The organism is Isoptericola maris (genome assembly GCF_048065335.1).
Classification (GTDB): Bacteria; Actinomycetota; Actinomycetes; order Actinomycetales; family Cellulomonadaceae; genus Isoptericola; species Isoptericola rhizosphaerae.
This window is the reverse complement of the sequence record NZ_JBLUNY010000006.1, coordinates 82,815-140,485: the sequence shown is the minus strand read 5'-3', so window position 1 is coordinate 140,485 and position 57,671 is coordinate 82,815. Positions and strand designations below refer to the sequence as shown.

The following is a 57,671-nucleotide window of genomic DNA, read 5'->3' as shown; positions in this document are numbered from 1 at the left end:
ACCTCGACGTGGAGGGCGTGGCCTGGCTGGCCGAGCACCTGCGCGACCGGTACGGCCGTGCCGGCGCGACGGGCGCGCTCGTCGTGGTCACGCACGACCGCTGGTTCCTCGACGCCGTCTGCTCGCGCATGTGGGAGGTCCGAGGCGACGGGACCGGCGCCGTCGACGGCTACGAGGGCGGGTACGCCGCCTACATCCTGGCCCGCGCCGAGCGGTCGCGGCAGGCGGCCGCCGCGGCCGAGAAGCGCAACAATCTGCTGCGCAAGGAGCTCGCGTGGCTCAAGCGCGGGGCGCCCGCGAGGACGTCCAAGCCGAAGTTCCGCCTCGACGCCGCGGCCGCGCTCATCGACGACGAGCCGCCGCCGCGCGACACGCTCGAGCTCACCCAGATGGCCACCAAGCGGCTGGGCAAGGACGTGCTCGACCTCGAGGACGTCACCGTCTCCGTCCCTCGGCCGGACGGCGGGCAGCGCACCCTGCTGGACGGCGTCACGTGGCGGCTCGGGCCCGGCGACCGCTACGGACTCGTGGGGGTCAACGGTGCCGGCAAGACGACGGTGCTCGCGCTCCTGGCGGGGCGACGGGAGCCCGACGACGGACGCGTGCGCCGCGGCAAGACGGTCGAGGTCGCGGAGCTCACCCAGGAGGTGACGGAGCTCGACGAGGTCGGCGACCGGACGGCCGTGCAGGTGGTCGACGCCGAGAAGCGCACCGTGGTCGTGGACGGCAAGGAGATGACGGCGGGCCAGCTCACCGAACGGCTCGGGTTCACTCGCGAACGCGCGCACACGCCGGTACGGGACCTGTCCGGGGGTGAGCGCCGTCGGCTGCAGCTCCTGCGGCTGCTGGTCTCCGAGCCCAACGTGCTGCTGCTGGACGAGCCCACCAACGACCTCGACACGGACACCCTCGCCGCGGTGGAGGACCTGCTCGACGGCTGGCCCGGCACGCTCATCGTGGTCTCCCACGACCGGTACCTGCTGGAGCGGGTGTGCGACCGGCAGTGGGCGCTGCTCGGTGACGGGACCCTGCGGGACCTGCCCGGGGGAGTGGAGCAGTACCTGGAGCTGCGTCGTGCTGCGGCCGCGGGTCCGGCGGGCTCCGGCCTGCCGCGCGGCGGTGAGGTGCCGTCGTCGGGCACGGGTGCTGCCGGGCCCACGGCGTCGCCCGCGGACCAGCGGGCGGCGAAGAAGGCGGTGCAGCGGCTGGAGCGCCGGCTGACCAAGCTGGTCGAGGAGGAGAAGCAGCTCCACGACAAGATGGCCGCCGACCCGACGGACTACGAGGGTGTCGCGCGGCTCGACGCGCGGCTGCGCGAGCTGCTCGCCGAGAAGGACGAGGTCGAGATCGAGTGGCTGGAGGCCGCCGAGCTCGCCTTGTGACGCCTGTGGACCCCGCCCCCCGCCCCCGCCCCCGGCGGTGTGGGTGCACGACACGCCGTCTGGCGGCTCAGCCAGACGGCGTGTCGTGCACCCGCAACGCGTCGCCACGCGGCCGGCCCGAGGCGAGCCACAGGGTCACCGCCATGAGTGTCAGCAGCCCGGTCGCCACGAGCAGCGGTACGGTCCAGCCGTCCGTCGCCTCGTGGACCGCGCCGAGGACCGTCGGGGCCGTCGCCGCGCACGCGTACCCGGCGGTCTGCACGACGGCGGAGGCCCGGCGGGCGGTCGCCACGGACGGCGAGCGCTGGGCGATCAGCGTGAAGATCACCGTGAAGTTGCCGCCCTGGGCTGCGCCCGCGAGGCACACCCACAGCCACCAGGCGTGCGGTGCGAGCAGCAGCCCGACGGGCAGCGACAGCCACATGACCGACAGCCCGGTGGCGACCTTCCGCGCCGAGAGCCGCCCCGCCATCCCGAGCGGCACGAGGAACGCGCCGGCCACGGCCGCGAGCTGGAACGGCGCCGCCGCCCCGCCTGCGGCCGCGGCGTCGATCCCGAGCCGGTCGGCCAGGATCGCGGGCAGCCACGCCGTCATCGCGTAGTACCCGGAGGCCTGCCCGGCGAACGCGAGCGCCAGCAGCACCACGAGCCGCCGTTGCGCACCGAGCGCCCCGGCGGTGGGTGGCGCAGCGGCCGACGGCGGCACCCCGGTGTGGCGCACGGCGAGCGCCCGGCCCGTGGGCAGCCACACGACCAGGGCTGCCACGGCGAGGAGTCCCCACCCGGCCAGCGCCCACTGCCAGCCGAACACGACCGCCAGGGGCACGGTGAGCATGGTGGTGAAGGTGGAGCCGACGTTCATCGTGGCGGTGTAGGCGCCGGTGACGGCGGCTGCGCGCCGTTGGAAGTCGCGGGCGATGACCACCGGCACGGCGACGTTGCCGAGCGTGATGCCGAGACCGAGCACGGCGGTCCCGGCGAGCGCGGTGGGGACCGACCCGGTGGACCGCAGCAGCGTCCCGCCCAGCACGCCGACCAGGGCGAGCAGGATGGTGCGCTCGGGACCGAGCCGACCGACCAGTACCGCCGCCGTCGGCGTGAACAGGGCGAAGCAGAGCACCGGCACCGACGTCAGGAGGCCGGCTCCACCGGAGGACAGGCCGAGCCCTGCGGCGACCTGGTCGACCACGGGCGGGAGCGACGTGATGGGGGCGCGCAGGTTGAGCGCCACGAGCAGCAGCGCGCCGAGCGCGCCCCAGCCGGCGCTGGTGGTGAGCACGCCGCCAGGGCGGGTGCCGCCGTCGGACGGGCTAAGCATCGAACTGCGCACCGAGGGTGCGCAGCAGGTCGGCGAGGCGGGGGCGTTCCGTGGCGGGCAGGGCGTCGAGGACGCGGGTCTCGACGTCGAGCAGGTCGCTCATCGCGGCGTCCACGCGGAGGCGACCGGACGAGGTGAGCTGGACGAGCACGCCACGGCGGTCGTCCGGGGAGCGGTGTCGCTCGACCAGGCCCCGGCGCTCGAGCCGGTCGATGCGGTTGGTCATGGTGCCGCTGGTCACGAGGGTCTGGGCCACCAGCGTGCCGGGGGAGAGCCGGTAGGGGTCGCCGGCCCGACGCAGCGCGGAGAGCACGTCGAACTCCCAGGTCTCGAGCTCGTGGCGGGCGAACGCGCCGCGCCGGGCACGGTCGAGATGGCGGGCCAGCCGGCTGATCCGGGAGAAGACGCTGAGCGGCTCGACGTCGAGGTCGGGTCGTTCACGGCGCCAGGCCGCGACGATGCGGTCGACCTCGTCCCCGGTGCGCGTGCTGTCCATGCGACGAGCGTATCGCGGGTCTCTCGACGTCAAGACTCTTGACGCGCCCCCTGATCGCTGTGGGTGCACGACACGCGGCTACGGGACTCCGTCTGACGGCGCGTCGTGCACCCACAACGATCAGGGGGGGCGGGGTCAGTGGCGACGCAGGGCCGCACGGACGCGCGCGACGACGGGTCGCAGGTCGCGCAGGTCGTCGCCGACGACGACGATGACGATCCAGCCGAGCTCCTCCAGACGCCGTCGGGCGCGGACGTCCTCACGCCACTGAGCCCGGTCGGTGCGGTGCTGGTCGCCGTCGTACTCGATGGCGATCCGCTCGGCGGGATAGACGAGGTCGACGCGCTTGACGTACCGGCCCTCCGGGTCGGTGACGACCTCGTTCACCCGCGGGCACGGCAGACCACCGGCGACCAGTCCCAGGCGCGTCACGGTCTCCGGGCTGGAATCGGTGCCCGGCCGCATGCGCGAGATCTGCTCACGCACCTGGGTGATGCCCTTGACCTTGCGCGTGCGCTCGGCCAGGTCCGTCAGCCCCGCGACAGTGGTGAGCGAGTGCTGGCGGCGCATCATCGCGTCCCCGAGGACGACGGCGTCGTCGGGTCGCCGCAGCCCGACGCCGACGTGCACGAACGTCTGGGCCGCCGTCGTGACGAGCAGCCCGTCGTGCTCGACGACCTCCAGGAACGACTGCCGCGAGCGGTGCGCGACCACGCCGTCGTACCGCGGCCGGTCCTGCTGCCTGCCGGTGACTACGTGGATGGCGTCGTCGTGCTCCAGCGTCCAGGGGCGTTCGACGCCGAGCAGGTCGAGCGCCGTCGTGTGCGAGAACGCCACGTCGGGACCGAGGCGCTCGGCGAGCGCGCGGCAGGTGTCGGCCAGGCTCTCCGGCAGCGCGGCGGAGCGGACGCCGCGGAAGGGGGTCGCCAACCGGGACGAGCGGAGCCGGTGACGGGGGACGCCGTGCCGGACGGCGTCGGACACCCGGAACGGTCGGTCGAGAGGGATGCGCGGGTCGAGCGGTGGGGGAGGCATGGGCACACGGTGCCCGGGCGCCCGGCGCGGCGGGAGGGCCCACCCCGCATCTGTGGACAACCCCTCGCCCCGCGTGCTTGTGGGTGCACGACACGCCGGTTGAGGCATGAGTCAGGCGGCGCGTCGTGCACCCACAGCGGCGAAGAGGAGGGGGTCAGCTGTTGATGAGACCCGGCTTGCGCTCCATGCCCGCCAGGCCGTTCCAGGCCAGGTTGACCAGGTGGGCGGCCACGTCGGCCTTCTTCGGACGCCGGGCGTCCAGCCAGTACTGACCGGTGAGCGCCACCATCCCGACGAGCATCTGCGCGTAGAGCGGCGCGATCTTCGGGTCCAGCCCGTTGCCCTTGAACTGGTCGGCGAGGATGTGCTCGACCTGCGCGGCGACGTCGCCGATCAGCGACGAGAAGGTGCCGGTCGCCTGCGCCACGGGGGAGTCCCGCACCAGGATGCGAAACCCGTCCTCGGACGCCTCGATGTAGCCGAGCAGGGCCAGCGCGGTGCGTTCCACCATGAGCTTGGGGTGCCCGCCCTCGGCCAACGCGCCCGTCAGCGCCGACGTCAGGCTCTGCACCTCCCGGTCGACGATGACGGCGTAGATGCCCTCCTTGCCGCCGAAGTGCTCGTACACCACCGGCTTGGACACCTCCGCCGTGGCGGCGATCTCCTCGACGCTGGTCCCCTCGAACCCCTTGGCGGCGAACAGGCCGCGACTCACCGCGAGCAGCTGCTCCCGGCGCTGGCTCGCGGTCATCCGGGCACGCGGGGCACGCTTGGACGCGCGAGAGTCGGCAGGCATGGGTCCATCATGCCTGGTCCGCGCGGGCCACCATGTGGTCCGCGCCACGTGGCGCTCACGTCCGGTTCGCCCGGATGTGCGCGAGCCACTCCCGGCGACCTGGCAGACTGGGCCCCGGACGCGTGACGGCGGTGCGCAGCAGGTGGGCAGTACCGCGTGCTGCGGGGAGGACCCCGGGCCGCCGTGGCGCACCGATCCGCCTTGGTGTAATCGGCAGCACACGGGTTTTTGGTGCCCTTGGTCCAGGTTCGAATCCTGGGGGCGGAGCTCTCGCGACACCCGACAGAGACGGAGTACCGGTGGTTTCCACGGACCCTCACGGCGACCAGCACGCAGCCCACGGCCCGACGCGAGCGTCGAACGGCATGCCGCGACCGGCCGCCGTCGTCGTCCTCGCCGCCGGGCAAGGGACACGCATGCGGTCCGCGACCCCCAAGGTGCTGCACGCCCTCGGCGGCCGCTCCATGCTCGGGCACGCGATGACCGCGGCTCGCGAGCTCGACCCCGTGCACGTGGCCGTCGTGGTGCGCCACGAGCGCGAGCGGGTCGCCGCCGCGGCGCTCGAGCTCGACGAGTCCGCCCTCGTGGTCGACCAGGACGAGATCCCCGGGACCGGCCGGGCCGTGCAGTGCGCGCTGGACGCGCTCGACGCGCGCGCCCACGCCGCCGTGGCCGCAGACCTCGCGACCGCCGCCGAGGTGCACGACGGCGCGGAGCACCCGCTCGGGGACGGCCTCGAGGGCTCGGTGGTCGTCCTGGCCGGGGACATCCCGCTGCTCGACGGCGCCGCGCTCGGTGAGCTGCTCACCGCCCACCACGCCGACGGCAACGCCGTGACGATCCTGACGACCGAGCTCGAGGACGCCACCGGATACGGCCGCATCGTGCGCGAGCAGGGCACCGGCGACGTCGTCGCGATCGTCGAGCACGCCGATGCGACGCCCGAGCAGCGCGAGATCCGCGAGATCAACTCGTCGGTCTACGTCTTCGACGCCGCGGTGCTGCGCCGTGGCCTCGGCGGGCTGGGCTCCGACAACGCGCAGGGCGAGGTCTACCTCACCGACGTCATCGCCTCGGCCCGGGCCGAGGGCGGGGCCGTGCGCGCCCTGCTCAGCGACGACCCGATGCTCGTCGAGGGTGTCAACGACCGCCTCGCCCTGGCGACGCTCGGTGCCGAGCTCAACCGGCGCATCCTGACCGACTGGATGCGCGCCGGCGTGACCGTCGTCGACCCGGGCACCACGTGGGTGGACGCGGACGTCGAGCTCGCCCAGGACGTCACCCTCCTGCCCGGCACGCAGCTGCACGGGGCGACGCGCGTCGAGGCCGGCGCCACCATCGGGCCGGACACCACGCTGACCGACGTCGAGGTCGGCCCGGACGCCACCGTCGTGCGGACCCACGGCTCGCTCGCCGTGATCGGCGCCGGGGCCGGCGTGGGGCCGTTCGCGTACCTGCGCCCCGGCACGGTCCTCGGTGAGCGGGGCAAGATCGGGACCTTTGTCGAGACGAAGAACTCCCAGATCGGTGCGGGCTCGAAGGTGCCGCACCTGTCGTACGTCGGCGACGCCACGATCGGGGAGCAGAGCAACATCGGTGCGGCCTCGGTGACCGTCAACTACGACGGCGTCCACAAGCACCGCACCGTCATCGGCTCGCACGCCCGGACGGGGGCCGACAACATGTTCGTCGCGCCGGTGACGGTGGGCGACGGCGCCTACACCGGTGCGGGCAGCATCATCACGCGCGACGTGCCCGCGGGAGCCCTCGGCGTGAGCCGCTCGCAGCAGACGAACGTCGACGGCTGGGTCGAGCGCCGCCGTCCCGGGACGGCGGCCGCCGACGCCGCCGCGCGGGCCAACGGGGCCGGCGAGAGGCCCGGCGCCCTCGGCAGCCAGGCGCAGCGCGAGCTGGCCGAGCACAACGCCCTCACCGGGGCCGTCCCGGTGGTGCCTGACGACGACGCCGGGTCACCGGAGTCCTCCGAGTCCGCCTGATCGCTCGCCCACCGTGACCCCGTACGAAGGAAGAACCTCCCTGATGAACACCTCGATCCCCGGTACCGGAGCGCGCAACCTGGTCCTCGCGGCCGGCAGGGCGCACCCTGAGCTCGCCGACGCCGTCGCCGAGGAGCTGGGCATCGGCCTGCTGCCGCTCTCGGCGTACGACTTCGCGAACAGCGAGACGTACGTGCGGTTCGGTGAGTCGGTCCGTGGTGCGGACATCTTCCTGCTGCAGAGCCACACCGCCCCCGTCAACCAGTGGCTGATGGAGCACCTGCTCATGGTGGACGCCGCCAAGCGGGCGTCGGCCCGCACGGTGACCGCGGTGACGCCGTTCTACGGCTACGCCCGCCAGGACAAGAAGTCCCGGGGCCGCGAGCCGATCTCGGCGCGTCTGGTCGCCGACCTGCTGCGGACCGCGGGCGCGGACCGCATCATGAGCGTCGACCTGCACACGGCGCAGATCCAGGGCTTCTTCAACGGGCCGGTCGACCACCTGTGGGCGATGCCGGTGCTCACCGAGTACGTGCGCACCCGGGTCGACACCTCGAACGTGACGGTGGTCTCCCCGGACGCCGGCCGCATCCGCGTCGCGGAGCAGTGGGCCGAGAAGCTGGGCGGTAGCCCGCTCGCGTTCGTGCACAAGACCCGTGACGTCACCCGGCCGAACCAGGCGGTCGCCAACCGGGTCGTCGGTGACGTCGAGGGGCGTGAGTGCGTGCTGGTCGACGACCTCATCGACACTGGCGGCACCATCGCCGAGGCGGTCAAGGTCGTCATGGACGCCGGCGCGAAGTCCGTGCTGGTCGCGGCGACGCACGGCGTGCTCTCGGACCCCGCCGGCCAGCGGCTCAGCGAGTGCGGCGTCTCGGAGGTCGTGGTCACCGACACCTTGCCGATCTCCGCCGACAAGCGGTTCGACCGCCTGACGGTGCTCTCGATCGCGCCGCTCCTCGCCCGGGCCATCCGTGAGGTGTTCGACGACGGCTCGGTCACCTCGTTGTTCGACGGCAACAGCTGAGACGAGGCCGACAGGGCTGCGGCCGGACCCGACTTCCCTCCGCGCCGTCGCGCCAGGTACAGTAACCAGGTTGCCTCGGCGAGGGACGTCTGACGGGCGCCGGCTTTTCGCAAGAATCGCCCGCAGAGCTGGATCCGTCGGATTTCCGTGATCGACTGGGCGGCTGCCGGTAGGGCGCGCACCGCGCCGACCGTGCGGCGCCCACGATCGCGTCCGTCACGTGTCCCACGCCGACGCAGCCGCCCGTCCGCGCCGGTTCCCCTTCGCGGACAGCCGACGGCTCCCTCTGGTCGTCGGCACGCACAGACCTTAAGCAGGAGTGATCCACATGGCCGAGATCAAGCTCGCCGCCGAGGCCCGCACCGAGTTCGGCAAGGGGGCCGCCCGTCGTGCCCGCCGTGCCGGCAAGATTCCCGCCGTCCTCTACGGGCACGGCGCCGACCCGCTGCACATCAACCTGCCGGGTCACGAGACCATGCTCGCCGTCCGCCAGACGAACGCGCTCATCGGTCTCGACGTGGACGGCGAGCAGCACCTCGCGGTCGTCAAGGACGTCCAGCGTCACCCGGTCCGCGTGGAGATCGAGCACATCGACCTCCTCCTCGTGACCAAGGGCGAGAAGATCGCCGTGGACGTCACCGTCTACGTCGTGGGCGAGTCCGCGCCGGGCTCCATCCACTTCGTCGAGGAGCAGACGCTGTCCGTCGAGGCCGACGCCACGAACATCCCGGACTCCATCGAGGTCTCCATCGAGGGCCGCGAGCCGGGCGACCACATCCTCGCCGGCGACATCGAGCTGCCGGAAGGCGTCGAGCTCCTCACGGACGCCTCGTACGCCGTCGTCGCGATCTCCGAGCCGCGCGGCGAGGAGTCCGCGGACGAAGAGTCGGCCGAGTCCGCCTCGCCCGCGAGCGACGCCTCCGCCGAGTGACCCTCGCGTGACGAGGTAGCAAGCACCCGAACGCCCGACGGCGGCCACGCGCCGCCGTCGGGCGTTCTGCGTCGTGCAACTAGGCTCCGACGTTGTGGGCGCAAAATCTGTGTGCCATATCAGGATAAAAAGGATCTTCCGGGCCAGATTTCGCGCCCACAACATGAAGGGGCAGGTGGGATGACCGACAGTCCGTGGCTCGTGATCGGGCTCGGCAACCCCGGACCGAAGTACGCCGGCAACCGGCACAACGTGGGGCAGATGGTGCTCGACCTGCTGGCCGAGCGCACCGGCAGCCGGTTCGCGAAGCACCCGCGGGCACAGGCCGTGGTCGCCGAGACCCGGCTGGGGACGCTGCCCGGCGGGGCGCCCGGGCCGCGCGTGATCCTGGCCAAGCCCAGCACCTACATGAACACCTCCGGCGGGCCCGTCTCGGCGCTGGCGCAGTACTACGGGATCGACGCAGACCACGTGCTCGCGGTCCACGACGAGGTGGACATCCCGTTCGACACGCTCAAGCTCAAGGCGAGCGGTGGCGAGGGCGGGCACAACGGCCTGCGCGACATCTCCAAGGCGCTCGGCACGCGGGAGTACGTCCGCGTGCGCGTCGGGGTCGGGCGCCCGCCGGGTCGCATGGACACCGCGGACCACGTACTGCGCGACTTCTCGGCCACGGAGCGCAAGGACCTGCCGATCCTCGTCGACGACGCCGCGGACGCGGTCGAGACGGTGGTCACCGAGGGGTTGCTGGCCGCGCAGGGGAAGTACCACCAGCGCGGCTGAGCGGCGCACGGTGCCGGGGCGCCGATCTTCACCCGGGTGACAACGGTGCCGAGGTCTCCTCCGGGCGCTGACGGCGACGTAGCCTGACGGGACGTTCGACCCTGCGCCGAGGAGCACCGGATGACCGACGTCGTGCTCGCCCACGACTACGCCACACAGCGTGGCGGCGCCGAACGGGTCGCCCTCGCGATGACTCGGGCCTTCCCTTGTGCTCCGGTGCTCACCACGCTCTACGACCCGGACGGCACCTTCCCGGAGTTCGCCGACGTCGATCTGCGCACCTCCCGGCTGAATCGCTGGGGTGTGCTGCGACGGCACCACCGGCTCGCGCTGCCCTGGCTCGCCGGCGCGATCGACGCCCAGGTGGTCGAGGCGGACGTCCTCCTGGCCAGCTCGACCGGGTGGGCGCACGGGTACCGGGGCGCGGGGCGCACCGTCGTCTACTGCCACGCCCCGGCACGCTGGCTCTACCAGCGTGCCCGCTACCTGTCGGGGCAGGACGGACGAAGCATGCCGGAACGGGCACGCGCCGGTCTGGCCCGCGCGGCCTTGGACGTGCTCACACCTCGGCTGCGGCGCTGGGACGCCGACGCCGCGGCCCGCGCCGACCTCTACCTGGCCAACTCGAGCGTGACCCGCGACGCCGTCCGCGCGGTGTACGGCATCGAGGCTGAGGTCGTGCCCCCGCCCCCCGCGATGATGCCGGCGGGGGAGGAACGTCCGGTGGACGGCCTGGAACCGGGTTTCCTGCTGTGCGTCGCCCGCCTGCTGCCGTACAAGAACGTCGACGTGCTGGTCCGCGCCGCGCGGCTCGTCGGCGGTCCCCGCCTCGTCGTCGTGGGCGAGGGGCCGGACCGGGCCCGGCTCGAGCGGATGGCGGGCGATGCCGCGGTGACGTTCACCGGGCGGGTCGACGACGCCGAGCTGCGATGGCTGTACCGGCACTGTGCCCTGCTGCTGGCCGCGTCGTACGAGGACTTCGGGCTCTCGCCGCTGGAGGCGGCAGCGTTCGGGCGCCCCGCAGTGGTGCTGGGGGCCGGCGGTTATCTCGACACCGTCGTCGACGGAGTGACCGGGCGGCACGTCGCGGCCAACGCGCCGGAGCAGTTCGCGGCCGCGACGGACGAGGCGCTGCGGGCGTCATGGTCACCGGACGCGCTGCGGCGGCACGTGAGATCCTTCTCGCAGGAGAGGTTCGCGGACCGGTTGCGCGCGGCCGTGGGGACGACGACGCAGCGCGCTCGTCCGTCGGGGGCGTCGACGAGTGGGAGGTGACCGCGGGTGACCGTCCGAGAATTCCTGCAGGTGGTCTGGGCCGGCAAGTACTACGTCCTGGTGGCCGTCCTCCTCGTGGTGGGCGGGGCGTACGTCTACCTGGACCGGCTGCAGCCCGTCTACGAGTCCACGGCCGTCGTCCAGATCAACGGCGTCGACTCGGTCACGGGCGAGAACACCGCGATACCGCCCCTGAGCGACGTCGATCCGCAGATCGTCACGTCCGATCCGGTCGCCCAGGCCGCGGCCGACGAGCTCGGGTTCGACGGGCCCCCGGAGGCCTTGGCCCCGGCGGTCGGGGCCGTCTACAACCAGGACCTGCGCACCGTGTCGGTGACCGCTGAGGCCGGGTCGCCGCAGGCGGCGCAGGACCTCGCCGATGCCTTCGCGACGGCCTACATCGGCTATCTCCCGACGTTGATCGACGACCAGGTCGCCGCTCTCGACGAACGACGCGACGCCCTGCGCTCCCAGCTCGAGGACGTGCAGAAGGAGCTCCGGCAGGACGAGGACGACCCGCTGGCCACGGCCGAGCAGGAGTCCATCGTCGCCCAGTACCAGGCCATCTCGGCACAACGCAGCACGCTGGAGTCGATCAGCGAACCGGGCACGATGCTCACCGAGGCGGGCACCGCCGTGGCGCTCGGGCTGCCCCGCTCGAGCATCCTCGGGCTGGCGGTGCTGCTGGGTCTGGTCGCGGGTGTCGGGCTGGCCTTTGCCCGCCGCGGCCTGGACTTCCACGTGCGGTCCGCGGAGGAGGCCGTCGAGGTCAGCGAGGTCAACGTCCTCGCGGAGCTGTACGGGGTCAAGGCGGCGGCCAAGCACGCCGGGGCGATCCGGCAGCTGCCGATCACGGCTCGGGCCGCCTCGCCGTTCACGGAGTCGATCCGCGAGCTGCGCACGGCCTCGCGCGTGTCGCTGGGCGCCGACCACCACAGTGTGGTCGTGGTCACCGCGGCCGACCCCGCGGCACCGCGGTCCTTCATCGCGGCGAACCTCGCGGCGTCGTGGGCGTTGAGCGGGCAGCGCACCATCGCGTTCTCGGCCGACATGCGCCAGCCCCAGCTCGACGAGTGGCTGCCCGCTCCCGCGGGCTGGACGGGGCCGGCGCACGAGCTGCGCCCGACGACGGTCCCGAACCTGGAGCTGCAGCCGGTCCCGGACACGGGCATGGACCCGGCCGACTACCTCGCCACCACCGAGGTGCAGGAGCTGGTCGCAGCGTTGCGTCAGCGCGCTGACGTCGTCGTGGTCGATGCTCCTCCGGTCCTGGCGGCAGCCGATGCGACGATCCTGGGCAGCTACTCCGACGGCGTGGTCATCCTGGCCTCGGCGGGGCGGACGGACCGGGTCGTCCTCGCGGAGGCCGTCCAGCGGCTACGGATCAACGACGTCCCGATCTCTGGGCTCGCTCTCTCCGGGGTCCGCGGCGACCGCCGCACCCAGTACGCCTCGGTGTACGGCGACGAGGAGCAGCGGGCCGTGGTCTCGGCCGACGACGGTCCGGCAGCGCCCGCCGACCCGCCCGGTCGGGTCGGCGCCGACGGCCGGAGCGCCTCGTCGTCGGCCTCGGCGGTCTCGGTCGCCTCGGCGGCGTCCGCGGCCGAGCCGTCGCCGAACCGGTCCGAACCTGCCCTGCCGGTGACGATCCCGCCGGCCGGCGCGGTGCCGCCGGACCCGCGGAAGCCGGGCGCCGCGCGGCGCCATGCGCCGGGTCAGCCGAAGCCGGCCTGGCGCCCGTTCCGGGAAGTATCGCCGTCGGCCGAGGAGTAGGACGCCCTGCTGTCCCGCGCCGTAGCGAGTGCGGCAGCCATCGCCTCGGCCTGGGCCGACCAGGTCGGCAGGTCCCCGGGCACGGGTCGGGCCGGTAGCGGACGCCGCACCGCCGCGGCCACCGCGGCCGGGAACCCGGCGGCGTCCACCGACGTCACGCGGGGGTCGTCGCTGTCGCGGAAGCCGGCGACGGGTGTCGAGACGACGGGTCGCCCGACGGCCCGGTACTCGTACAGCTTGATCGGGTCGAGGCTGTCGGTGAAGGCGTCGACGACGTGCGGTACCACCAGCGCGTCGGCGTGCTGCAGGTAGGCGGGCACAGCGCGGTGCGGGCGGGCGCCGAGGAGCACGACTCCCGACCGGCGCAGCACCGCCTCGTCGTCTTCCGCCAGGGCGGAGGGCCCGACCAGCACCAGGGTGGCGCCGGAACCCAGGTGCTCCGCCGTGCGACGGCACAGGGCGACGTCGAGGCGGTCGCCGTGCAGCGTCCCCAGGTACACCGCGCACGGTCCGGCCGGGAGGTCCGCGGGCCGCGCGACCGGCCGCGCGTACCGGGCGACGTCGACCCCGTTCGAGACCAGCGTGACCGGGCGGTCCGCGCCCTTCGCCCGGGCGAGCGCCGGCGAGCAGACGGTCACGACGGCGGCCTCGGACAGCACGCGCGCCTCCGCCGCGACGAGCCTGTCGTGCTCGGCCGGGGAACGATCGGCGGCGAGCCAGTCGTCGGTGACGTCGTAGAGCGCGGGCCAGTCGGTGAGGTCCAGCAGGTCCACGCCGACGAGGTCGTTGATCCACAGCGTCGGGGACTCGAGACCCAGGCGGCGTGCCGCGCGCACGATCGCGGTGGCCCGGCGGCGGTCCCCGCCCGGGTCGACCCGCCGGGGGAGGGCCTTCGTGGGGCGCAGGGTGAGCACCCGGCCAGGGGCCACCCCGTCGATCGGAGCGGCCGGGCGGGTCCCGCGCGACCACCGGGGCTGGCGGGAGTGGCGCAGATCGTGCAGCGGGTCGGACGGCGGCTCGACGAACAGCACGCGCAACCCCGGGTCGGCGCGCAGCAGCCCCGCCACCAGGTACTGGTTGCGGCGCCAGACGTCGTCCCAGGGTTCGAGGGAGACCACGACGAGGCCGGACGTCACGGGAGCACCTCCGTCAGCGGGGCGTGCCGCAGCGCCTGCTCGTAGACGGCGGTGGTCCGCGCGACCTGGGCGGCCGGCGTGCAGTGCTGCCGTTGCCGGGCGAGCGCGGCGTCGGCGACGGTGTCCCGCAGCGCGTCGTCGGACGCGAGCGCCGCCAGGGACCGCGCCATCCCGGCGACGTCGCCGGACGGGGGCAGGCAGACGGCTGCCACCCCGTCGAGCAGCTCCAGGTGCCCGCCGGCGGGGAACGCGACGACCGGCAACCGGGAGGCCATCGCCTCGAGGACGCTCAGCCCGAGCCCCTCGACCGGGCACGGGGCCAGCAGGATCCCGGCGGTCTGCATGAGGTCGACGACGTCGGTGCGGGCGCCGAGGAACCGGACGTGGGTGCCGGGCTCCAGGCCGAGCCGTGCCGCGTGCCGCTCGAGCCCGTCGCTCGACGCGCCGTCCCCGGCCACGTCGAGGCGCCATCCCGCCGCGGCCACGCCCGAGGCGACGAACGCCTCCAGCGCGAGGTCGGTCCGCTTCTCGGGCTGCAGGCGCTGGGCCACCAGCACGGTGCGGTCGCGGGCGGCCGACGGCGGAGGGTCGGGTCGGTCGTCGATGCCCGGCAGCACCACGGTCGCCTCGCCGTCCACGTGCGCGGCGACGTGGCGGGAGACGGCGAGCTGCCGGTCCACCCGGTGCCGGGCGACGCGGGTCACCAGGGGGCCGGTGAGCCCGTGGCCGCGGCGGCGGGCGAAGTGCCGGGTGCTGACGACGACGGGGATCGCGGTCCGCGGGCGTCCGGCGAACGCCACGGTCGCCGCCACCTCCGCGGCGGTCATGTGGACGTGCAGCACGTCGGCGAGCTGCCGGTGCTGGACCAGGGCACGGACGAGCGCCCCCGTCGTCGTCGCGGGGGAGTACGTCGGCCCCGAACCGGTGGGGCGCAGCTCGGCGAGCATGGGGCCGGGCGCCCCGCCCAGCACGTGGACGGTGTGGCCGGCGTCGTGCTGGGCGCGGGCCAGCCGGGCCACGTGCCGTTCGACCCCGGCGAAGCCGTCGGAGGCCATGGCGTGCAGGATCCTCATCACCGGACCGCCGGGTCTGGACGCAGGACGCTCTCGAGGCTCGGCGTGGGCGTCTGCTGCGCGGCGTGGAGGGCTTGCACGCCGAGGCAGACTCCGGCGACGAGGAACGGGATCGAGGTCTGGATCGCCACCCAGAACAGGTCGAACTGCGCCTGCACGAGGCGCGAGACGACGAGCGCCAGCGCGAGGGACCCGTAGCGGCGGTCGACCCGCCACAGGACCACGATCATCCCGGCGAACATCACCAGGAACCCGACGAGGCCCACGGTGCCGGCTGACGTGAGGACCTCCAGCTCGGCGTTGGGCGGCTGGAAGGCGTAGTCGGCACGATCCGCCGTCCACCACCGCAAGCCGACCCCGAACGCCGGATTCTGATTCCAGACGGACAGCGCCTGCTCGTACCAGGTGAGCCGTTGGTAGGCGGAGTTGTGCTGGTTGTCGGACTCCAGCTGATCGCTCACGAGGGTCAGGACGTACACGGCGGCGATCGCGACGGCGAGCAGGATGAGCTTGGAACGCCGTCGGCCGGGTTCCGGCCGGAGCACGAGGATGACAAGGGCCACAGCCAGGCCGATCATCGCCTGCCGGGACTGGGATGCGACGACCGCGAGCGTGCAGAGCCAGAACAGCGGGAGCGCCCAGCGTTTCGGCCAGCCCAGCCAGGCCGGTCGGGCGTAGGCCACCACCGCGGCGAACGAGATCACGTCGCCGGCAAAGTTCTTGTGCATGTTGAACGGCCACGTGGGATAGACCGGGCCCAGGTCCCCGGCAGCGACCTGTCTGCCCCAGGTGACCACCGTGGCGACGGCGAGCACCCCGCAGGCGCCCATGAAGAGCGCCATCCCGAGGCGTGCGCGACCGCTGCGCCCGACCGCCCAGCCGACCACGAGGGCGCCGCTGATCAGCAGCCAGGCGTGGAACCACTCGACGGTGTTCGCCTGGTAGGGGTTGGCGACCACGGTGAACAGCGTGGCGACCTGGTACAGCGCGTTCAGCCAGAGCATCGCGCGCATCGGCCGGGAGAACGGCCGCGGCGCGAAGACCAGGGCGATCCAGAACGCGCCGAACAGCACGATGTCGGAGATCGTCAGGTCGACGCCCCCGGAGCCGAACCGCTCGACGACGACCACGGCTGGCATCGCGACCACCGGGACGCTCAGGGGGTCGTGCAGCAGGAGCCCGCAGACGAGCACGGCGAGCGCGGCGATCCCGGCATACTCGCGGTTGATGATCGACGCGGCGCCGAGCACGATCAGGACTCCCGCGAGCCCGAGCGCGACGAGGAACCACGCGGCGGCCCGCCCGGTCCGCCTCATGCGCCCTCGTCCTGCCGGGTCCGCACCCGGTCCGACGTCGTGGCGGGGCCGCGCAGGTAGAGCCGCAGCCGTCGTCGGGCCGCGGCGCCCCGTCCGTCGCGCAGGACCAGGGCGCGGGCCGCCGACCCGGCCACCTGGGCGAGCCGCGCCGTCGTCCACCCGAGCGGGCCGAAGTGCTTGCGGAAGTACCGCTCCTGCGAGGTGTGGAAGATCGACTCGCGCAGGGTGGGGTCGGTGCTGGTCGCCCCGCCCAGGTGCAGGGCCGTGGCCTCCTCGGCCACGACGTGCCGCCACCCGGCGCGGGCGGCCCGGTAGGCCCAGTCGGTCTCCTCGGCGTAGAGGAAGAACCGCTCGTCGAGGCCGCCGACCTCGGCGAGCGCGTCGCGGGACAGCAGCAGGACGGACCCGATGACGAACGTCCCGTGCCGACCGGGGCCGACGAGTCGCGCCAGGCCGAGCGCCTCCGCCCACGACCTGACCGGGGAGGGGAACGGCCAGGAGACCCGTGCGGCGGCGCCCTCGCCGTCGGTCTGGACGGGGCCGACGCTCGCCACGTCGGGCTCTGCGCGCAGGACGCCGGCCAGCGCGGCGACCGTCTCCGGGCTGACCACCGCGTCCGGGTTGAGCAGCAGGACGTCGGTGTCCGGCGCCTGCCTGTCGGCCAGGGCGACGTTGACCCCGGCAGCGAAGCCGAGGTTACGACCCGGGTCGAGGTAGCGCGCTCCGAGCCGCTCGGCGATGTCGCGGACCGCGGGCAGGGAGGAGTTGTCGACCACGGTCACCGGGTGCTTGCCGGCCAGCGGCTCGAGTGCCGCCTGCACCAGCTCCGGGGCCCCGTAGGCCACCAGGACCACCTCGGCGGGTTCCCGCGCGGGACGTTCCTCGGGCGCCGGCCGGCCCGGCCCGCGGGCGGCGGGCGCACCGGGCTGCGACAGCGCTGCGGCGTACAGCTCGCGGTACCGGTCCGCCACGGCCTGCCAGGTGCAGTCGCGCGCCCGGGCGAGCCCGGTGACGCGTAGCCGCCCGGCCAGGCCCGGCTCGTCCCGCACGCGGTGCAAGGCGGCCCGCAGCGCCGCCGGGTCGTCCGGCGGCACGAGCAGGCCGGCACCGCCGACGACGTCGGGGAGCGCGCCGGTCGCAGCCGCCACCACGGGCGTGCCGCAGGCCATCGCCTCGACCGCGACGCGGCCGAACTGCTCCACCCACGACGGGGTGGCGCGCGAGGGGACGACGAGGGCGTCCGCCTCGCGGTACAGCGCGGCCAGGTCTTCCGCGGGAAGGGGACCGACGAACCGGATCCGCTCGCCGGCCGGTGTGGCGAGTGCACGCAGCTCGGCCTCCGCCGACCCGGCGCCGGCGATCATCAGGGTCAGGGTGTCGTCGTCGAGCACGGCGCGGACCGCGACGTCGACGCCCTTGTGCGGCTCGAGGCGCCCGGCGACGACGGCGTGGAACCCGCCGTCGGGCCGCCGTCCGGCCCCGGAGGTGCCCGGGTGGAAGACGCCGGTGTCCACGCCCAGCGGCACCGTCTCGATCCGGCACCGCGCGCCCTTGCCGCGCAGCACGTGCCGCGCACCCTCGTTGCAGACCGAGACCCCGGAGGCACCGCGCAGCGCGCGGGCCTCGAACCACCGGAACGGCCACGGGTACCGCTTGGGGATGTTCTGCGCGGAGTAGAGCACGTACGGCGGCACGGTGCGGCCGGTCAGACGGCGCAGCGCGCGCAGGGCGAGTACCTCCGCCGTTGCGAGGGCGAAGGGTTCCTCGTGCAGGTCGAGCACGTCCCAGCCCTCGCCCAGCGCGCGCCAGAGCGGCCGGGGGGCGTAGAGGAACAGGGCGGGGTGGCGGCCGATCGTCCGGGCACCGACCACGTCCTCGCCGGGCCGCGCCGCGAGGCCGACGGGCGTGCCGCCCACGTCCCAGGTGCGAGCGCACAGCAGCCGGACGGTCGCCCCGGTGGCACGCAGCGCCTCCTCGCGCGCCCGCCATGACGCGACGACCGCGCTGTGGGAGATACGCAGGACCTTCATGCCGCAATCCTCCACCGGTCGAGGCCCGGAACCGAGCCGGTGGGGCGACTTTCACCCGGCATTCCACCCGCCCTGCGCCTGTCGTGCCGACGACGGCGGCAGTAGGTTCGACGACGAGAGGCGGTGGCCGTGCGTGCGGTACGCCGCGAGCGGTGCGGGCCGCGGCCCGACGGATCGAAGAGGTGTCATGCGCGTACTCGTCGACGGCGACCGGGGCTACCTCGGTGCGGTGCTCGTCCCCGTCCTGCAGGCCGCGGGCCATGACGTCGTCGGACTCGACGCCGGGTGGTACGACGGCTGCGACTTCGGCCCGCAGCCCGGCGGGTACGAGCAGCGCACCGGGGACGTCCGCGACGTCGTCGCCGCGGACCTCGCCGGGTTCGACGCCGTCGTGCACCTTGCGGCGATCTCGAACGACCCGATCGGGCACCTGCACCCGGAGGCCACCTACGACGTCAACGCGCGCGGCGCGATCCATATGGCGCAGAGGGCCAAGGCGGCCGGCGTCGAGCGGTTCCTGTTCTCCTCCTCGTGCTCGCTCTACGGGGCGGCCGGGGACGGCAAGGTGGCCGAGGACGGCGCTTTCAACCCTGTCACCCCGTACGGGGAGTCGAAGGTCATGGCCGAGCAGGGCATCTCCGCGCTCGCCGACGACGCGTTCTCCCCGACCTACCTGCGCAACGCCACGGCCTACGGATCCTCCCCCCGGCTGCGGGCGGACATCGTCGTCAACAACCTCACCGGCACCGCGTTCACCCGCGGCGAGGTCCGGCTGCAGTCCGACGGCAGCCCGTGGCGGCCGCTCGTGCACGCCGACGACATCGCGCACGCTTTCCTCGCAGCCCTGGAGGCACCACGCGAGGTGGTGCACGACGAGGCGTTCAACGTCGGCCGCGACGAGGACGTCGTGCAGATCCGCACCATCGCCGAGCAGGTCAGCGAGATCACCGGAGCACCCGTGACGTTCGCCGACGGGGCCGGACCCGACACCCGCGACTACCAGGTCGACTTCGCCAAGATCGGCGAGCTCCTGCCGGCGTTCCGGCCACGCTGGACCGTTCCGGACGGCATCCAGGAGATCTGGACCCACGCCGGGGAGCGCGGGCTGACTCTCGAGGACTTCGAGGGCCCGCGGTACGTCCGCCTGCGGGCGGTGCAGGCGCTCGCGGACGCCGGCCGGCTCGACCTGACGACGTTGCGGACCCGGGTGGCGGCGTGAGCGCCCCGTCGTGCCGGCTCTGCGGGGCGGAGCTGACCCGCACGTTCGTCGACCTCGGGATGTCGCCGCCGTGTGAGAGCTATTTGCGGTCCGACCAGCTTGACCACGGCGAGACCTTCTACCCGCTGCACGTCCGGGTCTGCGCCGAGTGCTTGCTCGTCCAGCTGCCCGCCTACCTCACGGCGGACGAGATCTTCAGCGACTACGCGTACTTCTCCTCCTACTCCGACTCCTGGGTCGCGCACGCGCGCAAGTTCGTGGACGACGCCGCGAGCCGGCTGGGTCTCGGCGACGACTCGTTCGTCGTCGAGATCGCGAGCAACGACGGGTATCTCCTGCAACACGTGGTGGAGCGAGGGATTCGATGCCTCGGCGTGGAACCTGCCGCGAACGTGGCGCGCGTGGCCGTCGAGCGAGGCGTGCCGACCGTCGTGGAGTTCCTGGGTGAGGACACCGGGCGGCGCGTGGCTGCCGAGCACGGACGTGCCGACCTCGTCGTCGCCAACAACGTGTTCGCGCACGTGCCGGACATCGTCGACTTCGCTCGAGGTCTACGCGAGATCGTCGCCGACGACGGTCGGGTGAGCATCGAGATCCCGCACCTGCTCCGCCTCATCGAGGGCAACGAGTACGACACGATCTACCACGAGCACTACTCCTACCTGTCCCTGCTGACCACGCAGCGTGTGCTCGCCGCGGCCGGGCTGACCGTCGTCGACGTCGAGGAGATGGAGTCTCATGGGGGGTCCTTGCGCACGTGGTCGGTTCCGACGGAGAACGCACCCGGACCGAGCCCAGCGGTCGCGGCGGTCCTCTCCGACGAGGCTGCGGCAGGGCTCGACACGCTCGCCGGTCATCGGGGATTCGCGACCCAGGTCGCGAGGGTGCGCAACGATGTCGTCGAGTTTCTCGTCCGAGCTTCCCGCGAGGGCAAGCGCGTGGTCGCCTATGGTGCCCCGGGCAAGGGCAACACGCTGTTGAACCACTGCGGCATCCGTTCCGACCTGATCGAGTTCGCCGTGGACCGCAGCCCCCACAAGCACGGCATGTTCCTGCCGGGAACACACATCCCGATCTACCCCGTCGAGGCGTTGTACGAGGCCAGGCCCGACTACGTCGTGGTGATGCCCTGGAACCTGCGCCGCGAGATCTCGGCTCAGCTCACGGACGTGGCCGACTGGGGGGCGAGGCTCGTGGTCGCGCTGCCCCGGCTCGAGATCTTCGAACCCGGAACGTGACGTGACGCGGCCTCCTGCCCCGGCCTGGCACTGTCGCTGGTGCGGCGGCTCTGCCGGCGACGTCGTGCTGGACCTGGGCGACCAGCCCCCCGCCGGTCTGCTGCCCCGTCCCGGCGATGCACTCCCGGACCCGACGGAGCCGCTGCGCATGATCCTCTGCGCCACGTGCGGACTCGCGCAGCTCGAGGAGGACGGTCGGCCGCCGGTGGAAGAACCCGGCGTCGAACCCTCGGCGATGGTGGCGCAGGGACGACGGGTCGTGGCGAGACTCGCCTCCGAGGGCCTGCTGAGGCCCGGCTCGACGTATCGTCAGTTTCCGAGCCCCCACGGCGGGGACTGGGGACCGATGCTCCGTGCCGCCGGCGCGAGCCCCTGGTCGGAGGACGACGGCGAGCCCGCCGACGTCGTGCTGGACGTGTTCGGGCTCATGCACGATGCTGACGTCGCGGCAGCGTGGGACCGTCGGGTACGTGGTCTTGGGACAGGATCTGTCCTGGTGGTCCAGTACCACTCCCTGGCAGGAGACCTCCGGACCGGGTCCTGGCACACGTTGCGGCCGGGACACTACGGCTACTTCAGCGCACCGGTGCTCCTCGCGATGGCGGACCGCTCGGGCCTCGTGCCGGTCGGCGCCTGGGAGACGGAGCTGCAGGGCGGGACGGGGGTGCTCGTGCTCGCCAGGCCGGGGTCGGACCGTGGATCTCGTGGTGCGGCCGGTTCGGCCGCGCAGCTGGAACGGCAGGAACGCGCTCTCGGTGTGCTGGACGCAGCGGCGCTGCGGTCGCTCGGCGACATCGCCGGCCGCGCCGCGGCCGCTCTGGGCGACTACCTCGCCCGCTGCGACGCCGTGGGCCTACGGGTCGCCGGCTACTCCGCCGCTTCCCGGACCCCGGTGATACTGACGATGTCCGGCACGGGCACCCGGGAGCTGCTCGCCGTCGCCGATGCCGCGCCCGGCAAGCAGGGCCGGTGCCTGCCGGTCGGCCGCGTACCGGTGGTGGCCCCCGAGGCCCTCCCGGAGCTCCAGCCGGACCGCGTCGTCCTGTTCGTCCCCGAGCTGTTGGACGAGGTCCGCCAGACCTGCCCGGAGGTGGAGGAGCGTGGCGGTCGATGGGTGGTGCTCGATCCGTACCCCATCGAGAAGGACCCGGCGGCGAGGGCCGCCGTCGAACGACGAGAGGGAGCGCGATGAAGGTCGTCCTGTTCTGCGGTGGGCTGGGGATGCGCATCCGAGCCTCCGAGGACCCGGTGCCCAAGCCCATGTTCACCGTCGGGGACCGGCCGGTCCTGTGGCACATGATGCGCTACTACGCCGCCTACGGGCACAAGGAGTTCATCCTCTGCCTCGGTTTCGGCGCCCGAGCCATCAAGGACTACTTCCTGAACTATCAGGAGACCCACTCCAACGACTTCGTCCTGCACGACGGAGGACGGTCGGTCGAGCTGCTCGGCACCGATATCGCGGACTGGACTATCACGTTCGTCGACACGGGACTCGAGACGCCCATCGGCGAGCGGCTCCGGCGGGTCCGCGAGCACCTCGGCGACGACGAGCTGTTCTTCGCCAACTACGGGGACGTCCTCACGGACGTTCCGCTCGACCGCATGGTCGAACAGGTCCGTGCGGACGGAGCCGTCGGCACGCTGGTGGCCGTCTGCCCGCCCGACTCGTTCCACACCGTCGCGCTCGCAGACGACCGGGTGGTCGGGGTGCGGTCTGCCACGGACCTGGACCTGCGGATCAACGGCGGCTACTTCGTCCTGACGCAGGGCATCTTCGACTACCTCGGCCGGGGCGAGGACCTCGTCGGGGACGCGTTGCCCCGGGCCGCCGCCGACGGCCGTTTCCTCGCCTGGCGGCACGACGGCTTCTGGGCGCCGATGGACACGCTCAAGGAGAGGGCCACCCTGGAGTCGCTCCACCAGCGCGGCGAGGCACCGTGGGAGATCTGGAGCCGACGCCATCCCGAGGAGGTCGGCGCATGATCGGGCTGACACCGGTAGCCGCCGGCCCGCTGTCGGTCCTTGCCCTGGGCGCGCATCCCGACGACGTCGAGATCGGCTGCGGAGGGACCCTGCTCGAGCTCGCCTCGCGTCCCGACGTCACGGTGACGGTCGTGGTGGCTTCGGGGACGCCCGGCCGCCGCGACGAGGCGCGTGTCGCAGCCGGAAAGTTCTTCCCCGGTGCGGACATCCACTTCCTGGGCCTCGACGACGGCAGCCTCCCGGCCCGCTGGGCGGAGCTCAAGGAGGGCCTGGTCGGCGTCCGCGAGGACGTGGCTCTCCCCGACCTGGTCCTCTGCCCCCGCCGAGAAGACCTGCACCAGGACCACGCGCTCCTGGCAGAGACGGTCACCCAGGTCTGGCGCGACGTGCTCGTCCTGGAGTACGAGATCCCCAAGTGGGACGGCGACCTGGGACGCGCCACCCACTACGTGCCGGTCGGCACCGCGAACGCCCACCGCAAGGTCGAGCTGCTCGACGAGGTCTACCCGTCCCAGCGCGACCGGGACTGGTGGGATCACGAGACCTTCCTCGGGCTCATGCGCCTGCGCGGCGTCGAGTGCCGGTCGCGGTACGCCGAGGCCTTCGTCGCCCGCAAGGTCGTGCTGGACCTGACGGCGTCGGCCTGACAAGGTCTGTCGGGGCGCCGTTTCGACGGTTGGGGCCGGCTCCCGGGACCGTCAGACGTGGACCTCATGGGTGCCGACGTAGCGACCCTTCGTCAGCCGGACAAGGTTTCGCTTGACGTCGAACGGCAAGAGGCGCCAGTTCGGGATTGTCCAGCCGGAGGCCACCGCGCCCAACGCTCGGAAACGCTCGGGGACGGGGACGGGAGCGCCGAGGGCCTCCACGGCCATGCGGTACGTGAGGTACCACTCGGGGAGTCCATAGCGTCGTGGGTGGTCGGGATCGATGATGCGGGACTGGTCCGCGATGTCGGCGGTGCGCAGCTTGTTGCTCTGTGCCTCGTGCCGACGGGCCTCGTAGAGCTGTTCGTCGACCTGGACCCACCGTGACCGCAGAGCCATCCGGATCCCCAGGGCCACGTCGCTGCTGAAGTAGACCGGCATGCCGCCGATGCCCCGGATGAACCCGGTGCGCATCACGGCCCCGTACCCGATCGCCTGGTAGACGTCGCGGGTGAGGAACGTCCGGGCGCGCTCGGCCGGTCCCGGCGTGAGGAAGTCGAGCTCGTCGTCGTCCATGCGGCCGCTGACCTGGCTGTCGGCGTCGATGTAGACGACTTTGGAGAAGGCAACGTCAGCTCTCGGGTGACGGCCCAGGGCCTCGACACAGGCGCGCAGGTGCCCGGGGCGCACCCGGTCGTCGGAGGCGTTCCACATGAACAGGTCGGAGCGCGCGGCACCCAGGACCCGGTTGTAGTTGCGCGGCATCCCGATGTTGCGCTCGCCAGTGACGAGCCGGAAGCGGTCGTCCGCAGCGGCGAACGCGGCGGCGATGTCTCGGGTGCCGTCGGTCGAGCCGTTGTCCGCCACGACCACCTCGATGTTCTCGAGCTCCTGGTCGCGCAGCGCGGCCAGACTCTGCTCCAGGTACCGGCTCGCGTTGTAGACCGGCATGCCGACGGTGACGGCAGGGGTGGTGCTCCTCATGACCGGATCCGATCCACCGGGCGCCCGGCGGCTGGCAGCAACCCGGCCAGCTCGCGGAACTCGGCAAGTGCGCGTTCTCGCAACGTCTCGGCGACCTCCCGGATGGCGGCGGCCTCCGTGGTCGCCCGGCTCTCGAGCTGGTCGACCAACTCGTGGACGTCTTGCGCGCGGGCGACGGGCAGGTCGGCGCAGTACCGAACCTGCCCGAACCGCGCCATGAGGTCGCGGTTCTTCGGGCCGTAGCCGAGGCTGACGGTGGGGATGCCGGAGGTCAGGGCGGCGACGGTGCCGTGATAGCGGGAGACCACGGCGAGGTCGGTCGTCGCCACGGTGTCCCGCATCGTGTCGTAGTCGTCATAGGCAGCGGTGCGCAGGTGCGATGCCTGGTGCCCGAGCTCGACCTGGCAGCGAGTGACGATCGTTTCGATGACGTCGGCGTCGATCGCGGCTCCGCCGAACAGGACGACGTCTCGGCCGCCCCCGACGAGTCCGCAGACGGTCCGGACGAGCTCGGACTCGTAGCGGTCCGCGTCGAGCGCGCTGCCGTCCGCCGCTGTCGCGCCGCGTGCGTTGAAGACCCCCACGGCGACGGACGGGCGGGCACCGCCGTCGGGCGTGCGGTCGCGCACGGGCAGCGACAGAACCACGTCGAGCACCTCGGACGGTGTCGGCGCACCGAGAGCCTCGACGGCGCGCACGGAGTGCGCGTCGCGCACCGTGATGGTCGTAGCGCCCCGAAGAGCCGCACGCACCAGCAGCCGTGCGGGACCGCGCGGTAGGTCGTCCGCACCGATGGACCAGAAGATCACGGGACGGCGGCGCAGACGTGCGCACCACGTGTACGTCGTCACGGTCCAGGCCGTCGTCGCGGCCCGGAGGCGCGTCACCTCGAGGAGGCCGCCTCCGGCGAGGACGACGGCATCGAGGTCGCCGACCACCCGCCAGGCCCAGGCCAGGTCGGCGAACCTGGCGCGTAGACGGGCCGCCCGAGACCGGCTGGTGCGCGGCCGCGTCCAAGCCACCGTCTCGATCCCGGGCCGTGCCACCGACTCGGGCGCCGGGACGACAGCGACGGCGTGGACCGGGGGCTCGCCGGCGTCGGCCCGTACCTCGGCGAGCGCCCCTTCCAGTCCGTCCACGAACGCGTCGAGCGTGACGTCGTTGCCGCGGTTGCCGATGCCGAACGCTCCGAGCAAGCCGATCCCGATCGAAGTCATCGTGCCACCTGCTCCCCGGAGCCGGGCACGACCGCGCCGCGCGGGCGCTGTCCCTCCGCCTCTCTGCCGGGCGCCTGTGACCGGGCACGACGCCACCGCTCGCGGGTCCAGTCGACCGGTGCGCCGGGCGCGAACCGGGCGAGCCACCACAGGTCCCCGAGAGCGCGCACCGGGTGGCCGTCGCGGAGGCCGTCCCGAGCGGACGCCGTGGCTCGCCAGGCCGCATACCGGCGGTTGCGCGCGAGGCTCGCGCGGTAGTCCGCGGCGAGGTCTTCCCGTCCCCGTTCGCGGGCGGCCCACGCGTGCAGCGACACGACGTGGTCGATGCTGCGGCACAGCTCGCGGTACCGGCGGGTGTTGTTGTCGGCATGCCGGCGATAGTCGACCAGTGTGGCGTCGACGAAGCGGAACGGCCCCTCGAGGGCGAGCCGGATCACGAGGTCCAGGTCCTGGGCGCGTCGGAACGCCGGGTGGAATCCACCGATCCGGATGAACGTCTCCCGGCGCGTCATGAGGTTCGGCAGGATGATGCCCATGGTCCGGCGGAGCACCTCGTGCACGTCGCGGACCTGGTGCTGATCGGCCGGGACCAGCTCGCTACCGTCCTCGTCGACGGTCCGCATCCCGCAGTAGCTCGCGACCGTCTCGTCGTCCGCCATCGCCGCGACCTGCCGCTCGATGCGCTCAGGGTGCCACCGATCGTCGTCGTCGAGGAAGACCAGCAGCTCGCCGCGGGTGTGCGACACCCCGACGTTGCGGGCCACGGACACCCCGCCCGCCAGCTGGTGCACGACGTGGATCCCGCCGCATGCCGAGGCGATCCGGAGGATCGCCTCAGGGTCCTCGGAGCCGTCGTCGACCAGGACGACCTCGATCCGGGGATACGTCTGGGCGGCTACCGAGTCGAGCGCCTCCCTCAGGAACGGGCCACCCCGATTGGTCGCGACGACCACGCTGACCAGTGCCGGAGCGCCGGGAGGTGCGGCAGGAGAAGACACGTACGGATTCACCTCATTCGCGTCGACCGCGGACTGTCGTCGTAGCGGTCCGTGACCATCGCGCCGATGGCGCGCTGACATCTCACCCTGCTATCCGACCACCGCCCTCGAGCCGGTCGACGAGCTCGTCGAGTGCGAGGGACCAGTCCCGCACCGAGGCCCTCGCACGGCGGCCGAGGTCCGTGCGGAGATACGGGTCGTCGACGAGTCGGCGCAGCTCCGCCGCGAGAGCGGCAGGATCGTCCGGCGCGACGAGCAACGACCCGTCGGACGAGATCTCGGCGATGCCGCCGACCCGAGACGCGACGGTGGCGAGCCCGGACGCCAGGCCCTCGAGGACGGTGAGCGGGCACGGGTCCGGCCATCGCGAGGGAACGACGGCGACGTCCGCTTCGCGCAGAACTGCCGCGACCTCCGCCCGGGGCAGGAACGGCCGCCAGGTGACGCGCTCGCCGAGGCCCGATGCGCGTCGCCGCAGATCGCGCTCATAGGGGGTGAGTGGCGCCGTCGGGCTGAAGCCGGCGGCGCCGACCACGGTGACCTGGAGCCGCGGGTCGTCGACAAGGCGTACCGCTTCGATGAGGACGTCCGGTCCCTTGGCCCGCAGGACTCGGCCGACGAAGACGACTTCGACGCGCTCACGCTCCGGCTTGTCGGGCGCCGGGCGGAAGAGCTCCGTGTCCACCCCGTTGCGGACCACGACCACGCGTTCGCGCAGGGAGACGGGGAGCCTGTCGCGGGTGCGGTCCGCGAGGAACTCGCTGACGCAGACGATCCGTTCGGCGTTCTCCAGCGTCCGCCCCGCCTCGCGACGGGAGTAGGTTCGCAGCAGCTCGTTGTGGGCGTAGAGCACGGGTGTGTGACGCGAGCGGTCGATGGCGCCGACGAGCTGGGGGGCGTTGTGCGCGAACACGACCGATGGAGGCCAGGAGTCCTGGTCCGTGACGGCGGCGGCGTAGCGCCGTCGGGTCCGTTGTCGCCCCAGCCCGAGCCGGCCCGTCACGGCGTCGATCTGGCGGTCGTGCCGTCCGGCGGGAGCTTCGGCGTACTCGACCGCTTCCGCGCTGTCGTAGCGGTCGGGATAGGTTCCACGGGCGACCGAGACCCGGGTGATCCGGCCTCGCGAGGCCGCTGCTGTGGCCAGGCCGTGCACCACGGTCGGGATCGCGCTGCCGGTCCGGGGGGAGTAGTGGTCCCCCGGGGTGATCACGTGGACGTGTGGCAGGGCCACGTCAGATCACGTCCGCAAAGCCGCGTTCCATCTTCTGGAACACCAGGGTCCCACCGAGGAAGACTAGCCCGGCGGCCGCGATGACGCTACAGAGCTGCCAGGCGGGGGGCATCGGCGTGCCCAGCGTCGCCCAGCGGAAGCACTCCAGGAGCCAGGTCAGTGGGTTGAGGTTGAACAGCCAGAGCAGGTCGTCGGGCACGTTCTCCAGGGAGTACGCCACCGGGGTGGCGTAGAGCAGGATCTGCATGACCCACGGGAGCGCATAGTTGACGTCGCGGTACGTGACGGTCACGGCGGAGGCGGCGAGCCCGATGCCGGAACCCAGCAGGACTGCCACCGCGACCCACACCGGCAGGGACAGCAGCGGCCAGCCCACCGGGACGCCGTACACGATCAGCAGCACCACGAGCAGCGACGAGGCGACGAGGAAGTCCAGCATGACGGCGAGCACGGAGGACAGCGGGACGAGCATGCGTGGGAAGAAGACCTTGGCCACCAGCGACTGGTTGGCCACCAGCGACGGCGCGGCGCGCGTGACGATCCCGTTGAACAGGTTCCACACGAGCATGCCGGCGAAGCTGAAGACGAAGTAGGGCACGTCCCCGCTCGACAGGTTGGCCACCTGGCCGAACACGATGGAGAAGATGCCGGCAGCGGCGAGCGGCTGCAGGACCACCCAGGCCACGCCGATGACCGTCTGGCGGTAGCGCAGGATGATGTCGCGCATGCCGAACCGGTAGAGGACCTCGCGAGACTCCCACAGCTCCCGCCAGGCGGGGAGGTTCAGACGTCCCGGGGGGGTGATGACGGTCGTCATGGGATCACCACTTCTCGTACTCGAAGTCAGCCAGGACCATGCCGTGGCTGAGCGCCTCGTCGGAGGTGACCTCCGCGTACGGAGCCTTGGGCAGGATCTCGAACGCCCCCGCGCCTTCCCAGGCGTCGAGCACCCCGGCCTTGCAGACGTACATGTCGTACGTGTAGCGGCCGGGCTTGAGCCAGAGGTCCTTGATGGTCAGCGCGCCTCGCTGAGGCGAGGCCGGGTCCAGCCACATGCCCACCAGACGGGAGTCGCACTGCACGACGACGTTGCCGTCCGCGTCGTTGATGTGGCACGAGACGAAGTACTGGCCGACGACTTCGGGATTGGCGTTCACCGCAAACTCGATCGTCTTGTCCGCCGTCGGCTCCATCATCTCCTCGGCGATCTGAGTCTCGGTGAATCGCAGCTCGCCGGTCCCTGCGCGCCGTTCGGGGTCCTGCTGAGCGATCTGGAAGCTCGTGAACGTCCGTCGATACTCCGCGAGGGCGTCCTCCACGCCGCCTTGGAACGTCATGCGACCACGGTCGAGGAAGAGGGCCGAGCTGCACAGGGCGGAGACCGTCTGCGCCTGGTGGCTGACGTAGAGGACGGTGCGACCCGACTGAGCCGCCTGCCGCATCTTGGCGAGCGACTTGGCCTGAAACTCCGCGTCACCGACGGCGAGGACCTCGTCGATGGCGAGGATCTCGGTCTCGAGGTGGGCGGCGACGGAGAAGGCCAACCGGACGTACATCCCCGAGGAGTACCGCTTGACCGGCGTGTCGAGGAACTTCTCGACCCCGGAGAAGTCGACGATCTCGTCGAACCGGCGCTGGATCTCCCGGCGCCGCATGCCGAGCAGAGTGCCGTTGAGGTAGACGTTCTCGCGGCCCGTGAGCTCGGGGTGGAACCCGGTGCCGACCTCCAGCAGGCTGCCGACCCGTCCGCCCAGCTCGACGCGCCCCGAGCTGGGGGCGGTGATCCGGGTGAGGATCTTCAGCAGAGTGCTCTTGCCGGCGCCGTTGCGGCCGATGATTCCGACAGCCTCGCCCCAGGGGATCTCGAGGTCGATGTCGGCCAGCGCCTCGAACGTCTCGTAGGTGGCGCGCCGCAGGGGGTGGCGCAGTCTTCGGACGAGCGCCTCGGTCGCACGGTTGGTGCGTCGCTCGGAGGCGATCCGATAGGTCTTGCCCAACCCCTGGGTGGAGATGGCGGATCCAGTCATGCGTCCTGTCCGTGCTCTCGAAGATGCGTCGACGTCTGGTCGAACGGCCTGGATCAACAGTAGGAAGACATCAGTGGCGATGGCCGTCTCGATCCGGGTGAAATGGCCCGTCGGAGCCCGGTTCACCCGGTGGGACCGGTCGTTCGTGCGCGCTGTTGATCGACGATGGGGAAGGCGGCATGGCGCCCGGCCCTGCGTGGGAGGTAGCGATGACGACAGGCACAGCGAGTCGCGAGCGTCGTCGTCGTGCCCAGGTGGTGGCCGCCGCCGTCGGCGTCGTGGCGCTGCTGGGAGTGGCCGCAGCCTCATCTTCGTGGACCGGCGGCGACGATCCCGACGACGTCGGTGGTGCCGTCCTGGCGGACGCTGCGGTGTCGGGTACCGCACCTGCCGTGAGAGGTCCGGTTCCGGTGTGCGGGTTCGGCGACCTGGCACAGGTCACCGACGACGGCGTGGTCGATGAGGAGCTGGACGGCCTCGCCGTGGCCGTCCCGGATGTCACCCCGGTGGGAGGAGCGACGTTGATCGACTTCCAGGTGCGTGGTGGGACGGCGTACGTCCTCTCGTTCGACGGCGACTCGACCTATCGGGTGGATCGGTACGACGCCGTCGACGGTTCGGCGGCCGGCGGGTTCGATGTGCCGCTACGACTCGACGACGGCTACGAGTCGTTCACGACCGGGGACTTCCAGGTGGACGATGAAGGGTACGTCTACCTGCTCGACACCCTGATGGGTCGCCGCGACCTGCTCCGGATCGGTCCCGAGGGTGAGCGGGACTGGACAGCCACTCTCCCCCCGTCGACCGAGAGCCGGGGCGATCTCCTCGACCTGTACGGGACGGTGCTGTTGAGCGAGGACGAGGGCGTCGTGGGTGTCCACGAGGGTTCCGCGGGAATGCACCAGATCGCTGCGGACGGCACGGTCCTAGGGTTCGACGATGCGTTCCCCGGCGGGGTGGAGGGTGTGCTGGACGACGGGGCGGTGGTGCTCGCGCAGAACGATGGCAGCCGGTTGGAGCTTCGGGGGCGCACGCGGGACGGGGCGACGACGTTCGCGCTGGGTGGTGAGGACGGGCCGGACGGGCTCGGCCGTGGCGGGCAGTACCTCCCGCGCTCGATGGACGGCGTCGTCAGCGGGCCGGGCGGCGAAGGCCTGCTGGTCGCCGTTGACCAGCTCGGCCTGGAGTGGTACTCGCCGGACGGCGCCCGCCTCGGCGTCTGGCCCGTCTCCCGGGGCGACCTCGACCACGAGCTGCTGCTCGACGCGCGCGCCGGTGTGGCACGGGACGATGACGCCTCGTACCTTCTCGCGGGGACGCAGGACGGCACCTCGCTGGTGCGAGTCTCGGACGGGCGGATGCGGTATCAGCTCACCGCCCCGGTGAAGTACAACGCCGGCACGGACTCCTTCCTGTCGGTGATGGGCATGGGTCTCGGCCTGACGACTCCGGCGGAGTACGGGTACTTCGGGCCGGGGGACGAGCCCGCGGTGTCGCTGTCCGTCGACGACGCCTGGGCCCCGGTGTCCGACCGCTACGTGGTGCGCTATCAGGTCCGGGGCGACCCCCGGCTGCGGGACCCGGTCGCGAGCGAGTGGCAGCAGGTCGAGCTCCCGGCCGACGGGGGCGAGGTGGCGCTCGCGCTGCCGGACGCGCGCGCCGGGGTGTACGAGGTCGACGCCCACCTCGTCGACGTGGGCACCGACGAGGCGGTCTCCGGCGACTGCCTGCGCTACACGGTCGGGCCTGACGGTGCGGACCTCGACCTGGCCTCGATGGCCGACGGCGCGGGGTGGGGCGGCGCGAGCCCGCTGCGTGGGGTGCAGCTCGCGGACGCCCTGGGCTTCGGCAGTCACCGGGTCCAGCTCGACGTCGCCGCGCTGGTGCCAGACCCGACCGCCGAGCCGAGCAGGGACGGCCTCGAGTGGGGCTCGCTGCCGTCCGAGGGGGTGCGCAGCGCGGAGGGCGAGGCGCCGTCGGACCCGTTCACCGAGCTGCGCCGCGCGAGCGAGCTGGCCGACGAGCTCGGGGTGCGACTCGTGGTCCAACTGGACTCCGGTGGGGGCGCCGAGCATGCAGCCGTCGAGGCAGGCACGTGGGAGGGCTGGGTGCGCGAGATCGTCGCCGAGGTCTCCCGCCAGGCACCGGGGATCGTGCACTGGGAACCCTGGAACGAGCCGAACGCGACCGGCTTCGACGACGGTGGCGACTACGTCCGCGACGTGGCCGCGCCGTTCGCCCGCGGCGCCCGGGAGGCGAACCCGGACGTGCTCGTCGTCGGCGGCAACTCCCTCGGTGTGGCGCTCGACTGGTGGGAGGGCGTCGTCGGGGCCGGCGGCTGCGACACCATGGATGTCGTCGGCATCCACCCCTACACCGGGCTGAACCGGTCGTGGGAGGAGGAGGGGTTCTCCGAGCCGGGCCGCGAGCTCGACGAGCTGCGCGAGATCCTCGAACCCTGCGGCGACCTGCCCTGGTGGGACACCGAGACCGGGTGGTGGTCCGACGGCGTGGTCAACTTCTGGGCCGGTGGCTCCGACGTCGCGCGCAAGCTCCTCTGGTACCGCCTCGAGGGGATCGAGGAGTGGACCTACTTCTTCTCCGAGGGCGGCTGGGGCGAGACCGGCAACTCGTGGTCGGCGATCCAGCACGACGGATACGTCAAGCCGTTGGGTGCCGCGGCCGCGGCGACGACCCACCTGCTCGACCAATATGCCGAACTCGAGCTGCTGGACGCGCCCGCCCCGGGGACGTACGCCGTGCGCGGGACGGGCGAGGGCGGCGAGCTGCTGGCGCTGTGGACGGACGATCTGGCATCGACCCTGACGCTTGCCGCGCCCGGCGGTGCGCAGGTCGAGCTCGTCGACCAGTACGGGGCGCGTCGGCCCCTCGACGTCCCGGCCGACGGTGTCGCCCTGCCCGTCGGCGGGGCGCCCGCCTTCGTCGTCGCACCGCCCGGCACGGGCCTGACGGCCGCCGCATCGGAGCCGTACGGGGAGGACGTGCTGGAGGGACGGCCGGTGCGTGCCTCGTCGACCCACGAGGACGCCGACGCCGCCGCCATCACCTCCGGGACGTTCAACGTGCGCGACCCGTGGCGGTCCGGGCGGCTCGCGGACGGCTCCGTCGACGAGAACCCGACCGTGACGGTCCGTACCGCCGACCCGGTCGAGATCGACCGGATCGCGGTGGCGACGGCCGGCATCCGTTGCTGCACGGCGGGCCTGCGGGACTACACCGTCGAGGTGCGCGACGCGGCAGGAGACTGGCAGGTGGTCGGCGAGGTGACGGGCCAGCTCTTCGACCGGGTGGCGATGCTGCAGCTCGACCCGGTGACCGTCACCGGCGTGCGGGTGTCGGTCCCCATGACCACCGAACGCGAGGTGCCGGTGCTGGACCTCAACTACTCGGGCGTCGTCGGTGGGCCGCACCCGGCGTTCATGGAGCTCGTCACCGAGAGCGACTACCAGGTCGCGATCAGCGCCGTCCGCGCGTGGGGACCCTCGTGAGGTCAGAGTCCGAGGACCTCGCGCCAGATCACCGCGTGCGCCGCGGCGCTCGCCTCCCACGTGAACTGCCGGGCACGCTCGCGGCCACGGCGGACGCGCTCGGCCGCGCCGTCGCCGTCGAGCGCGTGCACGATCCCGTCGGCGAGGCTCGCCCCGTCCGGCTCCACGAGCGTCCCGGCGTCCCCGCACACCTCGGGCAGGGACGAGCGGTTCGCCGCGACGACGTCCACGCCGCAGGCCATCGCCTCCAGCGCGGGCAGGCCGAATCCCTCGTACACCGACGGGACCACCACGACCTCGGCCGAGGCGACGACGCGGGGCAGCAGGTCGGCGTCGACGAGCCCGGCGAGGTGGGTGCCCGGCAGCGCCCCGAACAGGTCGCTGCGGCGGGCCGACGGCGGTCCGCACAGCACGAGGTCCACGTCCGGGTGGGCGGAACGCACCGCGGGCCAGGCGTCGGCCAGGCCGGCGAGATTCTTGCGCCGCGAGGAACCACCGGCGTGCAGCACGTAGCGCCCGGGCAGGCCGAGGCGATCCCGCTCGGCGGCGGACAACGGCTCCGGGTCGAACCAGCGCGGGTCCACCCCGTTGTGCACCACGTGGACCTCGCCGAGCCCGAGTCGTTCGGCGACGTCGTCGGCGGCGAACTGCGACGGGGAGACGACGGCGGCGGCCCGGCGGATCTCGGTGGCGGCGAACGGTTCGGGGTCGGACTCGTCGTCGAACCGCCACGCCACGGTGTCGTGGACGGTGACGATCTCCGGTACCCGGGCCGGCGGCAGGGCCAGGCCCATCCGGTGCACGGCCGTGGCGCCGCGGTAGAGGGTCGCGCCGACGGCCTGCCGCACGGCACCGGGCGCGCGGGTGAGCAGCCATCGCGGCACGCGGACGGTGCCCGGCAGGTCGGCCCGCAGGCCGCGCGCGATCTCGCGGCGCACCTCGACGTCCCCGCCGAGCGCCGCCTCCGCGCGCGCCGCGACCTCCTCCTCGTACACCTGCTGCCCCATGGGAACGGGGACGCCGATCGTGCCGAGTACCAGTCGTGTCGTCACAGGACCTCCGTCGACGGTGCGAGCCACCGATTCTGCCTGGCGAGCCGGACCGTTGCACCCATCGATGCTGTCCGTCGTCGGCCCCCGGAGCGTGTGGCGGACCATGCCGCACGGGCCGCCCACGACGAGGTGAGGGCGTGCTGAGCGTCGCGCTGGTGACGAGCTCGTTCTGGCCGCGGGTCGGCGGCGTCGAGGAGCACGTGCGCCAGGTGGCCCGTGACCTGCACGGACGCGGACACCGGGTCACGGTGTGGGCGGTGGACCAGGGCGACGACGGGCCGGACCAGATCGACGGCGTGCGGGTGCGGTACCTGCCGTGCCCCATGCCGGCCCGAGATGCCGCGTCCCTCGCACGATTCACCCGCGACGTGACCCGGGCGGCGCTCGCCTGGCGGGACGCGGTGCGCGCCGACCGCCCGGACGTGCTGCACGTGCACTGCTTCGGGCCCAACGGCCCGTGGGCCGCGGCGACGGCGCGCCGCACGGGGATCCCGCTGGTCCTGACCTCGCACGGCGAGACGTTCGCCGACGCGAACAGCGTGTTCGACAGGTCCCGGCTGCTCGCCGCCGCACTGCGCCGGACCGTGTCGCGGGCGATCGCGGTGACCGGCCCGTCCCGCTTCACGCTGGAGGACCTGGAGCGCCGCTTCGGCCTCGCGGCGGGGAGCGGCATCGTCGTCCCGAACGGCGTCGACCTCCACGAGGCGGGCGACGGTGCGGCCACGGAGGCACCCGCAGGGCTGCCCGGCCGCTACCTCCTGGCCGTGGGCCGGATGGTCCGCGTCAAGGGGTTCGACCTGCTGCTGGAGGCGTTCTCGCGACTCGCCGCCGACGACGCCGGCCTCGGGCTCGTCCTGACGGGCGACGGGCCGGAGGCTGCGGCGCTCGCGCGACGGGCCGACGATCTGGGGCTGGCGGACCGGGTGGTCCTGCCCGGTCGCCTGGCGCCCGCCGGCGTCGCGGCAGCCATGCGCGGTGCAGCGGCGGTGGTGGTCCCCAGCCGGTTCGAGTCGTTCGGGATCGTGGTCCTGGAGGCCTGGCGGGCGGGGGTGCCGGTGGTCGCCACCACGCGGGGCGGCCCGCCGGAGTTCGTCACCGACGGCGTCGACGGGGTGCTCGTCGACCCCGAGGACGTCCCGGCACTCACCCGTGCTCTGGCGCGGGTGCTCGGCGACCAGGACGCCGCCGACCGCCTCGGCCGGGCGGGGGCGCGCTCGGTCCGCGACTACACGTGGGGGCGCGTGGTCGACGCCTACCTGGAGCTGTACGGGTCGGCTGTGCCCGCGGCTACCCACGGTCTCGTGCCCCGGGCAGCCGACCGCGCCTGACCGCCCCCCGCCCCAGCACGCCCAGCGCGGTGGCGGTCACGGCGGCGACGAGCAGGACCGAGCCGACGACGTCGCCGGGCCGGTGGGCGTGGTTGACCACCGACCCGAGGGCCGCGGCGACGACCAGGAACGCTGCGCCGGTCAGGACCGCGGGGGTGGGTTCGCGCGGCCAGAGCAGGACGACGGCCAGGACGAGTGCGGTGGTGGCCGCGACGTGCGTCGACGGGAACGTGTTGACGTCCGGCCCGCCGCTCAGCCCCGTGCCCGCCCCCGGGCGGTCCAGCACCTGGCGCAACCCGTACGCGGCCACGGTCGAGACCGCCACGACGAGCAGCGCCGTCGTGACCGCCGCCCAGCGGCGCCGGACGAGCGCGAGCACGCCGAGCATGACGACGACGGCGGCGAGCAGCAGCGGGAAGACGCGACGCAGCAGCTCCCCGACCGGCTCGAACCAGTCGAGACCGACGACGACGCGGAGGCGGAGCCACTCGTCGGCCCCCCGGCCCGGCGCGGTGTGCACGGAGACGAGGTAGACCAGGGCGCACCCGACGGCGCAGGCAGCACCGGTCAGCAGCAGCGCGCGTCGGCTCATCGGACTCCGATCCCTCGTGACGATCATCCCGTGACCGTCCCGCGGGGCCGAGGCGCGTCCGGGTGAAACTCCGGGTGAACCACCCGTCCCGGACCGCCGGCGCCGGCGCCGCCGCGTCTCCGCCGGATAGCGTGCGAGGGTGCACCCCACGGTGGCTCACCTCGATCACTCCCGCGCCCACGGCGGCGCCGAGCTGGCGCTGCGCCGCACCGTCCTGGCCGCGGAGGGCTGGACGCCGCAGGTCTTCCTCCCCGAGCCGCTCGCTGGGCGGCCTGCCGGCGGTGCCGGTGACGCCGAGATGGCGGACGGGCCGTTCGGAGACCTCCTGCACCGAGGCGTCCCCGTCCATCTGGCAGGACCTCCGCAGCGGGCCGGGCTGTCCGCAGGGACGGGCGTCACGGGCGGGCTGCGGGGCGCAGCCGGCTTGCTGCGGGTGGCCCGAGCGCTCCGGGCCGACCCGGCGTTCCGGGGTGCCGCCGTCGTGCACGCCAACACCACGCGCGCCGCGGTCTACGGGGCGCTCGCGGTGGACCGGCGGCGGCAGGCGTTCGTGGTCCACCTGCGCGACCTCGTCACCGCGGAGGGCATGGGCCGGCTCGCCCACGAGGCGATGCGGCGGTGGGTGCTGGGCCGGGCCGACGCCGTCGTCGCGAACTCCCGCGCCACGCTGGACTCGGCGCGCCCCTACCTGGCCGCCGGGGCCGAGCAGCTCGTCCTGCAGAGCCCCCTCGGGCTCGAGGACCCGGTGCCCGCCGGGACCGTCGCGGACGAGGTCCGCACCGTCGGCATGGTCGCCCGGCTCGCGCCGTGGAAGGGGCAGGAGCTGCTGGTGCGGGCCTTCGCCCGGGCCTTCCCGGCCGGTGACGTCCGGCTGCGGCTCGTCGGTGCCGCCCAGTTCGGCGAGGACGACGACGTCGCGCTGCGCGACCTCGCCGGCCGTCTCGGCGTCGCCGAGCGGGTCGACCTCGTCGGTCACGTCGAGGACGTGGCGGCCGAGATCCGTCGGCTCGATGTGTGCGTGCAGGCGTCGCTCCGGCCCGAGCCGATGGGGCAGAACGTGCTCCAGTACCTCGCGCTGGGCCGGCCGACCGTCGTCGCCGGGGCCGGCGGGCCGCTCGAGTGGGTGACCGACGGCGAGAACGGGCTCGTCTTCACGCCCGGCTCCGTCGAGTCGCTCGCCGGAGCGCTCGGCCGGCTGGCCGCGGACCCTGCGCTGAGGGCGCGCCTGGCGGCCGCTGCGGCTGCGACGCCGGGCATCGCCTCCGACGCCGAGGTGGCGCGGCGGCTGGGCGAGCTGTTCGGCTCGCTCGGCCGCTGAGCAGGACCACCGCCACCTCGCACCCGCTTGGAGCTCGCCACGATCGCAGCGAGCCGGAGCGGTGTCGTCGATGCTCGCCGATCGCCCGGGCAGCGGAGGCGCTGTCGGTGGGGTGGGGCACGATGTCGCGCATGACGTCTCCGGGGAACGAGCTCGAGCCGGTCGGTTATGCCGAGCTGTTGGCTGATCTGAAGGCGCGGGTGCGCGCGACGCGGTTTCGGGCGGCGCGGGCGGCGAACACCGAGGTGTTGCGCCTGTACTGGTCGGTGGGGCACGACATCCTCGAGCGGCAGCAGACTGCGGGCTGGGGGAGCAAGGTCGTCACGTCGTTGGCGGCGGACCTGCAGCGCGAGTTCCCTGACCAGCGTGGCTGGTCGCGCTCGAACCTGCTGTACATGCGGCGGGCCGCAGAGACTTGGCCCACCGAGGAGGAGTTCGTCCACCACGTTGGTGGACGATTGCCGTGGCGGCACGTGACCGTGCTGCTCGACCGGCTCAAGAGCCGCGAGGAGCGGGACTGGTACGCCGCCCGGGCGGTGGAGGACGGGTGGTCGCGCGCGGTGCTCGAGCACCAGATCAAGGCGGACCTTCGCGGTGCCGTCGGAGCGGCGCCGACGAACTTCACCGCTGCCCTCGAGACCCCGGACTCCGAGCTGGCGCAGCAGCTGGTCAAGGACCCCTACGTCTTCGAGCATCTGGCCCTCGTGGAGAAGGTCGCCGAGCGCGATGTCGAGCAGGCGCTGATGGACCGGCTGCAGGACACGATGCTCGAGCTCGGTCGCAGGATGGCGTTCGTCGGACGCCAGGTGCGCCTGAGCGTGCCGGACGACGCGAGCGACCGCGTCGACGAGTTCTTCGTCGACCTGCTGTTCTTCCACGTCGAGCAGCTGCGCTACGTCGTGGTCGAGCTCAAGATCGGTCCCTTCGAGCCCGCCCACGTCGGCCAGCTGGGAACGTACGTGGCGATCGTCGACGACCAGTTCCGTCGCCCCGAGATCCACGCGCCGACGATCGGGATCCTGCTGTGCACCGGAAAGTCCGGGCCCACCGTGCGGTACGCGCTGGCCAGCACCAGCGCGCCCGTCGCCGTCGCGGACTACCAGGGGCTGCCGGCGGACGCTCGCGGCGTGCTGCCCAGCGCGGCAGAGCTCGAGGCCGTCATCGAGGACGAGCTCGACCACCGCCCCTGACGACGTCGGTGCGCCGGGCGACCGCCCCGGCCCGCAGCCCGACGACGACGCCGACCAGCTCGATCGGCGCGCGCACGACGGCCCCGACCAGGTGGCGTACCGAGTCCCGGGACGGCGCCCGCACGGCACGCCCGGCTGCCGAGCGCACCTCTCGGGCGGTGTGCCGCAGGACCGTCACCGGGTAGGCCCGGGTGTGCGACGCCGTCGGGCCGAAGACCCGCACCAACATGGCGGCGTGGTTGCGGCGCGCGACGTAGTGCCAGCGGCGGTCGAACCGGTCGCCCCGGATGCTGTACGGCGCGGAGACGTGCCGCACCACGGCGGCCGGGTTGAACACCAGCCGGCGCCCGAGGGCCCGCTGGCGCAGCGCGATGTCGGACTCCTCGCACACGCACGGTGCCGGGTAGCCCCCATGGACGCCGCCGACGTCGAGGATGGCCTGCCGGCGGAACGACATGTTCGCCCCGAGGAAGTGGTCGACGGCGACCACGCGGCCGGGATCGGCGGTGAAGTTCCCGAGCAGGCGCCCGTCCGGCAGGAGACGGCCGATCGCGTCGAGGCCCACGCGGTCCTCGCCGGGCGCGCCGTTGACGATGCGGCCACCGACGCCCGTCACGGCCGGGTCGGCGTAGGGCGCGAGGATCTCGTCGAGCCAGGTCTCGGCGACGTAGGCGTCGTCGTCGACGAACGCGACCACGTCGCCGCGGGCCGCAGTGACGCCGAGGGCCCGGGACTCGGGCGTCCGGCCGGCACCGAGGTCGTTGCGCAGGTAGAGCGCGCCCGGGAAGTCCTCGACGACGGCCCGCGTGGCGCCGTCGGGCGACGCGTCCACGACCAGCACCTCCAGCGGTGGCGTGCGGAGCGCGGCGAGGTGCTCCAGGCACCGGCGCACGTGGTCCGGGCGACGGTACGTGGGGATGACGACGGAGGCCGTGAGCTCAGTCACGGGGTGCCTCCGGCGCGATCGTGGACAGGCGGAACCACTCCGGGTGGCGACGCAACGGCGTCGTGAGCACCGTGCGCCGCGGGTGGCGCGACCGGGTCGCCCACCGCCGGTACACCTCCGGGCGCGTGTACGCGGCGGAGTGGCCGGACCAGCCGAACTTGCGGCGCATGTCCTCGTCGTCGCGGACCCACGAGTAGTGGACCACCGCCTCGTCGAGGCCGATCACCTCGTGCACGATCGTGTCGGGGCCGTGGGCCGGGTCGGTATTCCGCGCGCGGAGGTCGACGCGGTGGTGGATCGCCGCGTCCGCCTGGCGGGCGCACGTCAGTGTGGTTCCGGGGCGGACCGCCAGCGGCCCGGGATAGCCGGCGACAGGCCGCCAGAACCGGGTCGAGGCCTCCAGGTATCGCCCGCCGCCCGGCGCGTCCCCCACGCGTGCGTAGAGCCACCGGGAGGGATAGTCGAGGGCGGTCGCGCCGACGTCGTGGGCCTGGCCGATCGCGCCGAAGAAGGTCGCGGGCGCGACCAGGACCTCGTCCGTGTCGAGCTGCAGCACCCAGTCCGCGCCGTCGGAGGCCTGGTCGAGCGCCGCCTGGCGCTGGTGGGTGTCGTTGTCGAGGGGTTCCTGGTCCGCCCGGTAGTAGTCGCCAGGCACGTACTCGCACTTCCCGGCAACGTCCAGGCCCTTGATGATCCTGAGGCACTCCTCCACCGGGAGCGGGGTACCGGACCACGAGGTGCTGCTGCGGTCGTAGGACACGACGATGCGGTCCACGCGGTCGTAGTACGCGCGGACGCTCGCGGCGAGGTAGGCGGGGTCCGCGGCGAGCACGTAGGCGTTCAGGCGGACCGGCGCCGGACGGGCGGGCGGCACACGTGCAGCGTAGGCGCACCGTGGGGGAACGCAGGCGGGCGCTCGCGGGTGAAACCCGGTGATCGGCGAGGGTTCACCCCCGGAGCCGTCGCACCCGTATCTGCCGTGAGTGTCCCGGCGTACCCTGGGACCGTCAGCCCGCACGCCCCGTCCCGGGGTGAGGTGGGCCCGTCGCCGTGCGCCCGAAGGACCTTCATGAACCTCACCGGCATCGTTCCTGCTCTGCTCGCCGACCCCGGTGCGGCCGCTGCCCTGGAGGCCGTGCCGCTCGGCGGTGAGGTCGACGTCGTCGGCCCGAAGGGCGTGCGTGCCCCGCTCGTCGCCGCCGCGGCCGAGAAGCGTCCCCTCGTGGTGGTCACCGCCACCGGGCGCGACGCCGACGAACTCGCCGCCGCCGTGCGCGCCTACCTGCCCGACGAGCGGTACGACGACGTCGCGGTCCTGCCGGCGTGGGAGACGCTGCCGCACGAGCGGCTCTCGCCCCGCGCGGACACGGTGGCCAAGCGGCTGTCGGTCTTCCGCCGGCTCGCCCACCCGGACGCCGACCCCGGCAACGCGCAGGCCGGTCCGGTGCGGGTCCTCGTCATGCCCGTGCGCGCGCTGCTGCAGCCGGTCGTCGACGGGCTCGGCGAGCTGGTCCCGGTGGAGCTGCACACAAGTCAAACGGCGGACCTCACCGACATCGGCGACCGTCTCGTCGCGGCGGCCTACACCCGGGTGGACATGGTGGAGCGTCGCGGTGAGTTCGCGGTGCGCGGCGGCATCCTCGACGTCTTCCCACCTACGGAGGACCACCCGCTGCGCCTCGAGTTCTGGGGCGACGAGGTCTCGGAGATCCGGTGGTTCTCGGTGGCCGACCAGCGGTCGCTGGAGATCGCCGACCGGGGGCTGTGGGCGCCGCCGTGCCGCGAGATCCTGCTCACCGACGCGGTGCGTCGGCGGGCGGCGGAGCTGACCGAGCAGCTCCCCGGCGCGATCGACATGCTGGACAGGCTCGCCGCGGGCATCGCCGTGGAGGGCATGGAGTCCCTGGCGCCGGTCCTGGTGGAGCGGATGGTGCCGGTCCTGGAGCTGGTCAGGTCCGACTCGCTGCTCGTCCTCGACGAGCCGGAGCGGGTGCGCCGGCGCGCGCACGACCTGGTGGCCACGACGGAGGAGTTCCTCGCGGCGGCCTGGACGGGCGCCGTCGCGGGCGGTGACGCACCGCTCGACCTCTCGGCCGCGTCCTTCGCGACCTTCGCCGACACCCGCGAGGTCGCGGCCCGCCGCGGGCTCGGGTGGTGGACGCTCTCGGCCTTCTCGTTGGAGGCGGCCGGAGCCGAGGCGGACGACGACGGCGTCGCGGCCGCGGTGTCGACCTCGGACGACGACGCGACCACCTTCACGATCGCGGCGCGCGACGTCGAGTCGTACCGCGGCGACGTCGCGCGTGCCCTGGACGACGTGCAGGGGCTGCAGAAGGCCGGCTGGCGCCTGGTCCTGACCACCGAGGGACCTGGCCCGGCGCAGCGCATGACCGAGCAGCTCCGCGCCGCGGACACGGCCGCCCGTCTCGTCACCGAGCTGGACGATGTGCCCGAGGGCGGCGTCGTGCACGTGGCGCCCGCACTGGTGGGCAAGGGGTTCGTGGTCCCGGAGCTGCAGCTCGCGGTGTTCAGCGAGTCGGACCTCACGGGCCGCCAGGGGTCGTCGACCCGCGACATGCGCCGGATGCCCTCGCGGCGACGCAACGTCGTCGACCCCCTGCAGCTCACGGCCGGCGACTTCGTGGTGCACGAGCAGCACGGCGTCGGCCGGTTCGTCGAGATGGTGCAGCGCACCCTCGGCGCGGGCGCGAGCGCCGCGACGCGCGAGTACCTGGTGATCGAGTACGCGTCCTCCAAGCGAGGTCAGCCGGGCGACCGCCTGTTCGTGCCCACCGACCAGCTCGACCAGGTCACCAAGTACACCGGTGGCGAGTCGCCGAGCCTGTCCAAGATGGGCGGTGCCGACTGGAAGAACACCAAGGCGCGCGCCCGCAAGCACGTCAAGGAGATCGCGAGCGAGCTCATCCGGCTCTACTCCGCGCGGATGGCCACGCAGGGGCACGCGTTCGGACCGGACACGCCGTGGCAGCGCGAGCTGGAGGACGCCTTCGCCTACGTCGAGACCCCCGACCAGCTCGTCACCATCGACGAGGTCAAGGCTGACATGGAGAAGTCCGTGCCGATGGACCGTCTGGTGTGCGGCGACGTCGGCTACGGCAAGACGGAGATCGCCCTGCGGGCGGCGTTCAAGGCCGTGCAGGACGGCAAGCAGGTCGCCATCCTGGTGCCCACCACGCTGCTGGTCCAGCAGCACTTCGACACGTTCTCCGAGCGGTACGCCGGGTTCCCGGTGAACGTGCGGGCGCTGTCGCGCTTCCAGAGCGCCAAGGAGTCGGCGGAGACGCTCGAAGGCCTCAAGGACGGCACCGTCGACGTCGTCATCGGCACCCACCGCATCATCACGGGGTCGGTGCACTTCAAGGACCTGGGCCTGGTGATCATCGACGAGGAGCAGCGGTTCGGCGTCGAGCACAAGGAGACGCTCAAGCAGCTGCGCACCAACGTGGACGTCCTGGCCATGTCGGCGACGCCGATCCCGCGCACCCTGGAGATGGCCGTGACCGGCATCCGCGAGATGTCGACGCTGGCGACACCGCCCGAGGAACGCCATCCCGTGCTCACCTACGTCGGCGGGTACGAGGAGAGGCAGATCTCCGCGGCGGTCCGGCGCGAGCTGCTGCGCGAGGGCCAGGTCTTCTACGTGCACAACAAGGTCGAGTCCATCCAGCGGGCCGCGACGCGACTGGCCGAGCTCGTACCGGAGGCCCGGATCGGCGTCGCGCACGGCAAGATGAGCGAGCAGCAGCTCGACCAGGTGATCCGCGCCTTCTGGGAGAAGGAGCTCGACGTCCTGGTGTGCACCACGATCATCGAGACCGGCATGGACATCTCGAACGCGAACACGCTCATCCTGGAGCGTTCCGACACGCTCGGGCTGTCGCAGCTCCACCAGCTGCGCGGGCGGGTGGGCCGTGGCCGGGAGCGGGCGTACGCCTACTTCCTCTACCCGCCGGAGCGTCCCCTCACCGAGACGGCGCACGACCGGTTGGCCACGATGGCGGCCAACACCGACCTCGGCGCGGGCATGCAGATCGCCATGAAGGACCTCGAGATCCGCGGCGCGGGCAACCTGCTCGGCGGCGAGCAGTCCGGGCACATCGCCGGCGTCGGGTTCGACCTGTACGTGCGCATGGTGGGGGAGGCCGTGGCGGCGTTCCGCGGCGACGCCGAGGCCGAGGCGCCCGAGATGACGATCGAGCTGCCCGTAGACGCCCACCTGCCCGAGAAGTACATCGCCACCGAGCGCCTGCGGCTCGAGGCGTACAAGAAGATCGCCGCCGCCCAGGACGCGGCCGCGCTCACCGAGGTGCGCGACGAGCTCGTCGACCGGTACGGAGCCCTGCCGGAACCCACGGAGGCCCTGTTCGAGGTCGCCGAGTTCCGCAACCACGCCCGCCGCGCCGGCCTGGCGGACGTGACCGCTCAGGGCAAGCACATCCGGTTCGCGCCGGTCGACCTGCCCGAGTCGGCGCAGATGCGGCTCAAGCGGCTCTACCCGGGCACGATCCTCAAGCCCGGCATCCGGGCCGTCCTGGTGCCGTTCCCGACGACGGCGCGCATCGGCGGCAAGCCGTTGCGCGGCACCGCCCTGCTGACCTGGGCGCGCCAGCTCATCGACGCGGTGGTCCTCGGCGAGGTGGGGGCTGCGGCGACGGCCGGCACGGCGGCGCGGTAGGCGCAGCACGGCCGGCCGACCGCCTCGGGCGACGCCGGCCTCCGGCGAAGGACGCGGCGCTCGCCCGGTCGACGTCGACCCCGGACCGGCGAGGAACGCCAGGCGGTCGCCCACCGACGCGACCCACAGCAGGACGCTGTGCGGTGAGCCGTCCGGCAGGAGCGACGCCAGGTCGGCTCGGGTGAAATCTGCGTCCGCGGTGTCATTGCGGGCCTCCGGCGAGCGATGCTCAGCAGGTGGAACTCGTGGAACGGCCCGCAGCGCGGGCGACCGGCTCGGCTCTGCGCCCACTGGCGCAGCTGCTGCTCGACGCCACGTTCGACCGGCCGGGCGTCTTCTCCGACGAGCTGGGACGGGTGACGGGCGAAGAGCTGTGGGAAGCAGGCCTTCTGCACCGGGTCACACCGGCCGTCGCGCGTGCCGTGCGGGGCTGGTCCGAGGTCCCCGAGGCATGGCGGGCACCGCTGGAGGTGGGGCGCAACCGGCAGATGCTCCGCCACCTGCGGGCGCTGGAGGACCTCAAGGTCCTCGGCGCGGCCCTGGACCGGGCTGGCATCGCCTGGGTTGTCGTCAAGGGCGCGACCCTCGCCTCCGTCGTCTGGCCGCACGCCGACATGCGCGAGTACTACGACCTGGACCTGCTCGTGCAGCCCGCGGCGTTCCGGGACGCCGTCGAGATCGTCGAGGCCGAGGGCGGCCGGCTCCTCGACCGCAACTGGCCGGCGCTGCGGGCGTCGCGACGCGGGGAGCTGGCGATGGTGGGTCGCCACGGCACGCACGTGGACCTGCACTGGCACCTCGCGGTCGCGCCGTCCGTGCGCCGGGCCTTCGCCCTCGACGTCGACGCGATGCTGGCGCGACGGCGCCACCGTGAGCTCTCGGCCACCTCGGTGCCGATGCTCGACCCCGAGGACCAGGCGCTGCACGTCGCGGTCCATGCCGCCCAGGCCGGTGCGAACCGGCTGATGTGGCTCGCCGACGCCTACTACGCCGCGCAGCAGGTCGACTGGGACGTGCTGTGCGACCGCTCCCGTGCCGCGCGTGCGGAGGTCCCGGTGGCCCTCGTCCTGGACCGGGCGTACCGCGTCGCCGGGGAGCCAGGAGTGCCGCACCCCGGTTTCGAGCGTGCCGCCGCGGGATCCTGGGGCCGGCTGGCCCGCGCACGCGACGCCCGGCACCCCTTCCCCGGGCTCCCGGGAGACCCCCGGCTCGGCGGCGCCGTGTACAGCGCCGCGCGAGCGTCGGTCGTCGCCAGCGCAGGCCACCTCGTCGCGCTGCACGCCCGGGCACGCCGGGACGGCTGGCGTCATCGGACCGGGCGCGACGTCGCGTGGCCGCTCCAGCAGGACGTGCCCGACGCCGGTGCCCGGGACGCGTACTTCGCCGCCGCCGCGAGCGGTGAGCGACGGTGAGCGCCGTCCGGACCGCCACGGGCGACGGCGAAGCTGGGCGCGGTGGTTCGGTCACCGCCAAGGGACGACGGCTGGTCGACCTCGTGCGCCGTTCGACCAGGATCGTGTGGCGGTGCAGCCCTGGCCTCTTCATGACGCTCGTGGCACTGCAGGTCACCGCCGCCGTGGCGCTCGCCCTGCAGGTGCTGGTCGTCGCGCAGGTACTCGAGCGGATCCTGGACCTGCCCGACGCCGGCATCACGCCGGGCCTCGTGTGGTCGGTGGTGGCGCTCGCGAGTCTCATGGCGCTCGGCTCCGTCGTCACCGTGGCGCAGGGCAGCGTGCGGCGGCTGGTCGGCGAGCTGGTGGCCCGCTCCATGGCCGAGAAGGTGCAGGACGTGGCGACCACCGTCCCGCTGCGCAACTTCGAGTCCCCGGAGTACTTCGACAACCTGCAGCGCGTGCGGCAGAGCGCCATGTCCCGGCCGTTCCAGGTCACGCAAGGGCTGTTCACCGTGATCGGGGCGCTGGCCGCCTGCCTCGGTGTCGGGGCGGCGCTCGTCTCGCTGTACCCGTGGCTGCTCCCGCTGCTCGCGGTCGGCGCCGTCCCGGTGCTGCTGACCAGCCGCCGCGAGAGCGCGCTGGAGTTCCGGTTCTCCGTCGACCAGACGACCAACCAGCGCGAGCGCACCTACGTCAACTACGTGCAGACCAGCCGGGACGAGGCGAAGGAGATCCGTGCCTTCCAGGTGGCGCCCTGGTTGCGCGAACGGTTCCGCGCCCTGTACGACACGTACCTCGCGGCGTTGCGCCGGCACCTCGGCCGTCGGCTGCGCCTGTCGGTGCTCGGTCAGACGCTGTCCGGTCTCGTGCTCGTGGCCACGCTGCTGCTCCTGGTGCTGCTGATCTCTCGTGGCGAGGTCAGCGTCGCCGACGCAGGTGCCGCCATCGTGGGGATCCGCGCCCTGCAGGGGCAGATCCAGGGGCTGGTGGGCGGCATACAGCAGATCCACGAGTCAGGGCTCTACCTCGACGACCTCGAGGCCTTCTTCCGGCACCACGAGGACGAGGCCTCCACGGTTCCCCGCGCCGTCGACGGGATGCCACCGTTCGCGGGGGTCCGTATCGACGGCGCGACCTTCCGGTACCCCGGCGCGTCGGTCGAGGCGCTGACCGACGTGTCGATCGAGGTGGGACCGGGGGAGGTGGTCGCCGTCGTCGGGGAGAACGGGTCGGGCAAGACCACAGCGGCGAAGGTGCTGGCCGGGCTGTACGAGCCGGACGACGGCACGGTGCTCTGGGGTGAGACGCCGTACAGCAAGCTTGCCGAGGACGACCTGCGCAGCCGGGTCGCGGTGATCTTCCAGGACTTCGTCCGCTACGCGTTCTCCGCGGCGGAGAACATCGCGCTCGACGGTGCCGGGCCCCAGGCCCGCCGTGACCCGCACGGCGCCGAGCAGGTCCGGCAGGCCGCACGAGCCGCCGGGGTGGACGGCGCCCTGGCCCGCCTGCCGCACGGATATGCCACGCGCCTGTCACGGATGTTCGACGACAGCTCGGACCTGTCCGGCGGGCAGTGGCAGCGGGTCGCCATCGCCCGCGCGTTCTACCGTGACGCCGACCTGGTCATCCTCGACGAACCGTCGGCGGCGCTGGACCCGCGGGCCGAGCACGCCCTGTTCACCTCGCTGCGGGAGACCCTGCGCGGCCGGTCAGCCCTCTTCATCTCGCACCGGTTCGCCACTGTGCGGGGAGCGGACCGGATCTACGTGATGGACTCCGGGCGGGTCGTCGAGTCCGGTACGCACGCCGAGCTGATGGCCGAGCGCGGACTGTATGCCGAGCTGTTCGACCTTCAGGCCGGGGCGTACTTCCCGGACGGCTGGTCCAGCGCCGCCCCCTGATCGCCCAGCGCCGCGACCAGCTCGGCTCCCAGGCGCTCGCGGAACGGCGGCCCCCACGGCACCTGGGCGGTGAAGACGGGGACGTTCGCGGCGAGGGTCGACACCCCGGCGAACTGCGCTGCGGTGACCTGGGGGTCCTGCCAGCCGAGCAGGCGTGGGAACTGCATGAGGGCGAACGCCGCGTCGGCTCCGCGGACCTGGTCGACCTGCAGCTCGTCAGCGTCCCGCCGGGGGAGCGGGACCACGAGCGCGCGGAGCGGGACGCCGTCGTCGGCCGGACGTCCGGGTGCCAGCAGGTCGCGTCCGTCGGCGCTGCGGCCCTGGTGCGGGGAGTCCGCACCGAATCTCTCGGTCAGGGTGTCGGCACCCTTGCGCAGGCGCAGCTCGGTGGCGCCGAGCCGGGCGACCGCGTTGCTCCCGGGGTCGTCGACCCGCAAGACGTCGTCGGTGACGAGCGCTCCACCCTCGGCACACAGCAGCGCCGCCATCGTCGACTTGCCCATGCCCGACCGCCCGACGAACCCGACCGCCGCGCCACCGAGCTGGACGGCGCTGGCGTGCAGGACGACGTGCCCGCGCAGGTACAGCTGGAATGCCATGAGCGCACCGGAGGCGAGCACCCGTGCCACGCCGGTGTCGGCGCCCTCGACCACGTGCCACGAGACGTCCTCGAGGTTCGGACCGAGCACGAAGTCGCAGGTGCCGTGGAACCTGAGCACGTAGCCGTCTGCGGTCCGCGTCGCCGTGTACCAGGGGCGCTCGGGGCTGGCGTAGTGCAGGAGGACCTGACCCGGGGGATCGTCGAACGTGTGGCTGCGGTCCGCCCCGCGCCGCAGCCGGACGCGGCCGTCGGCGGCGACGGTCCCGGTGCGGGAGGGCATCGGGACGTCGCTGTCGATGGACAGTCCGTAGAGCGTGGTGGTCATGCAGGGCTCCCGATCCGTGTCTGGTCGAACTCCAGGTACATCCACGTCGCGCCCTCGGGGTCGAGGTCGGCACCGTCGATGCGGAGCCAGGCGTGCGCCCGCAGCTCGGTACCGTCGCGCCGCACACCCAGCACGATCTGCGGGTCGCGGGAACGCAGCGTGCGGCCCAGCAGCAGGGCCGTGCGCAGGCACGTGCCGTTGACCCAGCGCAGGCGCAGGACGCGCCGGTCGATGCGCAGCGCGCGCAGCTCGTGGGACGTGAGCTGCGTGGTGTCGAAGGCTGGGCGGGCCGTCGAGCCCGGAGCGCCGCCGAGGCGCAGGCCGAGCAGAGCGGCGGTCCGCCGCAGGCCGAGCGTCCGCAGACCAGTTTCGGCCACCAGGTAGACCGATGCCGACCGGACTGCTCGCAGCAGGCCGGTGACGCGCCGTCGCGCGTTCACGCGGCGCCCTCGGCGGGGCTGCGGACCTGGCTGGCGAGCCAGGCGGACTGGAGCAGCAGACCGGTGGGGCCGGGTGGACGCTCGCTCGACCATGCCTCCTGCAGGGCCTCGGCGTCGACGAGGTCGTGCGGCACACCCCTGCCGTCCCAGTTCCGGGCGAACTCCCGGGTGGCCTCGCCGAGGTAGGCGAGGGTGAAGGTCGCCTTGGAGGTGCGCGCGAGGACCGTGTCCGGGAGGACGTCGCGGAAGACTGCTCGCATGCCGTCGGTGCGCGAGGAGAAACCTGTCGGGTGCCGGTGGGCGACGGCAGCGAGGAAGGTCGGGTCGAGCAGCGGGTGGGTGACCACCGCGTCGTGCTCGGCGGCCAGCGCGGAGTAGGTCCGGAAGAACTCGGTGACCGATCGCCGGCGCGCGACCCACCGCAGCGAGCCACCGAAGGCCAGCGGCTCGGCGAGGTCGTCGGCGCACACGCGCTCGGCGAGCTCGCGCCGCGCGTCGGCCCGGAGCCATGGCGTCGTGAACGGCATGGCGTGCTGCCGGGAGCGGAGCAGGCCGGGAGCGAGAGACGTCACCGCTGCTCGGCGAGGGCTGCCGGGGGCGAAGGGATGCAGTGCAGCTCGGCGCAGCGGCCGGATGCGGCGGTCGCCGAAGACCTCGTCGCCTCCCTCCCCGGTGAGGACGGCGCCGCCGGCGCACCGCTCGAGCAGCGGCCAGCGTGCGTGCATCGTGGCCGGCCAGAGCAGGCCGTGGCGGCGCAGGCTGTCCTGGGCTGCCGGCCCGAGCAGGTCGTTCTCGGTGGTGACGGGCAGGCGCCACCAGTCGCGGAGCCCCAGGTGGCTGACGACGGCGTGCTGCCAGTCGGACTCGTCGGCCTCGGCGATCCCCGGATAGACGAACGTCACCGGGATCGGGTCTGGTGCGCCGGCCAGGGCGGTGGCTCGGCATGCCGCGGCCAGGACGGCCGAGGAGTCCCGGCCTCCCGAGAACGTGACGAAGATCTGGCGCGTGCCGGCGTGGCGCGCGATGGCCGTGACGAGGGTGTCGAGGGCAGACGCCGACGTCCGTCGTCGGGGCGGGGGCTCGACCAGGCCGGGCATCCAGGACCAGGCGATCTCGTGCGGCGTGGGTCGATGGACGTCGAGAGTCATGTCGGTCTCCGCGCCGGTCGGCGGCACCCGCGACGGTGCCGCGGGGCCGCCGACGTGCTGCGGGAGAGGGTCAGGAGACCCCGCCACCGCCGTCGTCCTTGGGGCCGCGGAACAGGTCGCCGTCGAAGTTCCAGTCGAGTTGGCCCTCGAGCGTGACGTCGGCGACCGTGCCGACCTCGCGGATGCCGGGCGCTTCGTACATGGGAGTACCTCCTGGTTGTCGTGCCGGACGAATTCAGTATTGCCAGCGCGCTCGAGCCGCGGCAGACGCGGCGAGGGTGAAAAGGGCTGGTGAGCGGGTGAATGGCGGGCGCCTGCGGATGAAATCGCTCGATCGGCCGGTGAGGCACTTCCAGCGGTGGTTTGATGCCTGCGGACGACCGCGACGATCGGAGAACACCATGCGGCTGCGGGCAGACGGGTTGACCTGGCAGGAGGTCGACGGCGAGCTGGTGCTCCTCGACCTGAACACCTCGAAGTACCTGACGACCAACGCGGCCGGCACCCTGCTCGCCCAGACGCTGGCCGACGGCGCGACCGAGGACCAGCTCGTCGGTGCGCTCGTGGACGCCTACGGGATCGACGAGTCCGTCGCGCGGGCCGACACCGCGAGCTTCCTCGCGGACCTGCGCGACCAGGACCTGCTGCGCGACTGACGTCCCCGACAGACCAACGTGCGTGCCGGCTCGTGACAACTCCTGCCGGACACCGTGATGAGCCGGCACGCACGTTGCCCGTACTGATCCGGCGATGAACGCCGGAGGACCGCTGTCGCGGTAGATAACGATTTCGCAGCGGTTCGTTCAGCCATTGACCTTAAATCGGCGCCCCCGTAGCGTGCCGGATGACGGGGCGCGGCGCGCCTCGCCCGGGGCCGCGAGCATCGAGGCCGGTGCCCCGGTCGCACATCGCAAGGGAGCGACGATGAGGCTAAGGATCACCAGGACGGTCGCGGGGCTCACCGCGGCCGCGCTGGCGGCGAGCGGTGCAGCAGGTGCCGCCGTCATGGGAGCGTCAGCAGCGGTGGCGGACGACGCCGTCGTGCTGGAAAACGATTTCGACACGGCGTCGGACCCGTGGGGCCCGCGCGGCCCGGTCGAGCTCGAAATCACCGACGACGCGCGCACCGGCGCCGGCGCCCTCGCGGTGACCGGCCGCACGGGGGAGTGGAACGGCCCGGCCACGGACGTCAGCGGACTGTTCGCCGAGGACGGCGTGTACCAGGTCGAGGCCTGGGTCAAGTTGCCCGCCGAGGCGCCGGACGCCACCGACCTCCACTTCACCGTCCAGGAGACCTCCGCCGACGGCGACGCGTACACCTGGGTCGGTGGAGCGGTCAGCGCCACGGCTGACGAGTGGGTCCAGGTGGGCGGCACGTACACGATGCCCGCCGGCCTCACCGACGCCCAGCTCTATCTCGAGGCCGCCCCCGTCGGCGACGTCCACCCCGACTTCCTCGTGGACGACCTGGTGATCACCGGCCAGGAGGTCGACAGCAGCCTGCCCGACGGGTTCGTCCCCGGCGGAGCGGTCAGCCCCACCGCCACCCCCGTGTCCGCGGCGCAGCCCGGCACCGCGGGGGGCCCGGTCGCCGCGCTGACCTTCGACGACGGCCCGAACCCGGGCACGACGCCGGCGCTGCTCGACTTCCTCGCCGAGCACGACCTGCCCGCGACGTTCTGCGTCATCGGGCAGAACATCGAGGCCGACGGCGGCGCGGAGATCCTGCGCCGGATCGTGGACGAGGGGCACACCCTGTGCAACCACTCCACCGGTTACGCCGACATGGGCTCGATGACGCCGGAGCAGGCCCAGGCGGACATGATCGCCAACCTCGACATCATCCGTGACGCTCTCGGCGACCCGCAGGCCAAGGTGCCGTTCTGGCGCGCGCCGAACGGCTCGTGGGGCGCCACCCCGGGTGTCGCGGTGAACCTCGGCATGCAGCCGCTCGCGGTGACGAACACGATCGCCGACTGGGAGACGCAGGACGAGGCCACGCTGGCCGAGAACCTGCGCGCCGCGATGACGGACGGCGAGCTCGTCCTGGTGCATGACGGCGGCGGCGACCGCTCCGGGTCACTCGCCGCGGTCGAGACCGTGGTCACCGAGCGCCTGGCCGACGGCTGGGAGTTCGCGCAGGTGCAGGGCACGCCCCCGGCGTCCGGCGCCGTGCTGAGCACCGACTTCGAGGACGGCCTGGACGGCTGGGGCCCGCGCACCGGGGACGAGACCGACCCCACCGTGGAGATCACGACGGCGGACGCCGTCTCGGGCGAGGCCGCCGCGCTGGTCACCGACCGTGACGGGCAGGGCGACGGCATCGGCCGGGACGTCTCGGAGGCGCTGACCTCCGGGGTGCGCTACGAGTTCAGCGCACAGGTGCGGTTCGCCGAGGATCAGGAGGCGGACGCCGTCTGGCTGTCGCTGGCCACCACCGCCGACGGCTCGACGTCGTACGCGACGCTCGCGCAGTGGTCCGGTGTGACGGCGGACGGCTGGACCGAGGTCACCGGCTCCTTCCAGGCCCCGGCCGGCGAGGAGCAGGTCCTCTACCTCGAGACGGACTACAACGGCACCAACACGAGCGACATCCTGGTGGACGACGTCGTGGTCGCCGTGCCCGAGCCGGCGGTGGTCCAGGACCTCACGCCGATCAAGGACACCGTGCCGTTCGCGACGGGCGTGGCGATCGACTCGCGAGAGACCAGCGGGTCGGCCGCAGAGCTGCTCCTGCGGCACTTCAACCAGATCACGGCCGAGAACCACATGAAGCCGGAGGCCTGGTACGACGACGAGCGCACGTTCCGTCCGCACCCGGAGGCGATCGCGCTGATGGACTTCGCGGCCGAGAACGACCTCGCGATGTACGGCCACGTGCTGACGTGGCACTCCCAGACGCCGGAGTGGTTCTTCACCGACGACGCGGGGGAGCCGCTCACGGACTCCGCCGCCGACCAGCAGGTCCTGCGTGACCGGCTCCGGGAGCACATCTTCGCCGTCGTCGAGTGGCTGGCCACCTACGGCGAGTTCGGTGCCGACAACCCGGTGAACGCCTTCGACGTGGTCAACGAGGTCATCTCTGACGGCGCCACGGACGACGGCCTGCGCCGCAGCGAGTGGTACCGGATCCTCGGCGAGGAGTTCATCGACCTGTCGTTCGAGTACGCCGACGAGGCCTTCAACGACCTCCACGCCGCCGACGGCGCGGATCGCCCGGTCAAGCTCCTCATCAACGACTACAACACCGAGCAGGGTGGCAAGCAGGACCGTTACGTCGCCCTCGTCGAGCGCATGCTCGAGCGCGGTGTGCCGCTCGACGGCGTGGGGCACCAGTTCCACGTCTCGCTCGCCACGCCGGTCTCGGCCCTGGAGATCGCGCTCGAGCGGTTCGAGAGCATGCCGGTCACCCAGGCCGTCACCGAGCTCGACGTCACCATCGGCACCCCCGAGACCGAGGCGAACCTCATCGAGCAGGGCTACTGGTTCCGGGACGCGTTCCGGATGTTCCGCGACCACGCCGACTCGCTGCACGCCGCCACGGTCTGGGGCCTGACCGACGGCCGTTCCTGGCGTGCCGACAACGGGGCGCCGCTGGTCTTCGACGACGCCTACCAGGCCAAGCCGGCCTACTTCGGGATCGTCGACGGCGACCTGCCCGTTCAGCAGCGGTCGGCCAACGTCTTCGCCGGCACCGTGGACCTCGACGGCTCCGCGGCCTCCTCGCCCCGGTGGGACCGTCTGCCGCTGCACGAGATCACCGCGGCCGGCGAGGACGTCGCCGGGTTCCAGCTGCGCTGGGCCGCCGACCACCTCACCGCCTACGTGTCCGTCACCGACGGTGCGGCCGAGGCGAGCGACGCCGTCACGTTCGACCTCGACGGCACGACCGCCGTCGTCGGCCGCGACGGCACCGTGACGGGGGATGCGACCGCCGAGGTCGTCGAGACCGACGCCGGGTACGACGTCGTGGCGCACCTGCCGCTCGGCGGCGTCGCCGAGGGAGACACGCTCGCCCTCGACGTCCAGGTGGACGACGGCGGCACGTCCGCCGGGTGGAACACCCCCGGCGCGTACGGCACGCTCTCGCTGCTCGAGGAGCTGAGCCACGTCGAGGTGGTCGAGGCGCCGGAGGCACCCACGGTGGACGGGGAGGTCGACGAGGTGTGGTCCGCGGCGAACGCCGTGACCACGGCGAACCGCGTCGAGGGGTCGGACGGTGCCGTGGGGACCTTCCGGACCCTGTGGACGGACGACACGCTGTACGTGCTGGCAGAGGTGCCGGACCCGGCCGTGGACGTCAGCGGCTCCGACCCCTGGATCCAGGACTCGGTGGAGATCTTCCTCGACGCCGGCAACGCCAAGAGCGGTGCCTACCGGGCTCAGGACACGCAGATCCGCATCAGCGCGGAGAACGTGGTGTCCTTCGGCACGGGTGACGCGGCAGAGCAGGAGGCCCGGCTGACCTCGGCGGCCACGCTGACCGAGGACGGCTACCTCGTCGAAGCCGCGATCGACCTGCTCGACCAGGGCGGTGCGGGGACGTTCCAGGGCCTGGACCTGCAGGTCAACGACGCCACCGACGGCGCCCGGACCTCGGTGACCACCTGGGCCGACCCGACCGGCACCGGCTACCAGTACACGCACCGCTGGGGCGTGGCCGAGCTGGTGGCGGCGCCCGTGCCGCCCGCGCCGGACTGGGAGTCCGGGCAGGTCTACACGGCCGACGACGAGGTGACTCACGACGGCGCCCTGTACCGCGCGACGTGGTGGACCACCGAGGAGCCGGGCAGCTCGCCCTGGGGCTCGTGGCAGGAAATCGCCACGGCGTCGGACGGGACGGCGCAGTGGACCGACTCGCGCATCTTCACCGCGGGCGACGTCGTCGTGCACGACGGCGACCGCTACGAGGCGAAGTGGTGGACCCGCAACCAGGCGCCGGGGGACAAGCACGGCCCCTGGGCCGAGGTGGTGGCAACGGCCGCGAGGTAGTACCGCACCCGACGAGGTAAGGGGGCGCCCACCCAGGTGGGCGCCCCCCTACCTCCGCACGAGCCGCACTACCTCGGCGGTCAGGCCCCCGGGTCGGGCTCGGGCGCCTGTTCGAGCATGCCCGCGATGCGCTGCTCGAGAGCCTCGGTGGCGGCGTCCGGCAGCACGAGGATGCCCTCCAGCTCCTTGGTGGCCCGGCGGTAGGCCGACTGCCGCTCCACCTGGGTGGCTCCCTCGTCGTCGGCGAGCGCCAGGAGCTTCTTGGCTCGGTCGAGCGCCCGGCGCTCCTCGGAGGTGAAGTCGGAGGCCCGACGGCGCTTCGCCTCGCGCTCGGCGATGTCGAAGGTGAGCTGGTACTCGCGGACCGCCGCGCGGTAGCGCTCGAGCCGCTTCCGGTCGCGCAGCTCCTCCGGGTCGTCGGGCCGGAGGCCGTCGGCGTCGCGGCGGGCGCGGTGGAAGTCCACGGTGACCTGCTCGCGCATGTCGGTGATGACGGGGAACTCGAGGCTCTTCACGGCGTCGAGCTCGTACTCGAGCCAGCGGCTGTTCGTCGTGTCGTGCTCGGCGAGCGTCCGGTCGATCTCGCTCGTGAGGGCTTCCTCCGCCTCGGCGGTGGCGAGCTTGTCGGCGTGCTTGAGCCGGTACAGCTCGATCTTGTCGCGGCGGCGGCGTTCGTCCCACTTCTGGGCGCCCTTGAACCATCCGCCGACGACGCCGCTCAGCGGAAAGACCAGCCACCAGTAGGAGCCGATGAAGTCCCAGAAGCCGTCCACCGCCATCACGATAGTGGGTGGGCGCCCGGCGGGTGGCCCACCACGTGGGCGCGGGCGCACCGGTTCCGGGACGGGGCTACGCTGGGGGCGTCAACCCTCCATCGTCGCGGGCGTCGGCGGTCCCGGGCGCATGCGTGCCTGAGCCGGGCCGCGGCGGCCCGCGTGCCCTCTCAAAGGAGCATCCGTGGCAAGCATCGAAGCCGTTGGCGCGCGCGAGATCCTCGACTCTCGCGGCAACCCCACCGTGGAGGTCGAGATCGCCCTCGACGACGGGACGTTCGCCCGTGCCGCCGTCCCGTCGGGCGCCTCCACGGGCGCCTTCGAGGCCGTCGAGCGCCGGGACGGCGACTCCGGCCGTTACCTGGGCAAGGGCGTCGAGGGCGCGGTCAACGCCGTCATCGACGACATCGCCCCGGAGCTCATCGGGTACGACGCCGAGGAGCAGCGCCTCATCGACCAGACGCTGATCGAGCTCGACGGCACCGCGAACAAGGGCAAGCTGGGCGCGAACGCGATCCTGGGCGTCTCCCTCGCGGTGGCCAAGGCGGCGGCGAAGAGCGCGGGCCTGGACCTGTTCCGCTACGTCGGCGGCCCCAACGCCCACGTGCTGCCCGTGCCGATGATGAACATCCTGAACGGCGGGTCCCACGCGGACTCGAACGTGGACATCCAGGAGTTCATGATCGCCCCGATCGGTGCGGACACCTTCAAGGAGGCGCTGCGCACCGGCACCGAGGTCTACCACGCGCTGAAGTCGGTGCTGAAGGCCGAGGGCCTGGCCACCGGTCTGGGTGACGAGGGCGGCTTCGCCCCGAACCTGTCGAGCAACCGTGCGGCGCTCGACCTGATCATCACGGCGATCGAGAAGGCCGGCTACACGCCGGGCTCCGACGTCGCGCTGGCGCTGGACGTGGCCGCGACCGAGTTCTTCTCGGACGGCTCGTACCAGTGGGAGGGCGGCGCCAAGACGCCCGACGAGATGGTCGCGTTCTACGAGGGGCTCGTGGCGGACTACCCGCTGGTCTCCATCGAGGACCCGCTGTCCGAGGACGAGTGGGACTCGTGGTCCGCGCTCGTGGCGAAGGTCGGCGACAAGGTGCAGATCGTCGGTGACGACCTGTTCGTCACCAACCCGGAGCGTCTCGCCAGGGGCATCGAGACGAAGGCCGCGAACTCGCTGCTGGTCAAGCTCAACCAGATCGGCTCCCTCACCGAGACGCTCGACGCCGTGACGCTCGCGCAGCGCAACGGCTTCACCACGATGACCTCGCACCGTTCCGGCGAGACCGAGGACACCACCATCGCGGACCTGTCCGTGGCCACCAACGCCGGTCAGATCAAGACCGGCGCCCCGGCCCGTGGTGAGCGCATCAACAAGTACAACCAGCTCCTGCGCATCGAGGAGGCGCTCGACGACGCCGGCCGGTACGCCGGTCGCTCGGCGTTCCCCCGCTTCCAGGGCTGACGCACTCGGCCTTCCCAGGCCCGACGACGGCCGGTCCTCTCCCCCGGCGGGTAGCGGCCCGCGGCGTGCCCCCCCCCGGGTGCGTT

General features: G+C 72.9%; 45 protein-coding genes and 1 tRNA gene (1 of these 46 only partly in view). 23 read left to right on the top strand and 23 right to left on the bottom strand.

The genetic code is table 11. The features are described from left to right. Positions 1–1,382, top strand: partial view of an ABC-F family ATP-binding cassette domain-containing protein gene (locus tag ACH5HR_RS10845; RefSeq protein WP_416477809.1) — the 3' portion only. The gene continues 454 nt to the left of window position 1, outside the view; the window shows 1,382 of its 1,836 coding nt (coding positions 455–1,836); its start codon lies off the left edge, out of view; its stop codon occupies positions 1,380–1,382. A gap of 67 nt (positions 1,383–1,449) precedes the next feature. On the opposite strand, the gene ACH5HR_RS10840 is transcribed toward ACH5HR_RS10845, so the two are convergent. The 4 genes from ACH5HR_RS10840 to ACH5HR_RS10825 form a co-directional block, all read right to left on the bottom strand. After that, positions 1,450–2,700, bottom strand: coding sequence for an MFS transporter (locus ACH5HR_RS10840; RefSeq protein WP_416477807.1), 1,251 nt, complete (start codon positions 2,698–2,700; stop codon positions 1,450–1,452). Then, positions 2,693–3,196, bottom strand: coding sequence for a MarR family winged helix-turn-helix transcriptional regulator (locus tag ACH5HR_RS10835; RefSeq protein WP_402374435.1), 504 nt, complete (start codon positions 3,194–3,196; stop codon positions 2,693–2,695). Before ACH5HR_RS10835 ends, ACH5HR_RS10840 begins: the two co-directional genes overlap by 8 nt. Positions 3,197–3,331: 135 nt before the next feature. Beyond that, the gene (locus tag ACH5HR_RS10830) at positions 3,332–4,231 is read right to left on the bottom strand and encodes a hypothetical protein (protein ID WP_416477805.1); all 900 of its coding nucleotides are present in this window, start codon (positions 4,229–4,231) and stop codon (positions 3,332–3,334) included. A gap of 154 nt (positions 4,232–4,385) precedes the next feature. Continuing rightward, positions 4,386–4,982, bottom strand: coding sequence for a TetR/AcrR family transcriptional regulator (locus tag ACH5HR_RS10825; protein WP_402374543.1), 597 nt, complete (start codon positions 4,980–4,982; stop codon positions 4,386–4,388). Between the two features lie 240 nt (positions 4,983–5,222). Here ACH5HR_RS10825 and ACH5HR_RS10820 point away from each other — a divergent pair. From ACH5HR_RS10820 to ACH5HR_RS10790, 7 genes are all read left to right on the top strand, one after another. After that, positions 5,223–5,294 (top strand) — tRNA-Gln (locus tag ACH5HR_RS10820). A 98-nt stretch (positions 5,295–5,392) separates the two neighbouring features. Then, positions 5,393–7,024: a bifunctional UDP-N-acetylglucosamine diphosphorylase/glucosamine-1-phosphate N-acetyltransferase GlmU gene (gene glmU / locus ACH5HR_RS10815; protein WP_402374545.1), complete on the top strand. Its 1,632-nt coding sequence runs from the start codon at positions 5,393–5,395 to the stop codon at positions 7,022–7,024. Positions 7,025–7,067: 43 nt separating this feature from the next. Continuing rightward, positions 7,068–8,051 (top strand): ribose-phosphate diphosphokinase, encoded by a 984-nt coding sequence (locus ACH5HR_RS10810; protein WP_402374439.1) that lies wholly within the window; start codon positions 7,068–7,070, stop codon positions 8,049–8,051. A 328-nt stretch (positions 8,052–8,379) separates the two neighbouring features. Then, positions 8,380–8,982 carry a 50S ribosomal protein L25/general stress protein Ctc gene (locus tag ACH5HR_RS10805; RefSeq protein ID WP_416477803.1) on the top strand — a complete coding sequence of 201 codons (603 nt, stop codon included), beginning with the start codon at positions 8,380–8,382 and terminating at the stop codon, positions 8,980–8,982. Between the two features lie 180 nt (positions 8,983–9,162). Continuing rightward, positions 9,163–9,765, top strand: coding sequence for an aminoacyl-tRNA hydrolase (gene pth, locus ACH5HR_RS10800; protein ID WP_416477802.1), 603 nt, complete (start codon positions 9,163–9,165; stop codon positions 9,763–9,765). Positions 9,766–9,885: 120 nt separating this feature from the next. After that, entirely contained in the window at positions 9,886–11,040 is a 1,155-nt protein-coding gene (locus ACH5HR_RS10795) for a glycosyltransferase (protein WP_416477801.1), read from the top strand. Between the two features lie 6 nt (positions 11,041–11,046). Continuing rightward, positions 11,047–12,813: a Wzz/FepE/Etk N-terminal domain-containing protein gene (locus tag ACH5HR_RS10790; RefSeq protein WP_416477799.1), complete on the top strand. Its 1,767-nt coding sequence runs from the start codon at positions 11,047–11,049 to the stop codon at positions 12,811–12,813. On the opposite strand, the gene ACH5HR_RS10785 is transcribed toward ACH5HR_RS10790, so the two are convergent. The 4 genes from ACH5HR_RS10785 to ACH5HR_RS10770 are packed head-to-tail and all read right to left on the bottom strand — an operon-like array spanning position 12,756 to position 18,368. Continuing rightward, positions 12,756–13,949, bottom strand: coding sequence for a glycosyltransferase (locus ACH5HR_RS10785; protein ID WP_416477798.1), 1,194 nt, complete (start codon positions 13,947–13,949; stop codon positions 12,756–12,758). The genes ACH5HR_RS10790 and ACH5HR_RS10785 overlap by 58 nt on opposite strands. Then, positions 13,946–15,022 (bottom strand): glycosyltransferase family 4 protein, encoded by a 1,077-nt coding sequence (locus ACH5HR_RS10780; protein ID WP_416477796.1) that lies wholly within the window; start codon positions 15,020–15,022, stop codon positions 13,946–13,948. Before ACH5HR_RS10780 ends, ACH5HR_RS10785 begins: the two co-directional genes overlap by 4 nt. Continuing rightward, entirely contained in the window at positions 15,022–16,338 is a 1,317-nt protein-coding gene (locus ACH5HR_RS10775) for an O-antigen ligase family protein (protein ID WP_402374453.1), read from the bottom strand. The genes ACH5HR_RS10780 and ACH5HR_RS10775 overlap by 1 nt, the downstream gene beginning before the upstream one ends. Then, entirely contained in the window at positions 16,335–18,368 is a 2,034-nt protein-coding gene (locus tag ACH5HR_RS10770; protein WP_416477794.1) for a glycosyltransferase, read from the bottom strand. The genes ACH5HR_RS10775 and ACH5HR_RS10770 overlap by 4 nt, the downstream gene beginning before the upstream one ends. Positions 18,369–18,555: 187 nt before the next feature. On the opposite strand from ACH5HR_RS10770, the gene ACH5HR_RS10765 reads away from it, so the two are divergent. The 5 genes from ACH5HR_RS10765 to ACH5HR_RS10745 are packed head-to-tail and all read left to right on the top strand — an operon-like array spanning position 18,556 to position 23,458. Continuing rightward, on the top strand, positions 18,556–19,587 hold the full coding sequence (locus tag ACH5HR_RS10765) for an NAD-dependent epimerase/dehydratase family protein (protein ID WP_402374457.1): 1,032 nt from the start codon (positions 18,556–18,558) through the stop codon (positions 19,585–19,587). Then, a complete protein-coding gene (locus tag ACH5HR_RS10760) occupies positions 19,584–20,825 on the top strand; it encodes a methyltransferase domain-containing protein (RefSeq protein WP_402374459.1) in 1,242 nt (413 codons plus the stop codon). The genes ACH5HR_RS10765 and ACH5HR_RS10760 overlap by 4 nt, the downstream gene beginning before the upstream one ends. Position 20,826: 1 nt before the next feature. Continuing rightward, positions 20,827–22,017: a class I SAM-dependent methyltransferase gene (locus tag ACH5HR_RS10755; protein WP_416477793.1), complete on the top strand. Its 1,191-nt coding sequence runs from the start codon at positions 20,827–20,829 to the stop codon at positions 22,015–22,017. Further along, positions 22,014–22,811, top strand: a complete 798-nt coding sequence (locus ACH5HR_RS10750; protein WP_402374463.1) for a glycosyltransferase family protein — start codon at positions 22,014–22,016, stop codon at positions 22,809–22,811. Before ACH5HR_RS10755 ends, ACH5HR_RS10750 begins: the two co-directional genes overlap by 4 nt. Further along, positions 22,808–23,458, top strand: coding sequence for a PIG-L deacetylase family protein (locus tag ACH5HR_RS10745; RefSeq protein WP_402374465.1), 651 nt, complete (start codon positions 22,808–22,810; stop codon positions 23,456–23,458). Before ACH5HR_RS10750 ends, ACH5HR_RS10745 begins: the two co-directional genes overlap by 4 nt. 51 nt (positions 23,459–23,509) lie before the next feature. Here ACH5HR_RS10745 and ACH5HR_RS10740 read toward each other — a convergent pair whose 3' ends face one another. The 6 genes from ACH5HR_RS10740 to ACH5HR_RS10715 form a co-directional block, all read right to left on the bottom strand. Continuing rightward, a complete protein-coding gene (locus tag ACH5HR_RS10740) occupies positions 23,510–24,442 on the bottom strand; it encodes a glycosyltransferase family 2 protein (protein ID WP_402374467.1) in 933 nt (310 codons plus the stop codon). After that, positions 24,439–25,659: a polysaccharide pyruvyl transferase family protein gene (locus tag ACH5HR_RS10735; protein ID WP_416477792.1), complete on the bottom strand. Its 1,221-nt coding sequence runs from the start codon at positions 25,657–25,659 to the stop codon at positions 24,439–24,441. Before ACH5HR_RS10735 ends, ACH5HR_RS10740 begins: the two co-directional genes overlap by 4 nt. Further along, a complete protein-coding gene (locus ACH5HR_RS10730) occupies positions 25,656–26,657 on the bottom strand; it encodes a glycosyltransferase family 2 protein (protein ID WP_402374471.1) in 1,002 nt (333 codons plus the stop codon). The genes ACH5HR_RS10735 and ACH5HR_RS10730 overlap by 4 nt, the downstream gene beginning before the upstream one ends. Positions 26,658–26,739: 82 nt before the next feature. After that, a complete protein-coding gene (locus ACH5HR_RS10725; protein WP_416477791.1) occupies positions 26,740–27,888 on the bottom strand; it encodes a glycosyltransferase family 4 protein in 1,149 nt (382 codons plus the stop codon). Position 27,889: 1 nt separating this feature from the next. Continuing rightward, positions 27,890–28,705, bottom strand: coding sequence for an ABC transporter permease (locus ACH5HR_RS10720; RefSeq protein WP_416477790.1), 816 nt, complete (start codon positions 28,703–28,705; stop codon positions 27,890–27,892). A gap of 4 nt (positions 28,706–28,709) precedes the next feature. Beyond that, positions 28,710–29,915, bottom strand: a complete 1,206-nt coding sequence (locus ACH5HR_RS10715) for an ABC transporter ATP-binding protein (protein ID WP_416477789.1) — start codon at positions 29,913–29,915, stop codon at positions 28,710–28,712. Between the two features lie 209 nt (positions 29,916–30,124). Here ACH5HR_RS10715 and ACH5HR_RS10710 point away from each other — a divergent pair, with 209 nt between their 5' ends. Then, the gene (locus ACH5HR_RS10710) at positions 30,125–33,424 is read left to right on the top strand and encodes a glycoside hydrolase family protein (protein WP_416477788.1); all 3,300 of its coding nucleotides are present in this window, start codon (positions 30,125–30,127) and stop codon (positions 33,422–33,424) included. A 2-nt stretch (positions 33,425–33,426) separates the two neighbouring features. On the opposite strand, the gene ACH5HR_RS10705 is transcribed toward ACH5HR_RS10710, so the two are convergent. Continuing rightward, positions 33,427–34,476, bottom strand: coding sequence for a glycosyltransferase family 4 protein (locus ACH5HR_RS10705; RefSeq protein ID WP_416477787.1), 1,050 nt, complete (start codon positions 34,474–34,476; stop codon positions 33,427–33,429). A gap of 137 nt (positions 34,477–34,613) precedes the next feature. Between ACH5HR_RS10705 and ACH5HR_RS10700 the strand changes: the two genes are divergently transcribed. Beyond that, entirely contained in the window at positions 34,614–35,804 is a 1,191-nt protein-coding gene (locus ACH5HR_RS10700; RefSeq protein ID WP_416477786.1) for a glycosyltransferase family 4 protein, read from the top strand. On the opposite strand, the gene ACH5HR_RS10695 is transcribed toward ACH5HR_RS10700, so the two are convergent. Continuing rightward, the gene (locus ACH5HR_RS10695; RefSeq protein WP_416477785.1) at positions 35,764–36,396 is read right to left on the bottom strand and encodes a phosphatase PAP2 family protein; all 633 of its coding nucleotides are present in this window, start codon (positions 36,394–36,396) and stop codon (positions 35,764–35,766) included. The genes ACH5HR_RS10700 and ACH5HR_RS10695 overlap by 41 nt on opposite strands. A 151-nt stretch (positions 36,397–36,547) precedes the next feature. On the opposite strand from ACH5HR_RS10695, the gene ACH5HR_RS10690 reads away from it, so the two are divergent. Beyond that, positions 36,548–37,714, top strand: coding sequence for a glycosyltransferase family 4 protein (locus ACH5HR_RS10690; RefSeq protein WP_416477784.1), 1,167 nt, complete (start codon positions 36,548–36,550; stop codon positions 37,712–37,714). A gap of 131 nt (positions 37,715–37,845) precedes the next feature. Next, positions 37,846–38,904: a PDDEXK nuclease domain-containing protein gene (locus ACH5HR_RS10685; protein WP_402374489.1), complete on the top strand. Its 1,059-nt coding sequence runs from the start codon at positions 37,846–37,848 to the stop codon at positions 38,902–38,904. On the opposite strand, the gene ACH5HR_RS10680 is transcribed toward ACH5HR_RS10685, so the two are convergent. Together ACH5HR_RS10680 and ACH5HR_RS10675 are read right to left on the bottom strand one after the other, a co-directional pair. After that, a complete protein-coding gene (locus ACH5HR_RS10680; protein ID WP_416477783.1) occupies positions 38,873–39,850 on the bottom strand; it encodes a glycosyltransferase family 2 protein in 978 nt (325 codons plus the stop codon). The genes ACH5HR_RS10685 and ACH5HR_RS10680 overlap by 32 nt on opposite strands. After that, positions 39,843–40,724 carry a hypothetical protein gene (locus ACH5HR_RS10675; protein ID WP_416477781.1) on the bottom strand — a complete coding sequence of 294 codons (882 nt, stop codon included), beginning with the start codon at positions 40,722–40,724 and terminating at the stop codon, positions 39,843–39,845. Before ACH5HR_RS10675 ends, ACH5HR_RS10680 begins: the two co-directional genes overlap by 8 nt. A 195-nt stretch (positions 40,725–40,919) precedes the next feature. On the opposite strand from ACH5HR_RS10675, the gene mfd reads away from it, so the two are divergent. The 3 genes from mfd (at position 40,920) to ACH5HR_RS10660 (ending at position 47,841) form a co-directional block, all read left to right on the top strand. Further along, the gene (gene mfd / locus ACH5HR_RS10670; protein ID WP_416477780.1) at positions 40,920–44,546 is read left to right on the top strand and encodes a transcription-repair coupling factor; all 3,627 of its coding nucleotides are present in this window, start codon (positions 40,920–40,922) and stop codon (positions 44,544–44,546) included. Between the two features lie 236 nt (positions 44,547–44,782). Continuing rightward, positions 44,783–45,958 carry a nucleotidyltransferase family protein gene (locus ACH5HR_RS10665; protein ID WP_416477779.1) on the top strand — a complete coding sequence of 392 codons (1,176 nt, stop codon included), beginning with the start codon at positions 44,783–44,785 and terminating at the stop codon, positions 45,956–45,958. Then, entirely contained in the window at positions 45,955–47,841 is a 1,887-nt protein-coding gene (locus tag ACH5HR_RS10660) for an ABC transporter ATP-binding protein (protein WP_402374499.1), read from the top strand. Before ACH5HR_RS10665 ends, ACH5HR_RS10660 begins: the two co-directional genes overlap by 4 nt. On the opposite strand, the gene ACH5HR_RS10655 is transcribed toward ACH5HR_RS10660, so the two are convergent. The 4 genes from ACH5HR_RS10655 to ACH5HR_RS10640 form a co-directional block, all read right to left on the bottom strand. Further along, positions 47,793–48,767, bottom strand: coding sequence for a hypothetical protein (locus ACH5HR_RS10655; protein ID WP_416477778.1), 975 nt, complete (start codon positions 48,765–48,767; stop codon positions 47,793–47,795). The genes ACH5HR_RS10660 and ACH5HR_RS10655 overlap by 49 nt on opposite strands. Next, a complete protein-coding gene (locus tag ACH5HR_RS10650) occupies positions 48,764–49,207 on the bottom strand; it encodes a lasso peptide biosynthesis B2 protein (RefSeq protein WP_416477776.1) in 444 nt (147 codons plus the stop codon). The genes ACH5HR_RS10655 and ACH5HR_RS10650 overlap by 4 nt, the downstream gene beginning before the upstream one ends. After that, a complete protein-coding gene (locus ACH5HR_RS10645) occupies positions 49,204–50,355 on the bottom strand; it encodes an asparagine synthase-related protein (protein WP_402374505.1) in 1,152 nt (383 codons plus the stop codon). Before ACH5HR_RS10645 ends, ACH5HR_RS10650 begins: the two co-directional genes overlap by 4 nt. 70 nt (positions 50,356–50,425) lie before the next feature. Beyond that, positions 50,426–50,557, bottom strand: a complete 132-nt coding sequence (locus tag ACH5HR_RS10640) for a lasso RiPP family leader peptide-containing protein (RefSeq protein ID WP_402374507.1) — start codon at positions 50,555–50,557, stop codon at positions 50,426–50,428. 199 nt (positions 50,558–50,756) lie between these two features. Between ACH5HR_RS10640 and ACH5HR_RS10635 the strand changes: the two genes are divergently transcribed. Both ACH5HR_RS10635 and ACH5HR_RS10630 read left to right on the top strand, forming a co-directional pair. Beyond that, on the top strand, positions 50,757–51,011 hold the full coding sequence (locus ACH5HR_RS10635; RefSeq protein ID WP_402374509.1) for a PqqD family protein: 255 nt from the start codon (positions 50,757–50,759) through the stop codon (positions 51,009–51,011). Between the two features lie 268 nt (positions 51,012–51,279). Next, positions 51,280–55,347, top strand: coding sequence for an endo-1,4-beta-xylanase (locus ACH5HR_RS10630; protein WP_416477774.1), 4,068 nt, complete (start codon positions 51,280–51,282; stop codon positions 55,345–55,347). 80 nt (positions 55,348–55,427) lie between these two features. Here ACH5HR_RS10630 and ACH5HR_RS10625 read toward each other — a convergent pair whose 3' ends face one another. Continuing rightward, positions 55,428–56,120: a hypothetical protein gene (locus tag ACH5HR_RS10625; RefSeq protein ID WP_416477772.1), complete on the bottom strand. Its 693-nt coding sequence runs from the start codon at positions 56,118–56,120 to the stop codon at positions 55,428–55,430. A gap of 184 nt (positions 56,121–56,304) precedes the next feature. Between ACH5HR_RS10625 and eno the strand changes: the two genes are divergently transcribed. Beyond that, the gene (gene eno / locus ACH5HR_RS10620; protein WP_402374515.1) at positions 56,305–57,585 is read left to right on the top strand and encodes a phosphopyruvate hydratase; all 1,281 of its coding nucleotides are present in this window, start codon (positions 56,305–56,307) and stop codon (positions 57,583–57,585) included. Positions 57,586–57,671: the final 86 nt, after the last annotated feature.

Bases quoted from the DNA above. Each gene is read 5' to 3' on its own strand.
- ACH5HR_RS10840 (WP_416477807.1), bottom strand. From the start codon at position 2,700: ATGCTTAGCCCGTCCGACGGCGGCACCCGCCCTGGCGGCGTGCTCACC.
- ACH5HR_RS10835 (WP_402374435.1), bottom strand. From the start codon at position 3,196: ATGGACAGCACGCGCACCGGGGACGAGGTCGACCGCATCGTCGCGGCC.
- ACH5HR_RS10830 (WP_416477805.1), bottom strand. From the start codon at position 4,231: ATGCCTCCCCCACCGCTCGACCCGCGCATCCCTCTCGACCGACCGTTC.
- ACH5HR_RS10825 (WP_402374543.1), bottom strand. From the start codon at position 4,982: ATGACCGCGAGCCAGCGCCGGGAGCAGCTGCTCGCGGTGAGTCGCGGC.
- glmU (WP_402374545.1), top strand. From the start codon at position 5,393: ATGCCGCGACCGGCCGCCGTCGTCGTCCTCGCCGCCGGGCAAGGGACA.
- ACH5HR_RS10810 (WP_402374439.1), top strand. From the start codon at position 7,068: ATGAACACCTCGATCCCCGGTACCGGAGCGCGCAACCTGGTCCTCGCG.
- ACH5HR_RS10805 (WP_416477803.1), top strand. From the start codon at position 8,380: ATGGCCGAGATCAAGCTCGCCGCCGAGGCCCGCACCGAGTTCGGCAAG.
- pth (WP_416477802.1), top strand. From the start codon at position 9,163: ATGACCGACAGTCCGTGGCTCGTGATCGGGCTCGGCAACCCCGGACCG.
- ACH5HR_RS10795 (WP_416477801.1), top strand. From the start codon at position 9,886: ATGACCGACGTCGTGCTCGCCCACGACTACGCCACACAGCGTGGCGGC.
- ACH5HR_RS10780 (WP_416477796.1), bottom strand. From the start codon at position 15,022: ATGAGGATCCTGCACGCCATGGCCTCCGACGGCTTCGCCGGGGTCGAA.
- ACH5HR_RS10775 (WP_402374453.1), bottom strand. From the start codon at position 16,338: ATGAGGCGGACCGGGCGGGCCGCCGCGTGGTTCCTCGTCGCGCTCGGG.
- ACH5HR_RS10770 (WP_416477794.1), bottom strand. From the start codon at position 18,368: ATGAAGGTCCTGCGTATCTCCCACAGCGCGGTCGTCGCGTCATGGCGG.
- ACH5HR_RS10765 (WP_402374457.1), top strand. From the start codon at position 18,556: ATGCGCGTACTCGTCGACGGCGACCGGGGCTACCTCGGTGCGGTGCTC.
- ACH5HR_RS10750 (WP_402374463.1), top strand. From the start codon at position 22,014: ATGAAGGTCGTCCTGTTCTGCGGTGGGCTGGGGATGCGCATCCGAGCC.
- ACH5HR_RS10745 (WP_402374465.1), top strand. From the start codon at position 22,808: ATGATCGGGCTGACACCGGTAGCCGCCGGCCCGCTGTCGGTCCTTGCC.
- ACH5HR_RS10740 (WP_402374467.1), bottom strand. From the start codon at position 24,442: ATGAGGAGCACCACCCCTGCCGTCACCGTCGGCATGCCGGTCTACAAC.
- ACH5HR_RS10735 (WP_416477792.1), bottom strand. From the start codon at position 25,659: ATGACTTCGATCGGGATCGGCTTGCTCGGAGCGTTCGGCATCGGCAAC.
- ACH5HR_RS10720 (WP_416477790.1), bottom strand. From the start codon at position 28,705: ATGACGACCGTCATCACCCCCCCGGGACGTCTGAACCTCCCCGCCTGG.
- ACH5HR_RS10715 (WP_416477789.1), bottom strand. From the start codon at position 29,915: ATGACTGGATCCGCCATCTCCACCCAGGGGTTGGGCAAGACCTATCGG.
- ACH5HR_RS10710 (WP_416477788.1), top strand. From the start codon at position 30,125: ATGACGACAGGCACAGCGAGTCGCGAGCGTCGTCGTCGTGCCCAGGTG.
- ACH5HR_RS10695 (WP_416477785.1), bottom strand. From the start codon at position 36,396: ATGAGCCGACGCGCGCTGCTGCTGACCGGTGCTGCCTGCGCCGTCGGG.
- ACH5HR_RS10685 (WP_402374489.1), top strand. From the start codon at position 37,846: ATGACGTCTCCGGGGAACGAGCTCGAGCCGGTCGGTTATGCCGAGCTG.
- mfd (WP_416477780.1), top strand. From the start codon at position 40,920: ATGAACCTCACCGGCATCGTTCCTGCTCTGCTCGCCGACCCCGGTGCG.
- ACH5HR_RS10655 (WP_416477778.1), bottom strand. From the start codon at position 48,767: ATGACCACCACGCTCTACGGACTGTCCATCGACAGCGACGTCCCGATG.
- ACH5HR_RS10645 (WP_402374505.1), bottom strand. From the start codon at position 50,355: ATGACTCTCGACGTCCATCGACCCACGCCGCACGAGATCGCCTGGTCC.
- ACH5HR_RS10640 (WP_402374507.1), bottom strand. From the start codon at position 50,557: ATGTACGAAGCGCCCGGCATCCGCGAGGTCGGCACGGTCGCCGACGTC.
- ACH5HR_RS10635 (WP_402374509.1), top strand. From the start codon at position 50,757: ATGCGGCTGCGGGCAGACGGGTTGACCTGGCAGGAGGTCGACGGCGAG.
- ACH5HR_RS10630 (WP_416477774.1), top strand. From the start codon at position 51,280: ATGAGGCTAAGGATCACCAGGACGGTCGCGGGGCTCACCGCGGCCGCG.